General features: G+C 66.4%; 41 protein-coding genes, 1 tRNA gene and 1 pseudogene. 17 read left to right on the top strand and 26 right to left on the bottom strand.

The genetic code is table 11. From position 1 onward, the window contains the following. Positions 1-308 precede the first annotated feature (308 nt). Entirely contained in the window at positions 309-791 is a 483-nt protein-coding gene (locus tag UU9_RS02525; protein WP_007080145.1) for a hypothetical protein, read from the top strand. A 310-nt stretch (positions 792-1,101) separates the two neighbouring features. On the opposite strand, the gene UU9_RS02530 is transcribed toward UU9_RS02525, so the two are convergent. Beyond that, positions 1,102-3,804, bottom strand: a complete 2,703-nt coding sequence (locus UU9_RS02530) for a M1 family metallopeptidase (protein ID WP_007080146.1) — start codon at positions 3,802-3,804, stop codon at positions 1,102-1,104. A 187-nt stretch (positions 3,805-3,991) separates the two neighbouring features. On the opposite strand from UU9_RS02530, the gene oxyR reads away from it, so the two are divergent. Both oxyR and UU9_RS02540 read left to right on the top strand, forming a co-directional pair. After that, complete coding sequence (oxyR, locus tag UU9_RS02535) at positions 3,992-4,930, top strand: DNA-binding transcriptional regulator OxyR (protein WP_007080147.1); 939 nt, start codon at positions 3,992-3,994, stop codon at positions 4,928-4,930. Between the two features lie 3 nt (positions 4,931-4,933). Further along, positions 4,934-5,530, top strand: coding sequence for a hypothetical protein (locus UU9_RS02540; protein WP_007080148.1), 597 nt, complete (start codon positions 4,934-4,936; stop codon positions 5,528-5,530). Positions 5,531-5,669: 139 nt separating this feature from the next. On the opposite strand, the gene UU9_RS02545 is transcribed toward UU9_RS02540, so the two are convergent. Together UU9_RS02545 and UU9_RS02550 are read right to left on the bottom strand one after the other, a co-directional pair. Then, complete coding sequence (locus tag UU9_RS02545; RefSeq protein WP_007080149.1) at positions 5,670-6,209, bottom strand: adenine phosphoribosyltransferase; 540 nt, start codon at positions 6,207-6,209, stop codon at positions 5,670-5,672. Then, positions 6,206-6,484: a putative signal transducing protein gene (locus UU9_RS02550; RefSeq protein ID WP_007080150.1), complete on the bottom strand. Its 279-nt coding sequence runs from the start codon at positions 6,482-6,484 to the stop codon at positions 6,206-6,208. Before UU9_RS02550 ends, UU9_RS02545 begins: the two co-directional genes overlap by 4 nt. Positions 6,485-6,588: 104 nt before the next feature. Between UU9_RS02550 and UU9_RS02555 the strand changes: the two genes are divergently transcribed. The 9 genes from UU9_RS02555 to phnD all read left to right on the top strand — a co-directional run bounded on the left by UU9_RS02555 (position 6,589) and on the right by phnD (position 17,791). Next, entirely contained in the window at positions 6,589-8,340 is a 1,752-nt protein-coding gene (locus UU9_RS02555) for a glutamine--tRNA ligase/YqeY domain fusion protein (RefSeq protein ID WP_007080151.1), read from the top strand. Between the two features lie 12 nt (positions 8,341-8,352). Beyond that, positions 8,353-8,913 (top strand): nucleoside deaminase, encoded by a 561-nt coding sequence (locus UU9_RS02560; protein ID WP_007080152.1) that lies wholly within the window; start codon positions 8,353-8,355, stop codon positions 8,911-8,913. Further along, a complete protein-coding gene (locus UU9_RS02565) occupies positions 8,910-9,623 on the top strand; it encodes a TVP38/TMEM64 family protein (RefSeq protein WP_007080153.1) in 714 nt (237 codons plus the stop codon). Before UU9_RS02560 ends, UU9_RS02565 begins: the two co-directional genes overlap by 4 nt. A 242-nt stretch (positions 9,624-9,865) precedes the next feature. Beyond that, complete coding sequence (locus tag UU9_RS02570) at positions 9,866-10,525, top strand: gluconate 2-dehydrogenase subunit 3 family protein (RefSeq protein ID WP_202799794.1); 660 nt, start codon at positions 9,866-9,868, stop codon at positions 10,523-10,525. After that, a complete protein-coding gene (locus UU9_RS02575) occupies positions 10,525-12,285 on the top strand; it encodes a GMC family oxidoreductase (RefSeq protein ID WP_007080155.1) in 1,761 nt (586 codons plus the stop codon). Before UU9_RS02570 ends, UU9_RS02575 begins: the two co-directional genes overlap by 1 nt. Beyond that, positions 12,282-13,544, top strand: a complete 1,263-nt coding sequence (locus tag UU9_RS02580; RefSeq protein WP_007080156.1) for a c-type cytochrome — start codon at positions 12,282-12,284, stop codon at positions 13,542-13,544. Before UU9_RS02575 ends, UU9_RS02580 begins: the two co-directional genes overlap by 4 nt. A gap of 178 nt (positions 13,545-13,722) precedes the next feature. Beyond that, positions 13,723-15,615: an ATP-binding response regulator gene (locus UU9_RS02585; protein WP_007080157.1), complete on the top strand. Its 1,893-nt coding sequence runs from the start codon at positions 13,723-13,725 to the stop codon at positions 15,613-15,615. 89 nt (positions 15,616-15,704) lie between these two features. Beyond that, complete coding sequence (locus UU9_RS02590) at positions 15,705-16,367, top strand: LuxR C-terminal-related transcriptional regulator (RefSeq protein WP_007080158.1); 663 nt, start codon at positions 15,705-15,707, stop codon at positions 16,365-16,367. 377 nt (positions 16,368-16,744) lie between these two features. Beyond that, positions 16,745-17,791, top strand: a complete 1,047-nt coding sequence (gene phnD, locus UU9_RS02595) for a phosphate/phosphite/phosphonate ABC transporter substrate-binding protein (RefSeq protein WP_007080159.1) — start codon at positions 16,745-16,747, stop codon at positions 17,789-17,791. 89 nt (positions 17,792-17,880) lie between these two features. On the opposite strand, the gene UU9_RS02600 is transcribed toward phnD, so the two are convergent. From UU9_RS02600 to UU9_RS02685, 18 genes are all read right to left on the bottom strand, one after another. Continuing rightward, a tRNA-Lys gene (locus UU9_RS02600) sits at positions 17,881-17,956 on the bottom strand. Positions 17,957-18,030: 74 nt separating this feature from the next. Next, a complete protein-coding gene (gene queC, locus UU9_RS02605; protein WP_007080160.1) occupies positions 18,031-18,717 on the bottom strand; it encodes a 7-cyano-7-deazaguanine synthase QueC in 687 nt (228 codons plus the stop codon). Between the two features lie 133 nt (positions 18,718-18,850). After that, positions 18,851-19,543 (bottom strand): 7-carboxy-7-deazaguanine synthase QueE, encoded by a 693-nt coding sequence (gene queE, locus UU9_RS02610; RefSeq protein WP_040670081.1) that lies wholly within the window; start codon positions 19,541-19,543, stop codon positions 18,851-18,853. Between the two features lie 10 nt (positions 19,544-19,553). Continuing rightward, the gene (gene ybgF / locus UU9_RS02615; protein ID WP_040670070.1) at positions 19,554-20,330 is read right to left on the bottom strand and encodes a tol-pal system protein YbgF; all 777 of its coding nucleotides are present in this window, start codon (positions 20,328-20,330) and stop codon (positions 19,554-19,556) included. Positions 20,331-20,371: 41 nt separating this feature from the next. Then, entirely contained in the window at positions 20,372-20,881 is a 510-nt protein-coding gene (gene pal, locus UU9_RS02620) for a peptidoglycan-associated lipoprotein Pal (RefSeq protein WP_007080163.1), read from the bottom strand. Between the two features lie 268 nt (positions 20,882-21,149). After that, positions 21,150-22,478: a Tol-Pal system beta propeller repeat protein TolB gene (tolB, locus tag UU9_RS02625; protein ID WP_007080164.1), complete on the bottom strand. Its 1,329-nt coding sequence runs from the start codon at positions 22,476-22,478 to the stop codon at positions 21,150-21,152. Then, positions 22,475-23,416: a cell envelope integrity protein TolA gene (gene tolA / locus UU9_RS02630; protein ID WP_007080165.1), complete on the bottom strand. Its 942-nt coding sequence runs from the start codon at positions 23,414-23,416 to the stop codon at positions 22,475-22,477. Before tolA ends, tolB begins: the two co-directional genes overlap by 4 nt. Next, positions 23,403-23,867, bottom strand: coding sequence for a protein TolR (tolR, locus tag UU9_RS02635; protein WP_007080166.1), 465 nt, complete (start codon positions 23,865-23,867; stop codon positions 23,403-23,405). The genes tolA and tolR overlap by 14 nt, the downstream gene beginning before the upstream one ends. Positions 23,868-23,881: 14 nt before the next feature. Further along, on the bottom strand, positions 23,882-24,568 hold the full coding sequence (gene tolQ / locus UU9_RS02640) for a protein TolQ (RefSeq protein ID WP_007080167.1): 687 nt from the start codon (positions 24,566-24,568) through the stop codon (positions 23,882-23,884). 74 nt (positions 24,569-24,642) lie between these two features. Further along, a complete protein-coding gene (gene ybgC / locus UU9_RS02645; RefSeq protein ID WP_007080168.1) occupies positions 24,643-25,047 on the bottom strand; it encodes a tol-pal system-associated acyl-CoA thioesterase in 405 nt (134 codons plus the stop codon). 163 nt (positions 25,048-25,210) lie between these two features. Then, entirely contained in the window at positions 25,211-26,251 is a 1,041-nt protein-coding gene (gene ruvB, locus UU9_RS02650; RefSeq protein ID WP_007080169.1) for a Holliday junction branch migration DNA helicase RuvB, read from the bottom strand. 129 nt (positions 26,252-26,380) lie between these two features. Beyond that, the gene (locus tag UU9_RS02655) at positions 26,381-28,282 is read right to left on the bottom strand and encodes a potassium transporter Kup (protein WP_007080170.1); all 1,902 of its coding nucleotides are present in this window, start codon (positions 28,280-28,282) and stop codon (positions 26,381-26,383) included. 2 nt (positions 28,283-28,284) lie between these two features. Further along, entirely contained in the window at positions 28,285-28,881 is a 597-nt protein-coding gene (gene ruvA / locus UU9_RS02660) for a Holliday junction branch migration protein RuvA (protein WP_007080171.1), read from the bottom strand. Beyond that, positions 28,878-29,456 (bottom strand): crossover junction endodeoxyribonuclease RuvC, encoded by a 579-nt coding sequence (gene ruvC, locus UU9_RS02665; RefSeq protein ID WP_007080172.1) that lies wholly within the window; start codon positions 29,454-29,456, stop codon positions 28,878-28,880. Before ruvC ends, ruvA begins: the two co-directional genes overlap by 4 nt. Positions 29,457-29,520: 64 nt before the next feature. Continuing rightward, entirely contained in the window at positions 29,521-30,240 is a 720-nt protein-coding gene (locus tag UU9_RS02670) for a YebC/PmpR family DNA-binding transcriptional regulator (protein ID WP_007080173.1), read from the bottom strand. Between the two features lie 93 nt (positions 30,241-30,333). Further along, positions 30,334-30,963: an esterase/lipase family protein gene (locus UU9_RS02675; protein ID WP_007080174.1), complete on the bottom strand. Its 630-nt coding sequence runs from the start codon at positions 30,961-30,963 to the stop codon at positions 30,334-30,336. Positions 30,964-31,059: 96 nt separating this feature from the next. Beyond that, a complete protein-coding gene (aspS, locus tag UU9_RS02680) occupies positions 31,060-32,814 on the bottom strand; it encodes an aspartate--tRNA ligase (RefSeq protein WP_007080175.1) in 1,755 nt (584 codons plus the stop codon). Positions 32,815-32,905: 91 nt separating this feature from the next. Next, the gene (locus UU9_RS02685; protein ID WP_007080176.1) at positions 32,906-33,220 is read right to left on the bottom strand and encodes an FmdB family zinc ribbon protein; all 315 of its coding nucleotides are present in this window, start codon (positions 33,218-33,220) and stop codon (positions 32,906-32,908) included. A gap of 262 nt (positions 33,221-33,482) precedes the next feature. Between UU9_RS02685 and UU9_RS02690 the strand changes: the two genes are divergently transcribed. Beyond that, entirely contained in the window at positions 33,483-35,921 is a 2,439-nt protein-coding gene (locus UU9_RS02690; protein ID WP_007080177.1) for a TonB-dependent receptor plug domain-containing protein, read from the top strand. Between the two features lie 68 nt (positions 35,922-35,989). Here UU9_RS02690 and clpB read toward each other — a convergent pair whose 3' ends face one another. Further along, positions 35,990-38,587 carry an ATP-dependent chaperone ClpB gene (gene clpB / locus UU9_RS02695; protein WP_007080178.1) on the bottom strand — a complete coding sequence of 866 codons (2,598 nt, stop codon included), beginning with the start codon at positions 38,585-38,587 and terminating at the stop codon, positions 35,990-35,992. 157 nt (positions 38,588-38,744) lie between these two features. On the opposite strand from clpB, the gene otsB reads away from it, so the two are divergent. Genes otsB through otsA form a run of 3 tightly spaced genes read left to right on the top strand, consistent with a single transcriptional unit; the run spans position 38,745 to position 42,791 of the window. Continuing rightward, positions 38,745-39,587, top strand: a complete 843-nt coding sequence (otsB, locus tag UU9_RS02700) for a trehalose-phosphatase (RefSeq protein WP_007080179.1) — start codon at positions 38,745-38,747, stop codon at positions 39,585-39,587. Beyond that, positions 39,547-41,367, top strand: coding sequence for a glycoside hydrolase family 15 protein (locus UU9_RS02705; RefSeq protein WP_007080180.1), 1,821 nt, complete (start codon positions 39,547-39,549; stop codon positions 41,365-41,367). The genes otsB and UU9_RS02705 overlap by 41 nt, the downstream gene beginning before the upstream one ends. Beyond that, positions 41,367-42,791 carry an alpha,alpha-trehalose-phosphate synthase (UDP-forming) gene (otsA, locus tag UU9_RS02710; RefSeq protein WP_007080181.1) on the top strand — a complete coding sequence of 475 codons (1,425 nt, stop codon included), beginning with the start codon at positions 41,367-41,369 and terminating at the stop codon, positions 42,789-42,791. Before UU9_RS02705 ends, otsA begins: the two co-directional genes overlap by 1 nt. 3 nt (positions 42,792-42,794) lie before the next feature. Here the strand turns inward: otsA and pgeF are convergent, their stop codons facing one another. The 3 genes from pgeF to rluD form a co-directional block, all read right to left on the bottom strand. Then, positions 42,795-43,553, bottom strand: coding sequence for a peptidoglycan editing factor PgeF (gene pgeF / locus UU9_RS02715; protein ID WP_040670092.1), 759 nt, complete (start codon positions 43,551-43,553; stop codon positions 42,795-42,797). A 21-nt stretch (positions 43,554-43,574) separates the two neighbouring features. Further along, positions 43,575-44,963 carry a hypothetical protein gene (locus tag UU9_RS02720; protein ID WP_007080183.1) on the bottom strand — a complete coding sequence of 463 codons (1,389 nt, stop codon included), beginning with the start codon at positions 44,961-44,963 and terminating at the stop codon, positions 43,575-43,577. Between the two features lie 183 nt (positions 44,964-45,146). Continuing rightward, a complete protein-coding gene (gene rluD, locus UU9_RS02725) occupies positions 45,147-46,121 on the bottom strand; it encodes a 23S rRNA pseudouridine(1911/1915/1917) synthase RluD (protein WP_007080184.1) in 975 nt (324 codons plus the stop codon). Between the two features lie 70 nt (positions 46,122-46,191). On the opposite strand from rluD, the gene UU9_RS02730 reads away from it, so the two are divergent. Next, positions 46,192-47,046 carry an outer membrane protein assembly factor BamD gene (locus tag UU9_RS02730; RefSeq protein ID WP_040670073.1) on the top strand — a complete coding sequence of 285 codons (855 nt, stop codon included), beginning with the start codon at positions 46,192-46,194 and terminating at the stop codon, positions 47,044-47,046. Positions 47,047-47,325: 279 nt separating this feature from the next. Here UU9_RS02730 and UU9_RS02735 read toward each other — a convergent pair. Then, positions 47,326-47,634, bottom strand: a pseudogene (locus UU9_RS02735) (NAD+ synthase); the annotation flags it as partial.

Below are 47,634 nucleotides of genomic sequence, written 5' to 3' on the forward strand. Positions count from 1 at the left end.
CTCTTTGGTTACTTTCTCTTCACTCCGGGCATCCTGCCCTCCGCCCTTCGGGCCAGCTTCGCTGTTCGCACGCGCATCCTGCGCGTGCGTGGCCACGCAAAGAGAAAGTGACTCGAGCGCCGCAGGCGATCGAAAGCTCTTGCTCTCGGTCGACCAACAAAGAGCATCGCGGCTGAAGCCGCTCCCACAGATGAACAGCGCATCGCACACAGGGTGCGCTCCTACAGGCGAACTGGATGGGGCAGCGCCAGCATGGCGCCCCACAGTTGAACGACGTATCGTCACCTTCCCCGTCCATCGACTCGCCCATGGCAACGCCGAAGCCCTTCCCCCATACGAGTTTCCTGCGCGATCTGGAACACCCGACTGCGGCCATTCCGCTGGTTACGGCCACGTCGCTGTCGCCATCATTGGCGCGCATCCTTTTCCCTGCGGGGGCCGGCCTTTCCACACCCATGGTCGCCGACTTGATCAATCTGCTGAAAGCCCGCAGGGCCGTGCTGCAGGCATCGCTCGATACCGAGATGGTTGCCGATGCGTTGCGGCGTTATCAGAAGTTTGCCAAGCCCGGGCAGCCGTCGGCGCATATCGTGCAGTTGCGGCAGCAGCAGGCGGCGGCGCGGCAGGCGGGTAGTCAGGCGCGGCAGGCTTTCGTCAAGGCGGCCGCAGCGTTTGTGCGGACGGCCGGTATCGAAGTGCCGCCGCGGGTGGCGCTTGAGTTGTTCGTTACCGGATGGATCGAGGCGAATGTGCCGAAGGGGCCGCCTCGCGAGGCGGCCCCTTCGGCCTGAGAGCCTGTGAAAAATCACTTCCGCTTCCTTGCATAGCAGGGAAGCTTGGCTGAAGGGCTGAAGGGCTGAAGGGCCTTTTCGCTGTGCAAAAGCAGGATCAAGAGCGCCCCCATCCGCCTTACGTGCCGCTCCTGCGGCACGCCCTCCGGGCCGGCTTCGCCGTTCGCTTCGGCATCATGCCTTCGCAGTCGGCACCTTCCCCCGCTTCGCGGGGGAAGGAAAGCTGGGCTCCTTGTCAGCCGTCAAATGATTCACAGCCTCTGACGACAGCGCACTTCCTGTGCCTGCATTCAACCACACCGGTTCGTGGTCAGCGCAAAATCGCGCTGGCGTCCTGCTTCTCTTTCAACGCGCTGCACAGCTGGATCTTCTCGCTGGTTTGCGCCAGGCCGCGGTCGACGCCCGCAGCATCCTTCAGGCGCGGCTGGAAGAACGCCTGCAAGCGGTCGACCTCGGCCTTGCTGCAACCGTCCTTGCCGGCCAGCGACGGCAGGCGGCCGCCGGCGAAGCTGCCGGTGCGCTCAAGGATCGGCTGGTAGTGCGCGGTGAACCACTGCCACAACGCATCGCGCTGGGCCGGCGTATCGCGGCCTTCCTTCAGCAGACGCGCCATTTCGCCCACCTTGACCGGCTTGGTCAGCGAGAAGTCGCGCACCTGCTCCAGCACGGCCGGGTCCTGCGCCATGGCCATGCCTTCGAGCATGCCGTTGCGCAGGGCCGGGTCGCTGGTTTTCGGCAGTTCGGCCATCAGCGCATCGACGGCACTCTTGCCGTGCTGCTGCACCGCCACGCCCAGCGCATCACCCAGCAGATCGGGGTCGGCGGCGGCCAGATTCAGACGGCCATCGGCGCCGGGCTTGAGCGCGGCCTCGCCCTGCTTGAGCAGCGCGGCGCGCGCTTCGGGCAGCTTGAAGTCGAGTGCGAGGCTGCCAGCCAGGGTGCTGCGCAACAGCGAATGGCTCTCCGATTCGCCGGCCTTGCGCTGGTAGCCCAGCTGCTGCAGGCGCGGCAGGTAGGCGGCCTTGATCCAGCCGGCAAGGCGGGCGCGCTGGGCGTCGGTGCTGGCGATGTTCTGGTAGATCCACTGGATCTGGTCCAGCGGCGCGGTGGCGACTTCGCGGGTCTTGGAGGTTGTCAGCGGCTGCAGCGCGGTGAGCACGTCGCCGGCGTCCAGCTCGCCGTGCTGGAAGCTGGCGTTGACGGCATCGGCGTAAGCCAGTTGCTCGGCGTCGCTGAGCTTGCCGACCTGGCCCACCAGGCTGCCCAGCGCCGGCTTGTCGAGGCTGAAGCGGTAGTAGCCGCTGGCGTTGGCGTTGGGCATCACCCAGGTCGACTTGCTGGCGCCGGCCAGCACCATCGTGCCGCTGGTTTTGTCGAGCATCTCGCAGGCGACCTTGCTGGACGACGCTCCATCTTTGCCGTTGGCGTCCGTTCCATAGCGCACGCATACCGGCACGCCCCAGATGCGCTGCGCGTCGCCCGTGCTGCCCACCGGCAGGTAACGGCTCTGGCTGAGGTGCAGCACGGTCTTGCCGTCCTTCTGTTCCACCTTCGTGGCGATGTACGGCACACCGGTCTGGTTGAGGAAGCTGTTGAACGCGTGCTTGAAAGCGTCGCCCTTGCCCGCCGCGGTGGCGATCGCCGAGACCAGGTCATCGGCCACGGCGTTGCCGAATTTGTGCTTCTGGATGTACGCGCGCATGCCCTTCTGGAAGGTCTTCTCGCCCACGTAGTTTTCGAACATGCCGATGACGCTGGCGCCCTTCTCGTAGGTGATACCGTCGAACGCGGTCTCGATGTCGCCATTGCCGGTGATCGGCTGGCGGATCTTGCGCGCGCTGACCAGGCTGTCGTTGGCCATCGCCATCTGCGCGCCATCCACGCGATCGAGATCGGCGCGGTATTCGGGATGCACTTCCATGGTGACTTTCTGCTGCATCCAGGTGGCGAAGGCCTCGTTGAGCCAGATGTCGTTCCACCAGTTCAGCGTGACGGTGTCGCCGCTCCACATGTGCGCCAGCTCATGCGCATTCACGTTGAACGAGCTGCGCACGTTTTTCGCGGGGGAATCCTTGTCCAGCAGCAGCAGCCAGTCGCGGAAGGTGACCAGGCCGGGGTTTTCCATCGCACCGGCGGAGAAGTCCGGCGCGGCCAGCAGGTCGAGTTTGTCGAACGGGTAGCCGAAGCCGTAGTAGTTCTCCAGCGCGTGGATGATGCTGGGGGTTTCGCTCAGCACGTGCTGCATGCGGTGCGCCTCGCCACTGGCGGCGATGCCGCGCAATTGCAGCGGCTTGGCGCGGTAGGTGTCGGGTGCGATATCCGGGCCGGCGGCGATGTCCCACGGGCCCACGGCGAAGGCCACCAGGTAGGTGGGCAGCGGCACGGTCTGCGCGAAGGTGACGGTCTTCCAGCCATCGCCGGCCGGCGTTTCCTTCACCTGCTTCGTGTTCGCGACGGCGGTCTGCGACGCGGGCACGGTGAGGCTGATGTCGAACGGCGTCTTGAAGCCGGGCTGGTCGAAACCGGGGAAGGCGAAGCGCGCGCTGATCGGCTCCATCTGCGTGATGGTGTACGGCTTGCCCTTGGCGGCGACCTTGTACAGGCCCTGCAACTGCGCGTTGAGCGGCGCGGTGTATTCGATCGCCAGGGTGATTTCCTGCGGCTGCAGCGTGCGGCCGAAGTCCACGCGCACCACACCGGCCTTGGGTTCCACGCTGACGTACTTGCCCGGCTGCGATTTGCCGCGCGCGTCGGTGACCGTCACCTTGGAGACCTTCAGTTCGCTGCCGTCCAGCCATACGTGGTCGGAGGCGCGGGTCAGCTTCACCTTGATCGTGGTGGTGCCGGAAAAATCCTTCTGCGCAGGGTCCACCTTGAACGCGAGCTGGTAGGACTGCGGCACCGCCCAGTCGGGCAGCTGGCCTTGCGGCGCCTTGTCGGCGGGGGCGGCCAGCGCGGCACCGCAACAGGCCGCCAGCGCGGTAAACACCATGGAGCGAAGGGGACGGGACATCGGAAATTCCTGAGCAAAACGTCCACGCTAGGGCGGGCCGCGGGTGCGGCCCAGTGCCATAGGGCACGTTGCTTCCTGCGCGAGGATGGCACCGCCACAGGGGCGCCGGCCGCCAATTGCATTGTTCAGGCCGATGGTTGGCGCCACAATCATAGACATCGACTATGACGATGCCCGAAGGCCGCCGATGAACCTGCGTGATCTGCATTACCTGCTGGCCCTGGCCGAACACCGGCATTTCGGCCGCGCCGCGGAGGCCAGCTTCGTCAGCCAGCCGACCCTGTCCACCCAGATCAAGAAGCTGGAAGAGGAGCTGGGGGTGGCGCTGGTGGAGCGCACGCCGCGCAAGATCCTGCTCACCGAAACCGGCCGCGAAATCGCCCGCCGCGCGCGCTCGGTGCTGGCCGAAGTGGAGGAGATCAAGGCGATCGCGCAGCGCACCCGCGACCCGGAAGCGGGCACGCTGCGGCTGGGCATTTTCCCCACCCTGGGCCCGTACCTGCTGCCGCACGTGATCCCGCTGCTGCGCGAACGCTTCCCGCGGCTGGAGCTGCTGCTGACCGAGGAAAAAACCGAGCATGTGATCCACATGCTGCGCGAGGGCGCGCTGGACGCGGGCATCCTGGCGCTGCCGCTGCACGAGGACAGCCTGCACAGCGAGTTCCTGTTCGAGGAACCGTTCGTGCTGGCGGTGCCGGACCACCACCCGCTGGCCGGGCACAAGGCGAAGCTGAAACTGGCCGACCTGGCCAACGAGAAACTGCTGCTGCTGGAAGACGGCCATTGCCTGCGCGATCAAGCGCTGGAGGTGTGCCAGCTGGCCGGCGCGGGCGAGAAGACCGGTTTCCGCGCCACCAGCCTGGAAACGCTGCGGCAGATGGTGGCGGCCAATGTCGGCATCACCTTGCTGCCCACGCTGGCCACCAAGCCGCCGATGGCGCGCACCGACAATGTGCACCTGATCGAATTCGCCGGCCACGCGCCCAGCCGGCGCATCGCCATGGTGTGGCGCAAGAGCTCGTCGATGGCGGGTTTCCTGCAGCGGCTGGCCGGCGTGTTCCAGGATCTGCCGCCAGACCTGTTCAAGCCCGACGTGGGTGCGCAACCGCGCGTGCAGGCGGACTGACCCATGCGCCTGCTGCCGGTGGTGGCGGTGCTGTTGATCGGCTGGGGCGGGCTGCATCATTGGCGCCACCGCGACGTGACCCCGCCGCCGGGCGTGCTGGCGCCCGATGCGCCGCACCAGGTCAACCTGACCGACGGCGCCAGCCTGCACCGCGACGGCATGACCCTGGCCACGCGGGCGTACATCGACCTCACCGCCCGCGTGCTGTCGCGCGAGGATTACACGTGGGACGCGGGCGCCAAGCTGGCGCCGGTGGATCTGGCGCTGGGCTGGGGCCGCATGTCCGACAGCGCGGTGCTGGCGCACTTCGACATCAGCCAGTCCGGCCGCTTCTTCTACTGGCGCACGAAGACCTGGCCGATTCCCCGCAACGAGATCGAACTGTCCACCGCCAACGTGCACATGATCCCCGCCGACGCCGGCGTGCGCGGCGCGTTGAAGCGCGTGCGCAAAGGCCAGCTGGTGCATATCGAAGGCTTTCTGGTGGATGCCAGCGGCCCCAACGGCTGGCGCTGGAAGACCTCGATGACGCGCAGCGATACCGGCGCCGGCGCCTGCGAACTGGTTTACGTGGAAAGCCTGGACGTCATCGACGGGTAGGGAATATCCGAACAAGCCGTCATCCCAGCGAAAGCTGGGATCCAGCGCCTCGGCAACTGCTCGAAGACACTGGATTCCAGCTTTCGCTGGAATGACGAGCTAAAGAGTTGGTCAGAGCAATCCTGGTTGCGACCGAGAATCAATAGCGCAGCAACGCGTGCAAGGGCTCGCCGCCTGACCAGCGCAAGCGGCCCTGCAACGCCGACAACTCGATCACCACGCAGGCGCCTACCGTGGTGGCATTGAAGCCATCGACCAGCGCCCGCGCCGCCGCCAGCGTGCCGCCGGTGGCCAGCACGTCGTCCACCAGCAGCACGCGTTCACCGGGTTTCAACGCATCGCTGCGCGCTTCCAGCCGGTCGCGGCCGTATTCCAGCTGGTAATCGATCGACAACACCGGCGGCGGCAGCTTGCCGGGCTTGCGCAGCGGCACGAAGCCCGCGCCCAGCTTCTGCGCCAGCGCCGCACCGAAAATGAAGCCGCGCGCCTCGATGCCACACACCGCCTGCACGCCCTGCTCCAGCCAGGGCTCGGCCAGCGCATCGATGCAGCGGACAAAGCCGCGCGCATTGGCAAGCAGCGGCGTGACATCGCGAAAGGTGACACCGGGCTGGGGGAAATCCGCCACGTCGCGGATCAGCGCGGCCAGCTCCGGCAGGAGTGAGGGCGCAACCGTCATACCGCGCAGGCGCCCAGCGGATCGTCCAGCCCGCCGTCTTCGTCGATGGCCCGGCGTGCGTCGCTGAGGCAGGCCTCGACACCGCGCACGATGGCACTGGCTTGAGGCAGGCTCGATTCGGGCACCATCACCGCCATGAAATCCATCGCCGGCAGCTGGCCCACGCCACCGGTGAGGTATTCGCCGGCGATGAACGCGGGGATCCCTTCGGCCTCCAGCGCATCCTTCACCAGATGGGCGTCGATGAGGTTCTCGGCTCGGTAGACGGTTTGCATGAGCCCACGCTAACCCTCGCGCGCGCCGCGGGCAAGCGCGCTGGGTGCGTCACGGGCGACAGGGTAAACTTGCATGTTTCCACCCACGCACGCGAGCTTGCCCGATGTCGACCGAGAACCCCGCCAACCCGACGCCCGCCGTGCAGCATCAGGACTTCATCCGGCAGATCGTGCGCGACGACCTGGCCTCGGGCAAGCACGTCGCCATCCACACCCGTTTTCCACCCGAGCCCAACGGCTACCTGCACATCGGCCACGCCAAGGCGATCTGCCTCAGCTTCGGTATCGCGCGGGAATTCAGCGGCTGGTGCAACCTGCGCCTGGACGACACCAACCCGGGCAAGGAAGACCCGGAGTTCGTCGAGGGCATCAAGGACGACGTGCGCTGGCTGGGCTTCGAATGGCATGAGCTGCGCCACGCCTCGGATTATTTCGAGGTGTTCTACCGCGCCGCCTGCAAGCTGATCGAGGACGGCGTGGCCTATGTCGACGACCTCAACGCCGAGGAGATGCGCGAATACCGCGGCACGCTGACCGCCGCCGGCCGCAACTCGCCGCATCGCGACCGCAGCGTCGAGGAAAACCTGGACCTGTTCCGGCGCATGCGCGCGGGCGAGTTCGCCGATGGCAGCAAGACCTTGCGCGCGAAGATCGACATGGCCGCCGGCAACATGAACATGCGCGACCCGGCGATCTACCGCATCCGCAAGATCGCCCACCAGAACACCGGCGACGCCTGGCCGATCTACCCGATGTACGACTACGCGCACTCGCTGTCCGACGCGCTGGAAGGCATCACCCACTCGCTGTGCACGCTGGAATTCGAGGATCACCGGCCGCTGTACGACTGGTGCGTGGACAAGGTCGACCTGCCGAACCATCCCGAGCTGTGGCAGCCGCTGCTGGACGCGGGCCTGCCCACCCAGCCGGCCAAGCCGCGGCAGATCGAGTTCTCCCGGCTCAACCTCAGCTACTGCATCACCAGCAAGCGCAAGCTGGCGCAGCTGGTGGCCGACCATTACGTGGACGGCTGGGACGACCCGCGCATGAACACGCTGCGCGGCCTGCGCCGGCGCGGCTTCACTCCCGCCGGCCTGCGCCTGCTGATCGATCGCGTGGGCGTGTCCAAGCAGAACAGCGTGATCGACTACGCGGTGCTGGAAGGCTGCATCCGCGAGGACCTGGACGCCACCGCCGCGCGCCGCATGGCCGTGCTGGAACCGCTGAAGCTGGTGCTGACCAACCTGCCCGAAGGCCACGAGGAGACGCTGAGCTTCCCCAACCACCCCAAGGATGAAAGCTTCGGCACGCGCGACGTGCCGTTCTCGCGCGAGGTATGGATCGAGCGCGAAGACTTCGCCGAAGTGCCGCCGAAGGGCTTCCACCGGCTGAAACCCGAAGGCGAAGTGCGCCTGCGCGGCGTGGGCATCGTGAAGTGCGAGCAGGTCATCAAGGACGCCGATGGCAACGTGGTCGAACTGCACTGCACGCTGGATCCGGAAACCCGCTCGGGCCTGCCCGGCGCCGACCGCAAGGTGAAAGGCACCATCCACTGGGTCAGCGCGAAACGCGCGGTGGCCGCCGAGGTGCGCGTCTACGACCGGCTGTTCAGCGTGGCCGCGCCGGACAGCGAAGACGATGGCAAAACCTGGCTCGACCACGTCAACCCCGAAGCCAAGCGCGTGCTGCGCGGCTGGCTGGAGCCGGCAGCGGCCGACGTGGCGCCGGAGCAGCGTTTCCAGTTCGAGCGGCTGGGTTATTTCGTGGCCGACCGCGTCGACCATCGCGCCGACGCGCCGGTGTTCAACCGCACCGTCACGCTGCGCGACACCTGGGCCAGGCAGGCCGGAAACTGACGGAGCGATCGCATGCTGCCGCTGCAGATCCATCTGACCTTGCCGCCGTGGATCGGCGACGTCGCCGACGTCAACCGACGCTATGCCACCGACGAAGAACGCATGGGCGTGGCGGTGGCGCTGGCGCGCGAGAACGTGGATCGCGGCGGCGGCGGGCCGTTCGGGGCGGCGGTGTTCAACAACCACAGCGGGCGGCTGGTGGCCGTGGGCGTGAACCGCGTGGTGCCGCAGCATTGCTCGCTGGCGCATGCGGAAAACATGGCGCTGATGATCGCCCAGCAGCGGCTGGGCCGGCACCGCATCAACGAGGACGGCGGCCATTACGTGCTGGCCACCAGCGCGCAACCGTGCTGCCAGTGCTACGGCGCCACCGTGTGGGCCGGCATCGACACGCTGCTGATCGGCGCCCGCACCGAGGACGTCGAGAGCCTCACCGAATTCGACGAAGGCCCGCTGCCGGCCGACTGGGCCGGTGAACTGGAGCGCCGCGGCATTGCGGTGCGGCGCGACATCCTGCGCGACGCATCACGTGAGGTTCTGGCCGCCTACGGCCAAAGCGGCCCCTCCTATTGAGCCGTTGGCGCGCCGCGCTGCCGCTGATCCTGCTGGTGCTGGCCGGCATCGTGCTGTTCGCGTCCGGCTCGCTGAACCAGCTCAGCCCGCACCAGCTGCTGGCCAACCAGACCGAGTTGCACGCACAGATCAGCGCGCATCCGTGGCTGAGCCGGCTCGCCTACATCGGCCTGCTGACGCTCACCATGGCCACCGGCATCCCCGGCACCATCGTGGTGATCCTGGCCGGTGGCTTCGCGTTCGGCGTGGTCGACGCCACGCTATGTTCCTCCATCGGGCTGACCCTCGGCTCGTTGATCCTGTACCTGGCCAGCCGTTATGCGTTCAGTGGCGGCACGCGCCAACCGCCCGCCGTGGTGGCGCGACTGCGGCACGGCTTTGAACAGCATCCGGCCAGCTACACCCTGTTCCTGCGTTTCGTGCCGGTGGTGCCGTTCGGCGCGGTCACCGTGGCGCTGGCCTGGCTGCGTTGTCCGCTGTGGCTGTTCCTGGGCGCCAGCTGGCTCGGCGGCACGGTCACGCTGATCTTCGAAACCTCGATCGGCGCAGGTTTGGGTGACGCGCTGAGTCGGAGCGACAACGTCGGCGTCGGCCTTTTCATGCACCGCGAGGTGCTGCTTCCCCTCGCCGCAATCGCCCTGCTGGCGTTGTTGCCGCTGGCACTGGAGCGCTTTACGCGGCGCTGGCGGTCACGCCACCGATCACCCTGACACGGCGGGCGACGCGTCGCGGCCCGATCCTCGCGGGCATTCACACGTTCTTCGCTTTTGATATCGCCGGCTGAAGAAAACCGCCTCGTGCTGGCACCCGCGCTTCACCGCCGCCTGCCTACGCTGCGCTTTTTCAGCGATGGGAGGCCGCCATGTCGATGCGGGATTCGGAACGCGGCAAGGGTCACGGGCATCGCGGCGGCCCCACCAGAACGTCCCGCCGAACCTTCCTGAAAAGCGTCGTGGCTGCAACACCGGCCTTGGGCCTGCTTGGCTGTGGTCCGCGCCACGGCTCGGCGCAAGCGCGGACGCCGGTGTACTTCACGCCCGACGAAGCCACGTTCATCGACGCGGCCACGCAACGACTGATCCCTGCCGATGATCTCGGCGGTGGCGCCAATGAGGCGGGCATCACGACGTTCATCGACCTGCAACTGGCCGGGGCCTATGGCCGCGCCGAGCGCTGGTACATGCAGGGGCCGTGGCCGCACGGCATCGATCAGCAGGGATTCCAGCTGAAGTACACGCCGGCGCAGATTTACCGCGATGCGATCGGGCGCGTGGAGGCGCATTGCCGGCAGCAACACGGCAAGCCGTTCGCGCAACTGGACCCGGCCCATCAGGACGACCTGCTCCACGCGCTGGAAAAGGGCGAGGTGGATCTGGGCGACATTCCCGCCAAAACCTTCTTCGCGATGCTGTGGCAAAACACCCAGGAGGGTTACCTGGCGGATCCGGCCTATAGCGGCAATCGCGATTTCGCCGGCTGGAAACTCATCGGCTTCCCCGGCCCGCGCTACAACTATGTCGAAGACATCGGGAAATTCGGCAGGCCGTACGAGGCACCGTTCGTGAGCCTGGTCGGGCGCGATCCCTCCGCCTACCTGCGTGGGGAATCGTGATGGCGAAGCGGGAGCGGCCGGTGGACGTGGTGCTGGTGGGTTTCGGCTGGACCGCCGCGATCATCGCGCAGGAACTGACCGATGCCGGCGTGCAGGTGCTGGCACTGGAACGTGGGGAATTTCGCGACACCGTGCCGGACTTCGCCACCGACACCATCCAGGATGAATTGCGCTACGCCGTGCGCAAGCAGATTTTCGAATCGCCCGAGCGCGAGACGCTCACCTTCCGCAACAGCGCCGACCAGACCGCGCTGCCGATGCGCCACCTGGGCTCGTTCCTCCCCGCCGCCGGCGTCGGTGGCGCGGGCGTGCACTGGAACGGTCAGTGCTGGCGCTTCCTGCCGCAGGACTTCGAGATCCGCACGCATACCGAGCAGCGCTACGGCAGGAAGTTCATCCCCGAATCCATGAACCTGCAGGACTGGGGTGTGACCTACGACGAGCTGGAACCCCACTACGACCGCTTCGAATACCTGTGCGGCGTCTCCGGCACCGCCGGCAATATCGGCGGTGTGAAGCAGGCCGGCGGCAACCCGTTCGAAGGTGCACGCAAGCGTGGCTATCCGCTGCCGCCACTGAAACGCTGCGCCTCGACGGTGCTGTTCGACAAGGCGGCGCGCGAGGCTGGCTTCGATCCGTTCCCCTGCCCCGCGGCCAATGCCTCGAAACCGTATCGCAACCCGCTGGGCGTGCAGATGGGCCAGTGCACGTATTGCGGTTACTGCGAGTGGTTCGGCTGCGGCAACTATTCCAAGGCCAGCCCGCAGACCACGATCCTGCCGGTGCTGCTGAAGAAGGCCAATTTCAGCTACCGCACGCGCTGCAACGTCACCCGGGTCAACACCGACAACACCGGCAAGCGCGCCACCGGCGTCACCTATGTGGATGTGGACGGCAACGAGATCGAACAGCCCGCCGGCATGGTGGTGCTGTGCGCGTTCGCCCAGCACAACGTGCACCTGCTGCTGTTGTCGAAGATCGGCACGCCTTATGACCCGACGACGGGGCGCGGCGTGGTCGGTCGCAATTACGCCTACCAGATCACCTCGTCGGTGGACGTGTTCCAGAAGGAGATCCTCAACCCGTTCATGGGCGCCGGCGCGCTGGGCCAGGGCGTGGACAACTTCAACGGCGACAATTTCGACCACGGCCCGCTGGGTTTCATCGGCGGCGGCTACATCGCGCTGTGGAACACCGGCGGCCGGCCGATCCTGCAGCACTACCTGCCCAAGGACGCGCCGACCTGGGGCAGCGGCTGGAAGAAGGTGATGCACGACAACTACCTCACCGCCACCTCCATCGCCACCCACGGCAGCGTGATGAGCTACCGCAGCAACTACCTCGATCTCGACCCCACCTGGCGCGACGACTACGGCAACCCGCTGCTGCGCCTCACCTTCGATTTTCAGCCCAACGAACACGCCATGTCGGACTACCTCACCGACCAGGCAACGAAGATCGCGCAGGCCATTCCCGACGCCACCCACCACGTGAAAAAGCGCGATGGCCACTATTCCATCGTGCCTTACCAGACCACCCACAACACCGGCGGTGCCGCGATGGGTGCCGACCCGACTACCAGCGTGGTCAACCGCTACCTGCAATCGTGGGATGTACCGAACCTGTTCGTGATGGGCGCCAGCGTGTTTCCGCAAAACGCCGGCTACAACCCCACCGGCACGGTGGGCGCGCTGACGTTCTGGGCCGCCGAGGCGATGAAGCGCTACCTGAAGAACCCCGGCCCCCTGGTGTCGGCATGACCGCGCGCATCGGCATCGCCATCACGCTGTCGCTGGGTTTCGCCGGGCTTTGCGCCGCGGGCGCCGTTGCCGCCAATGCGTCGACGAGTGCTCGCACCAGCCCGGGGCCGCATGCCTCGGTGCAGCACGGACGCTACCTGGTGCGTGCCGGCGACTGCATGGCCTGCCACACCGCGAGCAACGGCGCGCCCTACGCCGGCGGCCGCGCCGTGCCCACGCCGTTCGGCACCATCTACTCGACCAACATCACGCCCGACCCGGACACCGGCATCGGCCGCTGGGATGGCGACGATTTCTACCGCGCCATGCACCAGGGCATCGCGCGCGACGGACATCGGCTGTACCCGGCGTTTCCCTACCCCTGGTTCACCAAGCTCAGCCGCGACGATGTGCGCGACATCAAGGCCTATCTCGATACGCGCGCGCGGGTGCGCCAGCGCGACATCGCGCCGAAACTGCCCTGGCCGCTCAGCGTGCGCGGCGCGATGGCCGCATGGGATGCGATGTATTTCGATGCCGGCACCTACCGGGCCGATCCCGGCAAATCGGCGCAATGGAACCGTGGCGCCTACCTGGTACGCGGCGTGGGCCATTGCAGCGCCTGCCACGGCGACAAGAATTTCGCCGGCGCGGTGGATGCCAAGCACCCGCTCGGCGGCGGGTTCGCCGAACACGTGTTCGCGCCCGCGCTCACCGGTGGCAAGCGTGACGGGCTGGGCAAATGGAGCGAGCAGGACATCGTCGACTACCTGGGCACGGGCCGTAACGCCATCACCACCGCCGCCGGGCCGATGGCCGAAGTGGTCAGCCAATCCACCCGGTACCTCAGCGAACCCGACCTGCGCGCCATTGCCGTGTACCTGAAAAGCCTGCCGGCGCCGCCGCAGGACGACATCGCCGAAGCGGACGCCGCGGTGATGCGGCATGGCGCCGCGCTGTACCTCGACAACTGCGAAGGCTGCCACCTGCGTGGCGGCACCGGCGAGCCCGGCGCGTTCCCGCCGCTGCGCAACAGTTCGGCGATACAGGCCCGACAGCCGGACACCTTGATCGCCACGATCCTGCGCGGCGACGCCGTACCGGCCACCGACGCCGATCCCACCGGCCTGGCCATGCCCGCGTTCGACAAGCGGCTGGACGACGGCGACATCGCCGCGCTCACAACCTATATCCGCCAGGCCTGGGGCAATCACGCGGGCGTGGTCTCGCGCGCCGACGTGAAAGACCTGCGCGAAAAACTGCACCGCAATCCGAACTAGCGCGGTCACCGGCCATTGGAGCTAGAACCGATGGCCTGGCCCGCCGCCGGAAGCCGTACTGTCCGCCGCCGACTTTCGCGTTAGGCTGCCCGAACAAGACCGCCGGCGCGTCGGATCGCGTGCAGCGGCGGCATCGGCGCGGCCTGGCGGACCAGGAGAGCAACTGGCGGTGACGGATATGGGGAGCAGCAACTTCGCGGTGCGCCTGTGGCGACGCACGTCGCTGATGCAGCGACTGGGTTTTGTCGCCCTGGTGCCCACCCTGGTCACCGCCGTGCTGCTGGTCACCACGCTGACCCGCCACCAGCTCACCACGGTGCGCGTGATGGCGCAAGACACCGCCAACGCCATCGCCATCCAGGCGGCAGCCGTCTCCGCCGAACCGCTGCGCCAGTCCCACCGCCGCGAGCTGGCGCGCATTGCGCAGGCGACGGGCGACCTGCCGCATGTGGCGTTGGTGCAGATCCGTTCGGTCGACGGCGAAATCCTGGCCGGCCATCACGACACGCAAACGGGCGGCACCACCGGCGGCCTCACCGTGATTCGCGAAGTGATCGATCCGCACCGGCCGCTCGGCCCCGCGCTCGGCTCGGTACTGGTGCGGGTCAGCCTGGCGGACGCGATCGCCGCGCAGCGATCGAGCCTGCACAACGCGCTGATCACGCTGGCGATCAGCCTGCTGGTGGCCGGCATCATCGGTTGGCAGGTCGCGCGCTGGCTGAGCGCACCGCTGCGACGGCTGGTGGCCGCCGTGCAGCAGCTTGGTCACGGCGATGCACCGGTGGCGGTGGAGATCACCGACCGCACCGAGATCGGCCAGTTGCAGCGCGGCTTCAACGCTGCCTCGGCGGCGCTGTTCGACATGCACCGCGACATGGAGCGCGAGATCGACCAGGCCACCCGCGCACTGGCGGACAAGAACGCCGCGCTGGAAGCCACCAGCGTCGCCAAGGCGCGTTTCCTGGCCGCCGCTTCACACGACCTGCGCCAGCCGCTGTACGCGCTCACCCTGTTTTCCTCCGCGCTGGCCGTGGACGAGGACGACGTCGTCCGGCTGGACCGCATCGCGCATATCCAGGAGTGCGTGCAGGCGCTCGACCACCTGTTCAGCGAGCTGCTCGACCTGTCGCGACTGGAAACCGGCACGATGGAGGTGGAGATCAGCGATTTTTCGCTGGACCAGGTTTTCGATGAAGTCAGCCGCAACTTCCGCATGATCGCCGAACAGCACGACCTGCGGCTGGTGATGCGCACCACGGACGTGTGGGTGCGCAGCGACCGCACCATGCTGGGCCGCATCCTCAACAACCTGGTCAGTAACGCGCTGCGTTACACCCCCGAGGGCGGCGTGCTGGTCGCCGCGCGCAGACGGTCCGGCAACCAGGTTCGGGTGGACGTGTGGGACACCGGCATCGGCATCGCGGCGGAGCACCAGGCGCGCGTGTTCGACGAGTTCTACCGCGTCGAGAATCACTGCGACGCGGCACCCAGCGACGGCCCGCGGCGCGGCCTGGGGCTGGGCCTCTCCACCGTCCAGCGACTGGCGGAACTGATCGGTAGCGACGTGCAGCTGCACTCGCGCCCCCACCGCGGCAGCGTTTTCAGTTTCGTGTTGTCGGAAGTTGCACCGCAAGCGCACGCCGACCCGTTGGCGGCCATGCCGCTGGATGTTTCGGGCATGCGCGTGCTGGTGGTGGACGACGAGCCGGCGATCCTGTCGGGCATCCGCTATCTGCTGCGCAGCTGGGGTTGCGACGTGGCCACCGCCGAAGACGGCGCCCAGGCGCTGGACGCCGTGGAACACTGGCGAACCGCACCCGACCTCGTGATTTCCGACCTGCACCTGCGCCATGGCGAGAGCGGCCTTGAGGTACTCGCCCTGCTGGATGCGTACTACAAGCGCGAAGGGGCGCGACCGTTCGCCCGCCTGCTGATCACTGGCGAAACGCGCCGCGACCGATTGCAACCGATCTTGACGGCAAACATCCCCCTGCTCTACAAGCCGGTATCGCCCGCGCAATTACGCGAAAGCCTGATGGCCGTCTGGGCGTCCATACGGGAGGGGACATGACACCCGCCTCCGCGCCACTCCACGCGATGACAACCACCCTCGACCCTGATTGCTCACGGCAATCGCCGCCACCTCCCGGAACACATGACATGCGCATACTGATCGCGGACGACCACCAGCTGATTGCCGAGGGGGCCAGGCTCAAGCTTGCCGAACTCGGCCCCGGCACCGAGTTCACGATCGCGCTGGATGTCGCCGAACTACGCCACGCACTGGGCCAGGAATCGCCCCCCGCATTGGCGCTGATCGACCTGACCATGCCCGGCGTGCACGGGCGCGAACATCTGGCCGAAGTGATCGCCGCGTGGCCCGGCGTGCCGGTGATCGTGTTGTCCGGTGCCGAGAGCCCGGCGCTGATCCGCGAGTTGCTGGCGATGGGCGTACAGGGTTTCATCCCCAAGGCCTACTCCGCCGACGTCATGCTGTCGGCGGTGCGACTGGTGCTTTCCGGCGGCGTCTACATCCCGCCGATGATGCTGCAGGCCGACGAGCCGCTGGTGGCACCGCCGCCATCCACGACGGGGGAAGGTGCCGCGGCGCGACTGGAAGAGCGTCTGCACCAACTGCTGACCGAACGCCAGCTCGACGTGTTGCGGCTGCTGTCCACGGGCAAGCCGAACAAGGTCATCGCCAGCGATCTCGGCATCAGCGAAGGCACCGTGAAGATCCACCTGGCGGCGATCTTCCGCGCACTCAACGTACGCAACCGGGTGGAGGCCGTGGTCGCTTCACGCCGCATCGGCGAGGTTTGAGCGCACGGCCGGCCTCAATACCCGAAGATGCCATAACCCCCTCTCCCCTTGGGGAGAGGGGGACACGCCGCGGGGAAGCCCCAACGAAGTTGACGACGACACCAAAAAGCCCCCCATCAACTTCCCCGCAAGCACCGGCCCCTCTCCTCTTTCCTCTCCCCAAGGGGAGAGGAGGTTACGGTGGCTTCGGGCTTCTGCGTTTATCGACGTGGCAAGCTCACACAACGCCGTACCTCGAACCTGCAGGACGCCGCGCCTCAAAACAACCTCGGTACCCCGCCGCTTGTATTTCCGCCCCGCCAGCCCGCAGACTCGACGGCGGGGAGACAAGGATGGCGAGGGGAGAAAAGGTGCGGGACAAACACCAGACGACACCAATGTCGAAAACGCGCCGCACTGTGCAGGCACGTCGGCTGGGGCAGCTTGCGGGCACGCTGTTCCTGCTCGCGCTGACCGTCACCGTGCCGGCGATGTCCACGTCGGCCGTGCCGCCGGTGCCTGCCGCCGCGCCACTCACGTTCGGCATCCTGCCCATTGGCGGCCCGGCCGAATCGCTGACCGCCTGGCGCCCGATGCTGGACGACATGGAACATGCCTTGCAGCAACCCGTCCGCAGCATTTCCGTGAGCACCTACGAAGGACTGGCACAGGCGTTGAACGAGGAGCGGGTGGATATTGCGTTCGTCTCCGGCCGCCTCGCCCTGCAGGCCGTCACGCAGGACCGCATGCAGGTGATCGCCCAGTTGACCCGCGGCGACGGTTCGCACGGCTACAACGCCGTCCTGCTGGTCCGCCGCGACTCTCCGCTGCACAACGTGGCCGACTTGCTGCGCAAACCCGGCCACTGGCGCTACGCCCGTGGCGAAGCGCTCTCGGTATCGGGCTATCTGGTTCCCGAGACCCAGATCTTCGCCAGCCGCAACCTGGACTCGGACACGTTTTTCGCCACCGTGGCAATCGACAACCACCAGAACAACGCCCTGGCCGTCGCCAATGGCGAAGTCGATGTAGCGACCAACAATACCGCCGACATGGAGCGCTTCGCCCAGCACTTCCCCGACCAGTTTTCCCGGCTGCGCGTTCTGTGGACGTCCACCCTGATTCCACACGCGGTGATCGTGGTTCGCCGCGATCTCGACCCGGCCGTGCGCCGGGCCATCGCCACCTTCGTGACCGGCTATGCCCGCACCGGCCCCCATGTCGCCGCCGAGCTGGAGAAGCTCAAGCGGATCCACGACATCAGTGGCTTCGCGCCAGCCGGCAACAGCGCGCTGGCGCCTTTTGCCGACATCGACTACCAGCTGGATCGCCGCCGCGCCCTCAACGCCCAGTGGGTGAGCCCGGCGGCCTTGCAGGCGCGCCTGGAAAAGATCGCCAGCGATCACCGCCAATTGCTGCAGCAACTGCGCGCGAACAAGCCGTGAGCGGCGCGACACCGAGCGCCACGACATCGGTGCGCGAGGCTACAAACAGGCAGAAAAAAACCCGCTCGGCTTGCACCGGCGGGTGAAATTGGTGGGTCGTCCGGGATTCGAACCCGGGACCAATAGATTAAAAGTCTACTGCTCTACCAACTGAGCTAACGACCCGTCGTACGAAACCACGGCAAAACTCAAGCCGACAATTTTACGGGCTGGGCGCGAGTGGCACAAGCAAGCGCGGTTCAGACGTAGCGGGTGGGGTCGGGCAAACCCGCTTCGCGGAAGCCTTGCTCCCGCAACCGGCAGGCATCGCAATGGCCACAGGCGCGACCCTCGCCATTGGCCTGGTAGCAGCTGACGGTGGCGGAAAAATCGACGCCCAGACGCTTGCCTTCGCGCGCGATGTCGGCCTTGCTCATCTTCATCAACGGTGCGTGGATGCGCAGCCCGGCGCCTTCCACGCCGGCCTTGGTGGCGACATTGGCGAGCGATTCGAACGCCTCGATGAACGCGGGCCGGCAATCCGGATAGCCCGAGTAATCGACGGCATTCACCCCGCACCAGATGTCGCGGGCGCCCAATACCTCGGCCCAACCCAGCGCGATCGACAGCATGATGGTGTTGCGGGCCGGCACGTAGGTCACCGGGATATCGTCGCCATCGGCGGCATCCAGCGGCACGTCGATATCGGCGGTGAGCGCCGAGCCGCCGATGCGGCGGAGATCGACCGCCACCGTCTTGTGCTCGAACGCGCCAAGCATCTGCGACACACGTTCGGAAGCGGCCAGCTCGGAGTTGTGGCGCTGGCCGTAAGCCACGCTCAGCGCGTGCACCTGATAGCCCTGTTCGCGGGCGATGGCGATGGTCACGGCCGAATCCATGCCGCCGGAGACGAGCACGACGGCCTTGCGGGAGAGTTTGTCGGTCATGAGTCTTGCATCCTTCGGTACGGCCGGTCACCGGCCGGAAAGCACCTGCGGCAGCACAGGCCGAAGCGCATGAAACAAGAGTGGTCGGGGACGAAGGGAAAGCACTTCCGGTTGCTGCCCGCCCACCTCGCGGCTAGTGCCCGGCGGCGTCGTTCCAGAGCAGTTTGTGCAGTTGCAGTTGGAAGCGCACCGGCAACCTGTCCTCGATGATCCAGTCGGCCAGCTGGCGCGGCGATATCGCGCCGTGAACGGGAGAAAAAAGCACCATGCAACGGGCGGCCAGCGCATGTTCGACCAGCACGCTGCATGCCCAGTCGTAATCGGCACGGCTGGCAATGACGATCTTGACCTGGTCGCGCTGATGCAGAAAGGCCAGGTTCGACCACAGGTTGCGCGCGCTTTCGCCCGAACCGGGCGCCTTCAAGTCCATGACCTTGCGCACGCGCGGATCGACCGCCGAGACATCGAGCGCACCGGAAGTCTCCAGCGACACCTCGTAGCCCACGTCGCACAGTTTCTGCAGCAGGATCAGGCAGCGCTTCTGGGCCAGCGGTTCACCACCCGTGACGCAGACGTGGCCGACATCGTGCCTCGCCACCTCGGCAAGGATCGCGTCGATATCGTGCCATTGCCCGCCGTGAAACGAATACTCGGTATCGCACCACACACAGCGCAGCGGGCAGCCGGTAAGACGCACGAAGACGGTGCGCCAGCCGATGGCGTCGGCCTCGCCCTGCAGCGAGTGGAAGATTTCCGTGATGCGCAATCGCTCGGCGCCAACCGGCCCTGGCGTGGCGGCTTCCACGCGCGCGTCTGTGCCTGTCACCACAAGAACCTCAGTTGACCGACTGGATGCGCTGCAGCCGCTCTTTGGCGAGGTTTGCCGCATTGGTGCCGGGATACTTCGCACCGACCTCGGTCAACGTGGCCTTGGCCGCATCGACCTGCTTGAGCTCGTACTGGCTGTAGCCCACCTTGAGCAGCGCGTCGGGTGCCTTCTCGCTCTGCGGAAACTGCTTCAGCAACTGCTGGAAAGCTTCCAGTGCCACCGGGTAATTCATGGTGACGTAGTACGACTCACCGAGCCAATAATAGGCGTTGGGGGTGAGTGACTCGTTCGGATACTGCTGCACGAACGAGCGGAAATCGCGCGAAGCGGCGGCGTAATCGCCACCCCGCAAAGCCTTGAATGCAACGTCGTAGGCCGCCTGCACCGAAGCCGGATCGGCATTGCTGCCCTGGCCCTGGGTCGGGTTGCCCGCCGCCGCGGAAGATGAAGTTGTCGGTGCGGCCGCGGAAGTCGTCGGTGCAGCGCCAGCGGCGCCACCTGCGTTGCCGCCTTCCAGTCGCCCGATACGTGAATCCAGGTCGACGTACTGGGCCTTGTTCTTGTCTTCCAGCTGTTGCAGCTGATGCTGGAGCTCCTCGATGCGGCCCTGTTGCTGGCGCACCTGCTCCTGCAGTTGCTGCATCTGGTTGACCATGCCAACGCCACCCTGGTCTCTTTGAGCCTGCTGCTCAAGGCGGGAAACACGGTCGGCGAGGCTCAGGCGCGAATCCTGCGAAAAAGCGGGAAACGCAAACAGCATGGCGGATGCAATTGCACCCGCCATGCCGAACCTGGCTGTGAAACGATTAGCCAGTTGCTTCATGCTTACTGCGCCGTGTAGACGATCTCGGCGCGACGGTTCTTGCTCCAGCAATCTTCATTGTGCTCGCGGCAAACGGGCTTCTCTTTGCCGTAGCTGATGACTTCAAGCTGGCTGGCCGAGCCACCGTTGGCCTGCAGCGCACTGGAAACCGCATTGGCACGACGCTCGCCAAGGCCGAGGTTGTATTCGCGGGTGCCGCGCTCATCGGTGTTGCCTTCGAGGCGGATATGCGCGCTCGGACGATCCTGCAGGTACTTGGCGTGGCACGCCATGATCTGCTGGAACTCCGGCTTGATCTCGGTCTTGTCGAAATCGAAATACACGACGCGCTGACGCAGGCAGGCATCGGTATCGAGGTCGGCGGGGGTGTACTTGCCATCGGACTCAGGGGCCTGGGTCTGGGCAACGGGCTCCGGTGCGGGGGCCTGCGGTTTGACTTCCTGCTTCTTGCTGCAAGCGGCCGCGCCGACACAGAGCAGGGCGACCAAAGCGACGCGAACGGTCTTATTCATGGTGACGTTCCTTCAAACGGGTTAGGTTCCAAACATACGACGACGATTACGACTACGGTTACAGGACAGCGCTCGCCGGTGATCCCGGCTGTTATTTTTACACTCGATAGATCGACACCGCGTGATGCTTCTTCGTCGATTTGCTGGCGATAGCATCATGAGCGCCACTGTCGAAAACCGAGACGGTGCCTCTCGGCGCGTCTGCGGGCCCTTCCATGGACATCATGCCGGCACACTCGCGCGCGCCGGCTCAATAATCATTGTTGAATCATTGTTGCCGATAGGGTCCCCAAGCCGGGTCGCTCACGTCGCCATCGGCCAAGGCCAGGCGCTGGCGAACCATGCCATCGGCCGAAACGGCATACAACACGCTGCGCGGCCCCTCGGTGGCGCCGTACAGCAGCATGCTTGCGTTTGGTGCCCAACTCGGCGAGAAATCCAGCGAACCGGGAGAAAGGAAGCGCACTTGACCACCCAGGCTGCGATCCATGACAGCAATACGATACACGTTCCCGTTGCCTTGCACCATGGCGATCTGTTTGCCGTCATAACTGACCGCCGGGTCGGCGTTGTTCTGCCCCTGGAAGGTCACCCGCTCGGCGCTGCCGCCACCTGCGGACACCTGGTAGATCTGCGGTCGACCGGAGCGATCGGAGGTGAAATAGATGCTCTGGCCATCCGGCGCCCAGACCGGCTCGGTGTCGATCGCCAGGTTGTTGGTCAGGCGGGTTTCATGCCGGCTGGCCACGTCCAGCGAGAACAGTTCCAGGTTGCCCACGTAGGACAGCGCCACCGCCAGCTTGCTGCCGTCGGGCGACCATGCCGGCGCGCCGTTGATGCCGCGCGGATGCGCCGCGATCAGCTGGCGCGAACCGGTGGTGATGTCCTGCACGTAAATCGAGGAATTGCCGCTTTCAAAGGAAACGTAGGCGATCTTCTTGCCGTCCGGGGACCACGCCGGCGACAGCAGTGATTCCTTGGACCGTGCCACGACCTGCGGGTTGTAGCCATCGGAATCGGCCACGATCAGCGAATAGGTGGTGTTGTTTCCCAGGCCCACGGCGGTGATGTAGGCAATGCGGGTCCAGAACGCGCCGCGCACGCCGGTGATCTTCTGGTAGATCTGGTCGGCGATCTGGTGGGCCACACCGCGCAGGTCACCGGTGGGTGCCGTGAACGCCTGCGCCAGCAGGCTCTGCTGCTTGTTGACGTCCCACAGTTCGTACTCGATCCGCACCGCGCCGTTGCCGGCATCGCTGATGCGGCCCACGGTGATGTAGTCCTGCTTCATCAGCCGCCAGGTGGGGAACTTGATGTCCGCACCACGCGACGGGAATTCCACGATGTCGCTCTTGGCCAGCGAGCGGAATTTGCCCGAGCGGTTGAAGTCGTTGCGGATCACGTCGGCCACGTCGGTAGGCAGCGGCGCGCCGCCGGCCTGGGCAAAAGGCACCACCACGATCGGCGTGGCCGTCTTGACGCCACCGACGATATCGACATTGAGCGACTGTGCCGCCGCCGGGCCGGCCAGCAATGCCGCCACAGCCAGCAAGGCGAGAGCGAGACGTGAACTGAATTTGCGCATGGGCTTGATCATTGCGGCCTGAAGGTGAAAGTTAGGTTGCGACGGAACACGCTCTCAAAACCCGCGTACGGCAGCGTCTTGGTTCGCAGCACCGCATTTTCGACCGAACGACGGCCAGCCTCGTCATACGGGCAGCTCGGATCGACCGTGGCGCTCATCACGTCTCCCCCTGGCAGCTGCACGATATGAACCGTGCATGGAACAGCGGGCATGTTATCCGGACGCAGCCAGTTGGGTGTGACCGCATTCTGAATGGCCGCGGCGTAGGCATCGCTGAGATCGCTGTGGTCGGCGTTGTTGCCCGTTTGCCGCTGGGCCGCCGCAGGCAGATCGGACTGGCCATCGTCCTTGGCGTTCTTCAGATCCTCCAATTGCTGGCGGGCCTGTTTCGCCTTGTTGTCCAGCTGCTTGGTGCGGTTGGCGGCGGCGTCCATCTTGGCGAACATCTCGTCGATCTGCTTCTGCTTCTCTTCCTTCTGCTTGGCCATCTTGGCGTCCAGCTCGGCCTGACGCTGGCGCTGCTTTTCTTCCTGCAACTTCTTGGCGTCCTCCGCTTTCAGCAGCGCATCGGCCACGATCCGCTCCTGGTCCTTCACGTCCGGATGCTCGGGCGGCGGCGGCAGGGTTTTCACCTGCGGCGCTTCCACCTGCGGTTTCGGCGGCGGCGTGGCGGGCGGTGGCGGCACCGTGTTCGGGACGGGCTTGGTCTTGACCGACTTGGGTGGCGGACTGCCGGTGGGGCCGATCAGGGTGGCCTCGATGACCTGACCCTGCAGTTGCAGAGGCTTGGAGCAGGTGATCGGATTCATCCAGGCCGGCAGGCCCAAGGCGTTGAAGAAATTCTCGTAGCTCGCGCACGGCAGCACCGCGAGGAACAGGAACCCCACGATGCCGATGTGCAGGATGGCGGAAAGTACGACCGCCTTCGGCGTCGCCTTACTTTCGTCCATCGGAGCTGCTCTTGCCCTGGCCTTCCGGACCAGCGGGCTGCCCCATCAGGCCCACCTTGGCCACGCCGGCCTGCTGCAGGTCGGTAAGCACCTTGAACACGCCGCCATAGTTGCCGCGCGTGTCGCCGGCCACCAGCACGCTGACCTCGGGGTTTTCGCGCACGAACGCGCCCACCTTCAGTTTGAGGCCGTCTTCGTCGATCGGCTCCTGCTTGGCGCCGCTCATGGTGAGAAACAACGAACCGTCCTGGCCGACCGACACCACGATGGGGTTTTTCTTGTCCTGCATCGACTTGGCGTCGGACTGCGGCAGCTGCACGTCGACGTTGGAATTGAGCATCGGCGTGGTGACCATGAAGATGATCAGCAGCACCAGCATCACGTCGATGTAGGGCACCACGTTGATTTCGGATTTGAGCTTGAAGCGCTTCTGGCGCCGCGGATTTCGCATGGCTGCTGCTCCGCTCAGGCCGCGTCGTCGGTCTGGATCTGCCGCTGCAGCACGGAGGAGAACTCCTCCTGGAACACGTCATAGCGCGAGGCGATGCGCTCGACCTTGTTGGCATAGCGGTTGTACGCCCACTGCGCCGGGATGGCCGCGAACAGGCCCATGGCGGTGGCGATCAGCGCTTCGGAAATGTGCGGGGCGACCACCGCGATGGTCACGTCCTTCATCTCGCCCAGTCCCTGGAACGCGCCCATGATGCCCCACACGGTGCCGAACAAACCCACGTACGGGCTGATCGAACCGACGTTGGCCAGGAATTCCAGGTTGCGCTCCAGCAGGCCGATCTCGCGGGTGCCGGTGACCTGCATGGCGCGCTCGGCGCCCTCGATCACGCTGCGCGTGTCATGCGTCTTGCGCTGGCGCTGCCGGGCGAATTCGCGAAAGCCCGATTCGAAGATGTTCTCGATGCCACCGTCGCCGCCGCCGCGATTGCTCACTTCGCGAAACAGCTGCGCCAGGTCGCCGCCGGACCAGAAGCGCTCCTCGAAGCGTTCGGCGTTCTCCATGGCGGTCTTGGTCTGCGAATACTTGCGGATGATGATCACCCACGACAGGAAGGAGAACACCAGCAGGACCAGCAGCACCAGTTGCACCGGCAGGCTCGATTGCGCGACCAGCGTGAAAATATTCAGTCCACCGTTCATTGCTTGAAGGTTCTCCGCCAGTCGGCTGGGTTGTGGAAGCCAAGGTTATCGTCGTCAGATGCCGGCGAGCGCCATCAGAACAACCGCGCCACGTCCGGGGGAATCGGCGCCGGTCGCATCTGATGAATGTCCACGCAGGCCACGCGCACGCTGGCGCGAATCAGGCAGATGCCATCCGCGCGCGTGATCGTCTGGTCGAACAGGATACTGGCTGCGCGCCGCTCCATGACGGCGACCGTTGCCTGCAGTTCATCATCCAGCAGGGCCGGCTTGAGGAAATCGATCTGCATACCGCGGACCATGAACGCCAGCCCGGTGGCCTGCTTCAGCGCGAACTGGTCGACCCCCAGCGCGCGCAGCCACTCGCTGCGGGCCCGTTCCATGAAGCGCAGGTAGCTGGCGTGGTAGACCACGCCGCCCGCATCGGTGTCTTCCCAGTAGACGCGGACAGGCCAGGCGAAGGGGGCGGTCGGGGGCATGGGTGGCTCGCGTTTCGACAAAGTGCGACAGCATGCAGCCTGCCTGCGCGATGTTCAAATCCCGGCGACTCCCCGATGCAGCGCACGGTGGAAGCGACTTCAGCCGCGATGCTTCGTGCGGGAAAAGGCCCGGCATCGCGGCTGAAGCCGCTCCCACGGCAGCCTAGGGGCCGGCATCGAACAAGTCCGCCGCCTGCGCCTGGCGCGGCGGCGGCACCAGGCCCAGGTGGCGCCAGCCTTTGGCGCTGGCCATGCGGCCGCGGGCGGTGCGGATCAGGTAGCCCTGCTGGATCAGGTATGGCTCGACCACGTCCTCCAGCGTGCCGCGGTCCTCGCTCAGCGCGGCGGCCAGCGATTCCACGCCCACCGGGCCGCCGTCGAAATTCTCGATGATCACGCCCAGCAACCGGCGGTCCAGCTCGTCGAAGCCTTCGGGGTCGATCTTCAGCATGTCCAGCGCGGCCTGCGCCGCGGCCAGGGTGATCTCGCCGTCGGCGCGCACTTCGGCGTAATCGCGCACGCGGCGCAGCAGGCGGTTGGCGATGCGCGGCGTGCCGCGCGAGCGGCGGGCGATTTCCTGCGCCCCTTCCGGTGCGCAGGCGATGCCCAGGATCTTCGCGGCGCGGCGCACGATCGCGGTGAGCTCGTCAGCGGTATAGAACTCCAGCCGCTGCACGATGCCGAAGCGGTCGCGCAGCGGTGCGGTGAGCATGCCGGCGCGGGTGGTGGCGCCGATCAGGGTGAACGGCGGCAGGTCCAGCTTGATCGAGCGCGCGGCCGGGCCCTCGCCGATCATGATGTCGATCTGGAAATCCTCCATCGCCGGGTACAGCACTTCCTCGACCACGGGCGACAGGCGGTGGATCTCGTCGACGAACAGCACGTCGTTCGGTTCCAGGTTGGTCAGCAGCGCGGCCAGGTCGCCGGCGCGCTCCAGCACCGGGCCGGAGGTGGAGCGCAGGTTGACGCCCAGCTCGTTGGCGATGACGTGGCTGAGCGTGGTCTTGCCCAGGCCCGGCGGGCCGAAGATCAGCACATGGTCCAGCGCACCGCTGCGCTTCTTCGCCGCCTCGATATAGATCGACAACTGCTCGCGCACCGCCTGCTGGCCAAGGTACTCATTGAGCTGCTTCGGCCGGATCGTGGCTTCCAGCACCTCGTCGTCGAGCTGGGCAGAGGCGGTGATGATGCGGGCTTCGGTCATTGGGGCCGGGATTCGAGATTCGGGATTCGGGATTCGGAAGGGCGGAGCGGCGCTGTAGCCGCACCCACGATACCCCAGCGGTGCGGCGCTTTTGCGAATCCCGAATTCCGAATCTCGAATCCCGTCAATTCAGATCTCCACCTGCGCGCCCAGCTCGATCAGCCGGTTGCCGGGGATCTGGAAGAACGCGGTGGCGGGTAGTGCGTTGCGCGACAGGATCACGAAGAGTTTGTCGCGCCACAGCGCCATGCCGGGGCGGCGCGCATCGGCCACCACGTTTTCGCGCGACAGGAAAAAGGTGGTGTCCATCATGTCGAAGCCGAGCCCCTCGCGGCCGCACAGGCTCAGCGCCAGCGGCACGTTGGGGTCCTCGGCGAAGCCGAAGCGCAGTTCCAGGCCGTGGAAATCGCTGCCCATCGCGGTGATCTGCACGCGCTCGGACGCTTCCGCCACCGGCGTTTCCAGGATCTCCACCGTCAGCAGCACGTTGCGCTCGTGCAGCACCTTGTTGTGCTTGAGGTTGTGCAGCAGCGCGTGCGGCACCGCGTTCTGGTTGGCGGTGAGGAATACGGCGGTGCCCGGCACGCGCAGCGGCGGGTGCTCGGCGATGTTCTCGATGAACGGCGCCAGCGCCAAGCCCGATTGCTTGATCTCGCGCACCACCAGCTCGCGGCCGCGGCGCCAGGTGGTCATCATGGTGAAGATCACCACGCCCAGCACCAGCGGGAACCAGCCGCCGTGCGCCACCTTCAGCAGGTTGGCACCGAAGAACGACAGGTCGATGATCAGGAACAGCACGCCCACCAGCACCAGCGTGGGCCAGTTCCAGTGCCAGCGCTTGCGCGCCACCACCAGCGCCAGCAGCGTGGTCATGGTCATGGTGCCGGTCACGGCGATGCCATAGGCGGCGCCGAGGTTGTCCGAACTCTGGAAAAACAGCACCGCCACGATCACCAGCACCATCAGCATGCGGTTGACCCACGGCACGAAGATCTGCCCGGACATCTCGCGCGAGGTATGCACCACCGCCATGCGCGGCGAATAGCCCAGCGACATCGCCTCGCGGGTCATCGAGAACGCACCGGAAATCACCGCCTGCGAGGCGATCACGGCGGCCGCGGTGGCCAATACGATCATCGGGTACAGCAGCGCCTCGGGCACCATCCGGTAGAACGGGCTTTCGATCGCCAGCGGGTCGCTCAGCAGCAGCGCGCCCTGTCCGAAATAATTCAGCACCAGCGCGGGCAACACGAACCCGAACCACGCCACGCGTATGGGTTTCTTGCCGAAGTGGCCCATGTCCGCGTACAGCGCCTCGGCACCGGTCAGCGCCAGCACCACGCCACCCAGCGCGATGAACGAGGTGTCGCCGTGGCGGATGAAAAAGCGCACCCCGTGCCAGGGATTGAGCGCATACAACACTTCGGGGTTGGCCAGGATCTGTCGCGCGCCGAGCAGCGCCAGCACCAGGAACCACACCGTCATCACCGGTGCGAACGCCTTGCCGACCTTGTGCGTGCCATAGCGCTGCACCGCGAACATGCACAGCAGGATCACCAGCGCAATCCACACCACGTATTGCCCCAGCCCCGGCGCGGCAATCTGCAGGCCTTCCACCGCACCCAGCACCGAAATGGCGGGGGTGATCACGCCGTCGCCGTAGAACAGCGACGCGCCGAAGATGCCGAACGCGGCCAGCGTCCAGCGCGCCCGCGCCGAGCCGCTCATCGAACGCTGCGCCAGCGCCATCAGCGCCATGATGCCGCCCTCGCCCTTGTTGTCCGCGCGCATCACGAAGGTCACGTATTTCAGCGACACCACGATCACCAGCGACCAGAACACCAGCGACAGCACGCCCAGCACGGCCGCCGGCGTGGGCGTCATGCCGTGGGTGCCGAGGGTTTCCTTCATGGTGTACAGCGGGCTGGTGCCGATATCGCCGAACACCACGCCGATGGCGCCCAGCGCCAGCGCCGTCACCCGGCGCTTGGTCTCGGGCGATACCTCGCCGCCGGCGTTTTCCGTGTGCACGGTCAGGCCCCCAGCGCGGCGCGCAGCGCCTTGCGGATGATCGCCTCGGCGCTGTCGCCCTCGGCAGCAACCTTCTGCACCAATCGCGTGACTTCCACCGGCTTGTAGCCAAGTTGCTGCAGCGCCACGGTGGCTTCGCCGGCCGCATCCAGCGGCGCAGCGGTGCCGGGCAACGTGGTGCCGGGCAGGCTGGACAGGCCGTCGACGCGATCGCGCAACTCCACCACGATGCGCTCGGCGGTCTTCTTGCCGATACCGGGAATCTTGGTCAGCGCCACCACATCGCCCGCCTGCACCAGCCGCGCGAAGTGGTCGGTGGAAACGCCCGACAGCACCGCCAGCGCGATCTTCGCGCCGATGCCGCTGACCTTGAGCAGGTTGCGAAACAGCGTGCGCTCGCTCTCGCGCAGGAAACCGTACAGCGCCGCGCTGTCTTCCTTCACCGCGTAATGGGTCAGCAGGATCACTTCCTTGCCGATGCCGGGCAGGTCGTAGATGGTGGACATCGGCGCGTCCACCTCATAGCCGAGGCCGCCCACCTCGACCAGCAGCGAGGGCGGTTGTTTCGACAGCAGCGTGCCGCGCAGACGACCGATCACCGGCGCCGCCTCCAGGCCGTGCGCGGAATGCCCACGCGGGCCAGGCTGGCGCGGGTATGCGCGTGCGTCACCGCAATCGCCAGCGCATCGGCGGCGTCCGCCTGGAGCGGGCCTTTCAGCCCCAGCAAAATGCCGATCATGTGCTGTACCTGCGCCTTGTCGCCGCGTCCGCTGCCGACCACGGACTGTTTCACTTCGGTTGCCGCATATTCGTGCACCGTGATCCCCTGGCTGACTACCGCACAAATCGCGGCACCGCGCGCCTGCCCCAGCTTCAACGCCGAATCCGGGTTGCGCGCCATGAACACGCGCTCGATACCGCACTCGGCCGGTTGATGGGCGGCGATGATGTCACACAGTTCGTCAAAGATGCGTTTCAGCCGCAACGGAAACGTGGCCTCGCCAGCCACCGCCAGCGCGCCGTGGAACACATGGGTCAACTTGCCCGTGCCATCCACATCGATGATGCCCACGCCGGTACGCTGGCTGCCGGGGTCGATGCCCAGGATCCTTACGGATCGGGATTCGGGATTCGGGATTCGGGATTCGGGAAAAGCCACGGCGCCCTCGCTCATGGGGCCGGCGGCTTTGCGCTTCGACCGAATCCCGAATCCCGTATCCCGAATCCCAACGCCTTGCTCACGGCAGCACGGCGTTGTGCGATACGTCGCTGACGTCGTCCAGCGCGTCGAGCTTCTCGAGCAGATCGAGCAGGGTTTCCTGCGCTTCCTCGGGCACCGCCACGCGGTTGTTCGGACGCATCACCACGCCGGCGTGCGAGGCATTCAGACCCGCGTCGATCAATGCCTGCTGCACCGCCTCGAAGCTGTCCGGCGAGCACAGCACGGCGCTTTCGCCGTTCTCGTTGATGACGTCGTCGGCACCGGCTTCCAGCGCCGCTTCCAGCACCTTTTCTTCCGCGGCCTCGTCACCGCCGGTCTCGAACACCAGCTCGCCGCAGCGGTTGAACTGGAACGCCACCGAGCCGGTGGTGCCCAGGTTGCCGCCGTGCTTGGTCAACGCGTGGCGCACGTCGGCCACGGTGCGTACGGGGTTGTCGGTGAAGCAGTCGATGATCAACGCGATGCCGGCCGGGCCGTAACCTTCGTAGCGCAGCTCCTGCATGTCGGCGCCGCCGTCGGTGCCGGAACCCCGCTTGATCGCGCGATCGATGGTGTCACGCGTCATGTTGGCCGACAGCGCCTTGTCCACCGCGGCACGCAGTCGCGGGTTGCCCCCCGGGTCGGCCACGCCGGCACGCGTGGCGACGGTGATCTCGCGGATCAACTTGGTGAACACCTTGGCGCGCTTGGCGTCTTCGGCGTTCTTGCGACCTTCGATGGACGGGCCTCTACCCATGGCGTTGCCTGCACTCGACTCATTGGACAAGCGGCCAATTTTACCTGATTTCCGCCCCGGTGCCGGCACCTGCGTACGCGTGTCGCAGCCTGCTCACTCGACGGGGAAGTGGCCATCGCGCAGGAAAAGCCCGGCTCGCCGCGCCACGTCGGCGGAAAACAGCAGGCCGGTGTGGTTGGCTTCCACCACGCAATGCGCGGTCAGGCCGGCCAGGCGGGTTTCCTCGACCGCGACGGTACCGTCGTGCTGTCCGTCCAGATGGCCGAGCACGGCCCCCAGGCCCAGCGGCGTGCAGCCGGCAATCACGCCCACCTCGCGGGCGCCAGTCCAGCGCTCAAAGCCCTGCTCCAGCAATTCGCGGTTATGGCCGAGCAACACCTCGCCGCCGCGTCCCCACGCGGAAAAATTGCGGGCCGCGGCGCTGCCTTTCAGCGGTGACCCCAGGCAGACGACGCGCCCGGACGGCAGCTCGGCACCCACGCAGGCGCGCAGCGCCAGCAGGCCGCCGAGGCTGTGACCGACCAGATGTACCGGCTCGCCATCGGCGCCCAGCGCAAGCATGCGGGCCTGCAACTTGTCGAGGATGCGCTGCTGGGTGGCGGCCACGCTCAAATAGTCGAAGCGATCGACCTGGAACCCCGCCTCCGCCAGCCGGCGATGCAGCATGGCCAGCGCGAAGCCGCGCATCCACAGGCCATGCAGCAGGATCACGTGATCGGACATTCAAGCGCCGGGATTCGGGATTGGAGATTCGGGATTTGTACCAGCAGCCATGGCCAGCTTGCGCAAGAGGCGCTGAACAGCCCGTATTCCTACGCCCTATTCCGTCACCTCGACGTGCAGCTCTTTCAGTTGCGCGGCGTCCACCGGCGAAGGCGCGTCGGTCATCAGGTCCTGCGCGCTGGTGGTCTTGGGGAAGGCGATCACGTCGCGGATCGACTCGGTGCCGGCCATCAGCGCGGCGATGCGGTCGATGCCGAACGCCAGGCCGCCGTGCGGCGGCGCGCCGAACTTCAGGGCCTTCAGCAGGAAGCCGAACTTGGCTTCGGCCTCCTCGGCGCTGATGCCCAGCAGCTCGAACACCGTGCTCTGCATGTCCGGGCGGTGGATACGGATCGAGCCGCCGCCGATCTCGTTGCCGTTCAGCACCATGTCGTAGCCGCGGCTCACTGCATTGTGCGGATCGGCGCGCAGCTGCGCGGCGTCATCCACCTTCGGCGCGGTGAACGGATGATGCAGGGCCACGAAGCGCTGCGCTTCGTCGTCGTATTCGAACATCGGAAAGTCGGTGACCCACAGCGGCTTCCAGCTGTCCTCGACCAGGCCGCGATCCTTGCCGACCTTCAGCCGCAGCGCGCCCATGAAGTCGGTGACGGTCTTCCACGCACCGGCACCGAAGAACACGATGTCGCCGGTCTGCGCACCGGTGGCCTTGAGCACACCGTCCAGCGCCGCGTCATCCAGGAACTTGGCCACCGGCGAGGTGATGCCCTCGCGGCCCTTGGCCAGGTCCTCGACCTTCAGCCAAGCCAGCCCCTTGGCGCCATAGCGCGAGGTGTACTCGGTCAGCACGTCGATGTCCTTGCGCGACAGCGTGCTGCCGCCGGGTACGCGCAGTGCAGCCACGCGGCCGCCCGCGTCGTTGGCCGGCTCGGCGAATACCTTGAACTCGACGTGCTTCACCGCCTCGGCCACGTCCACCAGCTCCAGCGCGATGCGCAGGTCGGGCTTGTCCGAACCGAAGCGACGCATCGCTTCCGCCCAGGTCATGCGGGGGAAGGACGCATCCAGCTCCACGCCCTGCACCTCACGGAACACGTGGCGGATCAGTTCCTCCACGAAGTCCTGCACGTCCTGCTCTTCGACGAAGGCGAACTCCAGGTCGAGCTGGGTGAATTCGGGCTGGCGGTCGGCGCGCAGGTCCTCGTCGCGGAAGCAGCGGGCGATCTGGTAGTAGCGGTCGAAGCCGGCCACCATCAGGATTTGCTTGAACAGCTGCGGCGATTGCGGCAGCGCGTAGAACTGGCCCGGGTGCACGCGGCTGGGCACCAGGTAGTCGCGCGCGCCCTCCGGCGTGGCCTTGGTCAGGATCGGCGTCTCCACGTCCTGGAAACCGCGTTCGTCCAGATAGCGGCGCAGCGTCTGCACCAGCTTGATGCGCTTGCGCATCATCGCCTGCATCTCGGGGCGGCGCAGGTCGAGGTAGCGGTAGGTCATCCGCATGTCCTCGTTCGGGTTCTCGTGCAGCGCGAACGGCAGGTCTTTGGCGGCGTTGAGGATCTCGACGGTGTCCGCCAGCAGCTCGATGGTGCCGGTTTTCAGCTTGTCGTTGACCGACAGCCGCGGGCGGATGGTGCCGGTGACGCGCAGGCAGTATTCGTTGCCGATCTCGCCGGCGACCTCAAATGCAGCCGCGTTCTCGCGCTCGACCACCACTTGCGCCAGCCCTTCATGGTCGCGCAGGTCGACGAAGGCCACATGGGCCTGCAAACGGATCTTGTTGACCCAGCCGCACAGGGTGACGGTCTGGCCGATCAGCGACTCGTCGATGAGGCCGCAAAGATGCGTACGCATGCGCTTGGAACTCCGGGCCGCGTTGGCGGCAAAAGCGGGGGAAAAGACTGCGAATTCTACCACCGCCGCCGAGGACTGCGGCGGCAGCGGATCAACTCTTGCCGCCAGCCGACGGTGCCGGAGCGGGCGCCGGAGCGGGCGATGGCGCGGGCACCGGCGCCGGGCTTGCGGCTGATTTCGCGGCGGTGCCGTGGTCGCCGGCGAGGTTGCGCTTCTTGTCGCCATCCTTCTTGAAGTCGGTCTCGTACCAGCCGCTGCCAGCCAGCCGGAACGACGGCGCGCTCACCATCCGGTGCAATTGCGGCTCGCCACAGGCGGGGCAAACCGTTGGATCGGCATCGGACATTTTCTGCAGATGGTCGAAATGATGACCGCAATGCTTGCATTCGAATTCGTAGATGGGCATGGGAAACTCCGTAGTCGATCGATCGCGATGGCGATGGAAACTCGCCATTATCGACCCGCAACACCGGATTTCAACGTCCCACCGTACCCATGGGCGCAGCCGCCCCGCCGGCGTAGTCTCGGCACCCGGGCATGCGAAAGCGCGGTCATCGCCGGGGTCGCAATCCCATTTGGACGTCTATACGTCTATTGACGCGCGCGACGAGTAAGCCTAACCTGCAGCCCGTTGCACTGCAGCAATTCCTTTCCCACGGAAATCCCCCATGAGCAAGCACTCCGATTCGAGCCGAACCACCTGGTTGCCCGCACTGGCGCTGCTGGCGCTGTCCACCGGCGCCGCCGCGCAAGATGTCACCGCGCCATCCCCCAACAAGGCCCAGCGCCTGGACGCGGTGATCGTCACCGGCACCCGCGCCGACAACCGTACGGAGAGCAGCTCGCTGACGCCGATCGACGTGGTCTCCGCCGAGGTGCTGCAGCAAACCGGCACCACCGAGCTGTCCACGGCGCTGGCGCGGATCATCCCGTCGCTGACGTTCCCGCGCCCCACCGCGGCCGACACCGCCGATGCACAGCGCCCGGCCCAACTGCGCGGGCTGTCGCCGGATCAGGTGCTGGTGCTGGTGGACGGCAAGCGCTGGCATCCGGGCGCCATCATCCTGACCAATGGCGTGCTGGGCCGTGGTTCGCAGGCGGTGGATCTGAACACCATCCCGATGGCCGCGATCGACCACATCGAAGTGCTGCGCGACGGCGCCTCGGCGCAATACGGCTCTGACGCCATCGCCGGCGTGATCAACGTGGTGCTGAAGAAAGGTGGCGAGGGCGGTTCGCTCGACGTGACCGGCGGCCAGTATTCCGCCGGTGATGGCCGCCTGTGGAAGGCTGCCGCCAGCTTCGGGATTCCGCTCAACAATGATCAGGGCTGGCTGCGCTTCACCCTGCAGGATGGCCACCAGGACTACACCAACCGCGCTGGCGTGGATCGCAACCGGCCCGAGGAAGGCGTGCGCCAGCGCTATGGCGACCCGGCGGTGAAGGACCACAACCTGTTCCTCAACGGCCAGTACGACCTCACGCCCGGCGTGCAGCTCTACGCGTTCGGCCATTACGGACGGCGCCAGAGCGAGTCGACCGCGTTCTTCCGCAACACGGCACATTCCAACGCGGCTCCGTCGATCTATCCCACCGGCTACCTGCCGCTGGAAGACGCCGATTCCACCGACCAGTCACTGGTGCTGGGCCTGCGCGGCAAGACGGCCGGCGGCTGGCGCTGGGACGTGAGCGGCAATTACGGCGCCAACCGGGTGTCGTACGCCACCATCCACAGCGTCAACGTGGCCTGGCTCAACGATTTCGGCAGCAGCCCCACGCGCTTCCACGACGGCATCCTCAAGGCCACGCAGCAATCGTTCGACATCGATATCGCCAAGGAATTTTCGCTGGGCTGGCTGCCCAATCCGGTGACCATGGCCTTCGGTACCGAGTACCTGCGCCAGACCTACGAGATCGCGGCGGGCGACCCGGCCTCGTACTACGTGGGCACCTCCGGACGCAGCGGCGGCGCGCAGGGTTTTGGCGGTTTCCAGGCGGCCGATGCCGGCTCGCACGCGCGCCACAACGTGGCCGAGTACGTAAACCTCGAAACCAACCTCACCGACCGCCTTGGCACCTCGCTGTCGGTACGCCATGAGGATTATTCGGACTTCGGCACCACCACGTCGGGCTCGCTGGCGGCACGTTTCGACTTCACCGACAGCTTCGCCCTGCGTGGCAGCGCTTCCACCGGCTTCCGCGCACCCTCGCTGGCGCAGCAGTACTACACCTATACCTCGTCGCTTTATTACGGGGCGAGCAACGTGCCCGCTGGCCTGACCCAGGGCATCTACAACACCGGCATCGTGTCGCCCACCAGTGCGATCGGATCGCTGCTGGGCGGGCAGCCACTGAAGCCGGAGAAATCGAAGAACTACACCATCGGCCTGGTCTGGAATCCCAGCGACGCGCTCAACCTCAGCGTGGACCTGTACCAGATCGAGATCGACGACCGCATCAGCCTGTCCAGCAATCTCTCGATCGCCTCGCCGGAGGCCCAGGCCTACCTGGCCGCCAACGGCGTCGCCAACACCAACTACAGCCGGGTGGCCTACTTCACCAACGCGGTGGACACGCGCACCCGTGGTGTCGATTTCGTGGGCAGCTATCGGTCGGACTTCGGCGACGCCGGCTCGTTGCAGAGCACGTTGAGCTACAACTACAACAAGAACGAGGTCACCAGCGTCAAGGCCAACCCCGCAGCGCTGGATGCGCTGGGCCTGGACCTGCAGCGCATCGACCGCCGCGACGAATTCGGCCTGCTGGCGGACAGCACGCCACGCAGCAAGCTGATCCTCAACGAGCTCTACACGTTCGGCCGCTGGAGCTTCAACGGTACGCTGACCCGCTACGGCAAGTTCACCTCCTACGCCACCAGCAACCCGGCACTGGACCAGACCTACGACAGCAAGTGGCTGCTCGACCTGGCGCTGAACTACAACCTGGACAAGTGGACGTTCACCCTCGGTGGCGACAACGTGCTCGACACCTACCCCGACCGGACCATGGTCGGCAACGACAACAACGGCACCATGCCCTATTCGGTGCTTTCACCGTTCGGCTTCAACGGCGCTTATGTCTACGGCAAGGTGGCGTATCGCTGGTAAGCGATAGCGGTTCGATCCAACAAAAAGCCCCGGCCTTGTGCCGGGGCTTTTTGTTGTCGGCGATCAGCTCACGCACCGATCTTGCGGAACTCCAGGTGACCGCCCTCGGCCACCACGTCGATGGTGTCGCCACCCTGGAACTGGCCCTGCAGGATCTGCCGCGCCAGCGGGTTCTCCAGTTGCTGCTGGATCGCCCGTTTCAGCGGCCGCGCGCCGTACACCGGGTCAAAACCCACGTTGCCCAGCAAGGTCAGTGCCTCATCGCTGACGTCCATCTTCAACTGGCGCTCGGCCAGGCGCTTCTCCAGGTACTGCAACTGGATGCGGGCGATGGCGCGGATCTGCGTCTTGTCCAGCGGGCGGAACACCACGATCTCGTCCAGCCGGTTGATGAACTCGGGGCGGAAGTGCGCCTGCACCACGCCCATCACCGAGGCCTTCATCTGGGTGTACTGCTCCTCCGCGTCACCGCTGCTTTCGGAGGCGTCCTGGATCATCTGCGAGCCCAGGTTCGAGGTCATCACGATGACCGTGTTGCGGAAATCCACGGTGCGGCCCTGGCCGTCGGTGAGGCGGCCGTCGTCCAGCACCTGCAGCAGGATGTTGAACACGTCCGGATGCGCCTTCTCCACCTCGTCCAGCAGGATCACGCTGTACGGCCGGCGGCGCACCGCCTCGGTGAGATAGCCGCCTTCCTCGTAGCCGACATAGCCGGGCGGCGCACCGACCAGGCGCGAGACGGAATGCTTCTCCATGAACTCGCTCATGTCGATGCGCACCATCGCGTCGGTGGTGTCGAACATGAACTCGGCCAGCGCCTTGCACAGCTCGGTCTTGCCCACGCCGGTGGGGCCCAGGAACAGGAATGAGCCGTTCGGCCGGTTCGGATCGGACAGGCCGGCGCGCGAGCGGCGGATCGCGTCGGCCACCGCGTGTACCGCCTCGTCCTGGCCGACCACGCGCTGGTGCAGCTCGTCCTCCATCTTCAGCAGCTTGTCGCGCTCACCCTCCAGCATCTTGCTGACCGGGATGCCGGTCCAGCGCGCCACCACCTCGGCGATTTCGTCGGCGGTGACTTTCGTCTGCACCAGCTTGAAATCCTGCGTCTCGGCGGCCTGTGCCACGGCGAGCTGCTTCTCCAGCGCGGGCAGCTTGCCGTACTGGATCTCGCTCATGCGCGCGTAATCCTGCGCGCGCCGGGCGGCCTCCAATTCCTGGCTGGCCTGCTCGATCTGCTCCTTCACCTTGGTCGTGCCCTGCAGCGCGGCCTTCTCGGATTTCCAGATTTCGTTGAGGTCGGAGAACTCGCGTTCCAGCTTCTCGATGTCGGTTTCCAGGTCGGCCAGGCGCTGCTTCGATTCGCTGTCCTTTTCCTTCTTCAGCATCTCGCGCTGGATCTTCAGCTGGATCAGCCGGCGCTCCAGCCGATCGAGTTCCTCCGGCTTGGAATCGATCTCCATGCGGATGCGCGAAGCGGCCTCGTCCATCAGGTCGATCGCCTTGTCCGGCAGCTGGCGGTCGGCGATGTAGCGGTGCGACAGCGTGGCCGCCGCCACGATCGCCGGGTCGGTGATTTCCACGCCGTGGTGCACGGCGTAGCGCTCCTTCAGGCCGCGCAGGATCGCGATGGTGTCCTCGACGGAAGGCTCGCCCACGAACACTTTCTGGAAGCGCCGCTCCAGCGCGGCGTCCTTCTCGATGTACTTGCGGTATTCGTCCAGCGTGGTGGCGCCGATGCAGTGCAGCTCGCCGCGGGCCAGCGCGGGCTTCAGCATGTTGCCGGCGTCCATCGAGCCCTCGCCCTTGCCGGCGCCGACCATGGTGTGCAGCTCGTCGATGAACAGGATCACGCGGCCTTCCTGCTTCGAAAGATCGCTGAGCACCGCCTTCAATCGCTCCTCGAATTCGCCGCGGAATTTCGCGCCGGCGATCAGTGCGCCCATGTCCAGCGACAGCACGCGGCGGTCGCGCAAACCCTCGGGCACTTCGCCCTTGATGATGCGCTGGGCCAGGCCTTCCACGATCGCGGTCTTTCCCACGCCGGGCTCGCCGATCAGCACCGGGTTGTTCTTGGTGCGCCGCTGCAGCACCTGGATGGTGCGGCGGATTTCCTCGTCGCGGCCAATCACCGGGTCGAGCTTGTTGCGCTCGGCGCGCTCGGTGAGGTCGATGCAGTATTTCTCCAGCGCCTGGCGCTGTTCCTCGGCGTTCTCGCTCTGCACTTTCTCGCCGCCGCGCAGCTTCTCGATCGCGGCTTCCAGATTGGCCTTGTTCGCGCCGGCCGCCTTCAATGCGGTGCCCAGCTCGCCCTTGTCCTCCAGCGCCGCCAGCACGAACAGCTCGCTGGCGATGAACTGGTCGCCGCGCTGCTGGGCCAGCTTGTCGGTGAGGTTGAGCAGGCGGTTCAGATCATTGCCGAGGTTGATGTTGCCTTCCTCGCCGCTGACCCGCGGCAAGCGCTCCAGCATGTCGTTGACGCGCTGCTGCAGCGTCGGCACGTTGACCTGCGCCTGGGTCAGCAGCGGCGCGGTCGAGCCGCCCTGCTGGTTCAGCAGCGCGGCCATGACGTGGGCCGGTTCCAGCATGTTGTTGTCGCGGCCCACGGCCAGCGATTGTGCGTCGGCCAGCGCCTGCTGGAAACGCGACGTGAGTTTGTCCATTCGCATCGTGATGTCCACCATCAAGGTTGGCGCGAGGCGCGCCGCTGACATGCGACATGCGGACGCTCCCCGGCGATTCAAGCGTACGTCTTGCCGCATGGGTCGACGCAACCGCGACCGCTCGCGAGCTTCCTTTCACACCGCGTTTGCTAGAGTCATCCGGATGTCGACCGCGAACCCCGCCACCGCGACCGCGCCGTCCGTCGCGCTTCCACCGCCGCCCCTGCCTGCCGCCGATACGCGCTGGGCGCTGTTCCTCGACGTCGATGGCACCTTGCTGGATTTCGTCGACGACCCGCTGGCGGTACGTGCCGACGCCCCCCTGCGGGAGCTGCTGCACGCGCTGCACCGCGCGCTCGATGGGGCCATGGCGCTGGTCAGCGGGCGTGGCCTGGCTGACCTGGACCGCATCTTCGGCGCCTCGCACTGGGCAGCCACCGGCCTGCATGGTCTGCAGTTGCGCCGCGCCGATGGCAGCGTTCGCGAGATCACCACCGACCCCGCGCGGCAGGCGCAGTTGTGCCGCGCGGCGCAGGCGCTGGCCGCCCGTTTCGAGGGCGTGACGTGGGAGGACAAATACAACGGCATCGCCCTGCATTGCCGCCGCGCGCCCGCGCAGTTCGCGCCGCTGCATGCGGCGGCCATCGCCCTGCTGCCGCAGCTGCCCGGCTACGAACTGCAGCCGGGCAACCTGGTGCTGGAGTTCAAGCCGGAGGGCATGGACAAGGGCAAGGCGCTGCTGGAGCTGCTGGACAGCGAACCGTTCCGCGGCCGCCTGCCGATCTACCTGGGCGACGACCTCACCGACGAGCACGCTTTTGCCAGCATCAATCAAGGTCACGGCATCAGCGTGCGTGTAGGTGACCGCGAGCCCACCCATGCCCGTTTCACATTGTCTGGCCCCGCTGCCACGCAAGCTTGGCTGGATCGCGTCCTGGACGCTCTGATGCAAGGAACCCCCGCCCATGCCCCAATCCCCGGAGGCCACACTGCCCGCCAGCCTTGAGCTTGGCGTGATCGGCAACGGCAGCGTTGCCGCACTGATCGACAGCCATGCGCGCGTCGTATGGTGCTGCCTGCCGCGCTTCGACGACGACGCCAGCTTCTGCGCGCTGCTGTCGCCCATCACCGAGGGCGGCGACTGGTCGATCGAGCTGGAGGATTTCGACCACGCCGAGCAGTACTACCTGCAGAACACGGCCGTGCTGGTCACCCGCCTTTTCAGCCGCCACGGCGACGCCGTGGAAATCATCGATTTCGCCCCGCGCCATCGCTCCAACGGCCGCTTCTACCATCCGGTGATGCTGGCGCGCCGGGTCAGCCCGATCAGCGGCTCGCCGCGCATCCGCGTGCGCCTGCGCCCCTTGTGCGACTACGGCGCGCGCGCCGCGCCCACCACCTCGGGCAGCAACCACATCCGCTACCTGCTCAGCAGCGTGGTGCAGCGCCTGACCAGCGACGTGGCCACGCCGCTGATCGAGCGCGGGCTGGCGTTCGGTCTGGATCGCCCGGCCCATTTCATCTTCGGCCCCGACGAAACCCTCAGCGAAAGCCCGACGGTGTTTTTCCACCTGATGCTGGAACGCACGCTGGAATACTGGCGCGAGTGGGTGCGTTACCTTTCGGTGCCGTACGAATGGCAGGACGCGGTGATCCGCGCGGCGATTACGCTCAAGCTGTGCCAGTACGAGGCCACCGGCGCCATCGTGGCGGCGCTGACCACATCCATCCCCGAATCGGCCGGCACCGCGCGCAACTGGGATTACCGCTACTGCTGGCTGCGCGACGCGGCGTTCACCGTGCGCGCGCTGAACCGGCTGGGCGCCACCCGCACGATGGAGGAATACATCCGCTACGTGTTCAACCTGATCGCGGCGCAACCGGACCCGGAAACCGGGGACGCGGAGATCGGGCCGGTGTTCGGCATCACCTTCGAGCGCGAGCTGACCGAGCGGCAGGTGCTCAGCCTGGCCGGCTATCGCGGCATGGGCCCGGTGCGCGTGGGCAATGACGCCTGGCGCCAGCGGCAGAACGACGTCTACGGTTCGGTGGTGCTGGCGTCGGCGCAGTTGTTCTTCGACCGCCGGCTGGAACATCGCGGCGACAAGCTCACCTTCCAGCGGCTGGAACGCATGGGCGCGCTGGCGCTGCGCACCGCCGAGCAGCCGGACGCCGGGCTGTGGGAGTTCCGCGGCCGCGCCGCGGTGCACACCTATTCGGCGGCGATGTGCTGGGCCGCCTGCGACCGGCTGGCGCACATCGCCACCGAACTGGGCCTGGACGACCGCGCGCGCTACTGGCACGAGGAGGCGGTGCAATTGCATGCGCGCATCGAGGCGCGCGCGTGGAACGGGGAGCTGGGGCATTTCGTGGATGCCTATGACGGCGAGCACCTGGATGCCAGCCTGCTGCTGTTGGCCGACATCGGCTTCGTCGAGCCGATGGACCCGCGTTTCATCGCCACCGTGGACGCGATCGGCGCGGCGCTGGGGCGCGGCGAATACCTGTTCCGCTATATCGCCCCGGACGATTTCGGCGCGCCGGAAACCAGCTTCAACATCTGCACGTTCTGGTACATCGAGGCACTCGCCGCCACCGGCCGCAAGGATCGGGCGCGCGCGATGTTCGAGCACATGCTGAAGAAGCGCACCGCGCTGGGGCTGCTGTCCGAGGATCTGGCCCCCGACAGCGGCGAGCACTGGGGCAATTATCCGCAGACCTATTCGCTGGTGGGGTTGATCCAGGCCGCCATGCGCTTGTCGCGCCGCTGGGAGGACGCCTTGTGATGGCCAACCGCAACGCCAAGGGGCGCCTCGTCGTTGTCTCCAACCGGGTGGCCTTGCCGCGACAAACCGCGACCGGCGGCCTGGCCTCCGCCCTGCAGGCGGCGCTGCACGAACTGGGCGGCCTGTGGTTCGGATGGAGTGGCAAGCTGGCCGCGGAAACCGGTGCCGAGGTGCATCGCCTGCACGACGCCAAGGTGGATTACGCCACCATCGACCTCTCGCGCGCCGACCACGACGACTTCTACACCGGCTTCGCCAACGGCACGCTGTGGCCGATGCTGCATTACCGGCCCGACCTGGTGGACTACCAGCGCAGCCATCTGGAAGGCTATCTGCGCGTCAACGAGATCTTCGCCCAGCACCTGTGCCAGCTGATCACGCCCGAGGACGTGCTGTGGGTACACGACTATCACCTGATTCCGCTGGCCGCGATGCTGCGCCAGCGCGGCGTCAGAAACCGCATCGGCTTCTTCCTGCATACGCCGTTGCCGGCCGCCGGCCTGCTGATCGCGCTGCCCAACCACCGCGAGCTGCTGGAAACCCTGGCCAGCTACGACCTCATCGGCGTGCACACCACCCGCGACCTGCGCGCGCTGGAGGACTACTTCCTGCATGAAGCGGGCGCCTCCATGCGCCTGGGCGGACGCATGCGCTCGGCCGGCGGGCGGGTATTCCGCGCCGCGGCATTCCCCATCAGCATCGACACCGCGGGTATCGCCAGGACGGCCAGCGACGCCGGCGCGCACAAGGAAATCAACCAGCTGCGCACCAGCCTGGACGGGCGCGCGCTGATCATCGGCGTCGACCGGCTGGATTATTCCAAGGGCTTGCCGCAGCGCTTCGAGGCCTTCGCGCGGTTGCTGGAACGCGCGCCGGAGCTGCACCGCCAGGTCACCTTCATGCAGATCGCGCCGCCCTCGCGCGGCAGCGTGCTGGAATACCGGCAGATCCGCCGCGAACTGGAGCGCAGCGCCGGCCACATCAACGGCAAGTACGCGACCCCCGACTGGGCACCGCTGCGCTACATCAACAAATCGTTTCCCCACCGTCTGCTGGCCGGCTACTACCGCAGCGCGCGCGTTGGCCTGGTGACGCCGCTGCGCGATGGCATGAACCTGGTGGCCAAGGAATACGTGGCATCGCAGAATCCCGACGACCCGGGAGTATTGATCCTCTCGCGCTTCGCCGGCGCGGCGCAGGAACTTCCCACCGCCTTGCTGGTGAACCCGGCCGACACCGAGGAAGTGGCCGACGCACTGCAGCGCGCGCTCAACATGCCGCTGCCCGAACGGCGCGATCGCTGGCGGGCGATGATGAAGGTGCTGGAGCACAACGACATCACGTTCTGGCGCAAAGCCTTCCTCAGCGCACTGACCGAGAAAGCGCCGGTGGCGCAACGTCGGGTCGCCGAGACGCTGGGCTGAGCGTCAGCCGCGCCGGGACGGTTCCATCCAGATCAGGCTGGCGAAACGACCGCTGCCGGCGGCGTCCCGGCGGTACGAATAAAAACGGGGGTCGGCAAAGGTGTCGAAGCCACCGCCGCTGACCTGTCGCACGCCAGCCGCCTGCAGACGCTGGCGCGCCAGCCCGGCCAGGTCGCACAGCCAGTGGCCGGGACGCGTCGGCGCGAAGCACGCCGAGGCGGCGGCGTCGTGCGCCACGAAAGCCGTGCGCACCTCATCGCCCACCTCGTACGACGCCGCGCCGATGCACGGCCCCAACCAGGCCAGCACGTCGCCGCGCGGCGACGCCATCTGTTCCAGCGTCGCCTCCAGCACACCGCCGGCCAACCCGCGCCAACCCGCATGCGCGGCGGCAATCTCGCGCCCATCCACGGCGCAGAACAGCACGGGCAGGCAATCGGCCGTGAGGATGGACAACACCGTGCCCGGCACCCGCGACACCGCCGCATCGGCCACCGGCTCGTCGACGCTGGGCAACGGCCCCAGCTCGGCCACCTCGCTGCCGTGCACCTGCCGCAACCAGCGCGGCGCCGCAGGCAACGCCAGCGCCTGCTGCAGGGCACTGCGATTGGCAGCCACCGCCTCGGCCACGTCGCCATTGCGCAAGCCAAGGTTGAAACGCTCGAACGGCGCCACGGACACACCCGGGCCGTGCCGCGTGGTGACAGCCGCATGCACCCGCGGCGGCGCCGGCCAGTCGGGGAAAATCCAGGATTCGGTCATGGCGGCATGGTCCACGAACAATCAAACATCGCCAGCCCCCGCCGCATGACGTTGCTCTGACCCTTGTGCCCCGGCCTCGGGACGTCCAGCCTTCCGCCGCCGCACCCAGGTAACGAGGCATCCCAGCGCGAAGACCGCCAACAGATAAGTCAACGGCCGAAACGGCACGCTGTAGCGCGACAGTGGCAGTGCCGCCAAATGCACCAGCACGAAATAGGCATGGATGAAGGCCGCCGCCCGCATGCCCATGACGGCTGGCGCGGACAGCCACCGGGTTGCCGCCGGCACAAACGCAAGCAGGGTCCCGACAAGCCCCAGCAGCATCAGCAGCGGGTGGAGGCCCACCATCACCGACATCAGGACGATCAAGCCATGATTGGAGAGCCACGGCGAGCGATGCACGGGATATTCGAACAGATTTTTCCAGCCGCTCTGCTCCGTCCAGGCAAACAGCGCCATCGGCTTGCCCACCACATACCAGCGGAGCATTTGCCAGGGATGAGCGCGAAACTTGCCCGCGAGATCGACCAGCGCGGCGCGCACGCTGGACTCGGCTTGCGCCGCCGCCGGATCACCACGGTAGGGATAACCAAAGGTCGCAGGATCGCCTCCGCGCATCATGTCCGGATAGCTGCCCTGATGAATCGTCACCGCCATCGCATGCGACTGCTTTTGGTGCGAAACCTGCGTATTCCGCACCCACCATGGCGTCATCACGGCAACGAAACCGAGCAGGAATATCGACGTCATCATCCACTGGCGCCGCCACGCCGGCACGGCGAGGGCCAGACCGAACACGACCCAAGCCAGTTGGTCCAGCGTGGGCCGAAGCAGGCAGGCCACGCCCAGACAGAGGCCCGCAACTGCCATCAGCGCGGCCCGTCGCCTCGGTGATGGCGCCATCAGCCCGCATGCCGCCGCCATCACGAAACCGGTGAGCCCGAGGGAAAACGGCGTTTCTGTAAGCAGGTACGGCACGTAGACCACCAGATGTGGACTCAGCGCCGTAAGCACCGCCACCGGGATCGCCCACAACCAGCCAAGCAACCGCGCCGCCAGCAGGCCGATGAGCCACACCACGAGCGCGCCCAGCCATGCCTGCGCCACCACCACGTGATGGATGAAGCCACCCAGGTCGCCAGGATCGAAAAATGGTGCCAGGAACAAGGGGTAACCGGGCGGGCGTTTGGCGTCCGGCAACAGCTGTCCATTGAACTGGCCCACCAGCACTCGGGGGTCGGACGAATACACACCATGCAAGGTGAGATTGGCCGCATAACTGACGTAGTCGCGGGCATCATTGCGGATGGGAACGTCAACCTGCGTGCCCACCGCGGTCCACCAGCGCAACGCCAAACCCAGCAGGACGATGGCGAAAAGCGCGGGCAGGAACCAGCGTGGTCGCGGCATCGCGACTCTCCCGATATCAGTTGTCGTCAAGGCTGCATACTCGGATGTCCTGCCACGCGCACCCGCGGTGGCGTGGGCCAGTTGGGAAAAGTCCGGGATCGGTCATTTTCTCGGGAATCGGGAATCGGGAATCGGGAATCGGGAATCGAAGAGCGTCGCGCGCTTGGGTTTTCTTCCCCCGCCTCAGTAGTGGTCCGAGCCATGTTCGGCCAGATCCGCCCGCAACGCCTCGATCAGCAACTGCAGGTCCTCCGGCCGTTCGGCACTGAAGGACATTGTTTCGCCGGTGGCCGGATGCACGAAAGAGAGCTTTTCGGCGTGCAGCGCCTGGCGCCGAAAGCCGCGCAGCGTGGCAGCCAGTTCCGCCGAGGCGCCCTTGGGCAGTTTCAGCCCGCCGCCGTAGAGCGGATCGCCGACCAGCGGGTGCTGGATGTGCGCCAGATGCACGCGGATCTGGTGCGTGCGCCCGGTTTCCAGCTGGCACTGCACCAGGCTGTGGGCGCGGAAGCGTTCGCGCAGGCGGTAGTGGGTGACGGCGCGCTTGCCGTCTTCCTCGTCGCGCACCGCCTGGCGCAGGCGATCGCCCATGCTGCGGCCGATGGGTTCGTCGACCGTGCCGCCGGCCACCATCGTGCCCAGCACCACGGCCTCGTACTGGCGCTCCACCTCGTGCCGCGACAACAGGTCGACCAGCGCGGTGTACGTGGGCAGCGTGCGCGCCACCACCATCAGGCCGGAGGTGTCCTTGTCCAGCCGGTGCACGATGCCCGCGCGGGGCAGTTCGGCCAGTTTCGGGTCGTGGAACAGCAGCGCGTTGAGCAGGGTACCCGCCGGATTGCCCGCACCGGGGTGCACCACCAGGCCGGCCGGCTTGTTCAGCACCAGCAGGTGGTCGTCCTCGTGCACGATGTCCAGCGCGATGTCTTCCGGCGCGCTGGTAACCTCGTTCTCCAGCTCCGCCTGCAGCACCACCTGCTCGCCACCACGCAGCAACTGGCGCGGCGGCACGGTGGCGCCGTCGAGCGTCACTGCGCCGGACTTGATCCAGCCGCTGAGCCGCGAGCGCGAATAATCGGGGAACATCTCGGCCAAAGCCTGGTCGAACCTGCGTCCTGCGGCGGTCAATGGCACCGCCGCTTCCTGCCTGATGGTGGTCACGCCGGGCTCCGCGAGGCCGGGCCGGTTTCCGCTATCATGCCTTTTCGATCAAACATCTGAATTCTTTCCCATGCGCGTAATGAAGTTGCTGAAGTTCGACTTGCCTGTCCTGAAGGGGCTCGTCGTGATCGCCGTGGTCGTGTCGCTGAGCGCCTGCTCGATATTCAAGAACAAGCACGACTCGCTCGACACGATGCCGGTGGACGCGCTGTACAACAAGGCGCACGTCTCGCTGGAGAAATCCGATTACGCCGCCGCCGGCAAGGCTTTCCAGCGCCTGATCGCACGCTTCCCCTCGGGTGAGTACAACGAGCAGGCGCAGCTGGAACTGGCCTACGCGCAGTACAAGGCCAACCGGCCCGACGACGCGCTTTCGACGGTCAACCGGTTCATCAAGACGTATCCGACCAACAAGCACGTCGATTATGCCTATTACCTGCGCGGCCTGATCAATTTCGACCGCACCGGTGGCGCGATCGAACGCCTGCTCAAGCGCAGCGACCAGCAGTCGCGGCGCGACCAAGCTTACAACCTGCAGGCGTTCGACGATTTCTCCGAGCTGGCGCGCCGCTTCCCGGACAGCGCCTACACCGCCGATGCGCGCCAGCGGATGATCTACCTGCGCAACGTGCTGGCCCAGTACGAGATCAACGTGGCCGAGTTCTACCTGCGCAACAAGGCTTACGTGGCGTCGGCCGATCGCGCCCAGTACGTGATCGAGCATTACCAGCAGGCGCCGCAGACCGGTGACGCGCTGGCCATCCTGGCCCGCAGCTATCTGGCGATGGACCAGAAGGAGCAGAGCGACAAGGTGCGCAAGGTGCTGGCGCTGAATTATCCCGATCATCCCTATCTGGACGACCCGAAGTGGCCGCATCCGCCGTCCACCTTGCGCAAGATGGTGCCGTTTTCGGGGCATCACTGAGCCAGGGGGGTTCGGGTGAAGGAAAAAAACCGGCGTTGAGCCGGTTTTTTTGTGTTGGGGGATGGGTTATCGGATGGTTGCGGAGTGGTTTTCGGCGGCGAAAGCCGGTCAGACATTTGGCTTCAGGAAGTTGGTTTTTTTGGGGTTCTTGGCGAGCACCGGCCCCTCTCCCCAACCCTCTCCCCGCGGGGGAGAGGGAGCGATCGCGGTGAGCAGGATCGCTCCATGGGCATGGTCGCGGTTGTCAGCGATGAGGCGAATGGATTGCGGAGTGCTTTATCACTTCCATCCGGAAGTGATGGGGTACCTCCGCTCTCGTCCGAACGCGCGCGTAGTCACCCGCGGTCCCGGCGCGGACTGGCGGCGCTTGAACTCGTTGGCCAGTACCAGGCGCACCACGCGATGCACGGTGTCGGCATCGAAACCCTGCGCCACGATCTCCGCCTGTGATTGCTCGCGTTCGATGAAGCGGCTGAGGATGCCATCCAGTTCGTCGTACGCAGGCAGCGAATCCTGATCGGTCTGGTTGTCGCGCAGTTCGGCCGAGGGCGGGCGGTTGATGACTTCTTCCGGGATTGGGGATTCGGG

Source organism: Rhodanobacter fulvus Jip2, assembly GCF_000264315.1.
GTDB lineage: Bacteria > Pseudomonadota > Gammaproteobacteria > Xanthomonadales > Rhodanobacteraceae > Rhodanobacter > Rhodanobacter fulvus.

Excerpts from the sequence above, each read along its gene's own strand:
- UU9_RS02580 (WP_007080156.1), top strand. The coding sequence starts at position 12,282 with ATGACCGCGCGCATCGGCATCGCCATCACGCTGTCGCTGGGTTTCGCC.
- pal (WP_007080163.1), bottom strand. The coding sequence starts at position 20,881 with ATGAATAAGACCGTTCGCGTCGCTTTGGTCGCCCTGCTCTGTGTCGGC.
- ybgC (WP_007080168.1), bottom strand. The coding sequence starts at position 25,047 with ATGCCCCCGACCGCCCCCTTCGCCTGGCCTGTCCGCGTCTACTGGGAA.
- UU9_RS02670 (WP_007080173.1), bottom strand. The coding sequence starts at position 30,240 with ATGGGTAGAGGCCCGTCCATCGAAGGTCGCAAGAACGCCGAAGACGCC.
- ybgF (WP_040670070.1), bottom strand. The coding sequence starts at position 20,330 with ATGGCGGGTGCAATTGCATCCGCCATGCTGTTTGCGTTTCCCGCTTTT.
- UU9_RS02550 (WP_007080150.1), bottom strand. The coding sequence starts at position 6,484 with ATGCAAACCGTCTACCGAGCCGAGAACCTCATCGACGCCCATCTGGTG.
- UU9_RS02545 (WP_007080149.1), bottom strand. The coding sequence starts at position 6,209 with ATGACGGTTGCGCCCTCACTCCTGCCGGAGCTGGCCGCGCTGATCCGC.
- pgeF (WP_040670092.1), bottom strand. The coding sequence starts at position 43,553 with ATGACCGAATCCTGGATTTTCCCCGACTGGCCGGCGCCGCCGCGGGTG.
- UU9_RS02705 (WP_007080180.1), top strand. The coding sequence starts at position 39,547 with ATGCCCCAATCCCCGGAGGCCACACTGCCCGCCAGCCTTGAGCTTGGC.
- ruvC (WP_007080172.1), bottom strand. The coding sequence starts at position 29,456 with ATGAGCGAGGGCGCCGTGGCTTTTCCCGAATCCCGAATCCCGAATCCC.
- UU9_RS02675 (WP_007080174.1), bottom strand. The coding sequence starts at position 30,963 with ATGTCCGATCACGTGATCCTGCTGCATGGCCTGTGGATGCGCGGCTTC.
- queC (WP_007080160.1), bottom strand. The coding sequence starts at position 18,717 with ATGACCGACAAACTCTCCCGCAAGGCCGTCGTGCTCGTCTCCGGCGGC.
- aspS (WP_007080175.1), bottom strand. The coding sequence starts at position 32,814 with ATGCGTACGCATCTTTGCGGCCTCATCGACGAGTCGCTGATCGGCCAG.
- UU9_RS02685 (WP_007080176.1), bottom strand. The coding sequence starts at position 33,220 with ATGCCCATCTACGAATTCGAATGCAAGCATTGCGGTCATCATTTCGAC.
- UU9_RS02720 (WP_007080183.1), bottom strand. The coding sequence starts at position 44,963 with ATGCCGCGACCACGCTGGTTCCTGCCCGCGCTTTTCGCCATCGTCCTG.
- UU9_RS02575 (WP_007080155.1), top strand. The coding sequence starts at position 10,525 with ATGGCGAAGCGGGAGCGGCCGGTGGACGTGGTGCTGGTGGGTTTCGGC.
- UU9_RS02585 (WP_007080157.1), top strand. The coding sequence starts at position 13,723 with ATGGGGAGCAGCAACTTCGCGGTGCGCCTGTGGCGACGCACGTCGCTG.
- otsB (WP_007080179.1), top strand. The coding sequence starts at position 38,745 with ATGTCGACCGCGAACCCCGCCACCGCGACCGCGCCGTCCGTCGCGCTT.
- phnD (WP_007080159.1), top strand. The coding sequence starts at position 16,745 with ATGTCGAAAACGCGCCGCACTGTGCAGGCACGTCGGCTGGGGCAGCTT.
- UU9_RS02590 (WP_007080158.1), top strand. The coding sequence starts at position 15,705 with ATGCGCATACTGATCGCGGACGACCACCAGCTGATTGCCGAGGGGGCC.
- UU9_RS02530 (WP_007080146.1), bottom strand. The coding sequence starts at position 3,804 with ATGTCCCGTCCCCTTCGCTCCATGGTGTTTACCGCGCTGGCGGCCTGT.
- tolQ (WP_007080167.1), bottom strand. The coding sequence starts at position 24,568 with ATGAACGGTGGACTGAATATTTTCACGCTGGTCGCGCAATCGAGCCTG.
- UU9_RS02560 (WP_007080152.1), top strand. The coding sequence starts at position 8,353 with ATGCTGCCGCTGCAGATCCATCTGACCTTGCCGCCGTGGATCGGCGAC.
- UU9_RS02525 (WP_007080145.1), top strand. The coding sequence starts at position 309 with ATGGCAACGCCGAAGCCCTTCCCCCATACGAGTTTCCTGCGCGATCTG.
- clpB (WP_007080178.1), bottom strand. The coding sequence starts at position 38,587 with ATGCGAATGGACAAACTCACGTCGCGTTTCCAGCAGGCGCTGGCCGAC.
- UU9_RS02555 (WP_007080151.1), top strand. The coding sequence starts at position 6,589 with ATGTCGACCGAGAACCCCGCCAACCCGACGCCCGCCGTGCAGCATCAG.
- tolA (WP_007080165.1), bottom strand. The coding sequence starts at position 23,416 with ATGGACGAAAGTAAGGCGACGCCGAAGGCGGTCGTACTTTCCGCCATC.
- oxyR (WP_007080147.1), top strand. The coding sequence starts at position 3,992 with ATGAACCTGCGTGATCTGCATTACCTGCTGGCCCTGGCCGAACACCGG.
- tolR (WP_007080166.1), bottom strand. The coding sequence starts at position 23,867 with ATGCGAAATCCGCGGCGCCAGAAGCGCTTCAAGCTCAAATCCGAAATC.
- ruvB (WP_007080169.1), bottom strand. The coding sequence starts at position 26,251 with ATGACCGAAGCCCGCATCATCACCGCCTCTGCCCAGCTCGACGACGAG.
- UU9_RS02690 (WP_007080177.1), top strand. The coding sequence starts at position 33,483 with ATGAGCAAGCACTCCGATTCGAGCCGAACCACCTGGTTGCCCGCACTG.
- UU9_RS02540 (WP_007080148.1), top strand. The coding sequence starts at position 4,934 with ATGCGCCTGCTGCCGGTGGTGGCGGTGCTGTTGATCGGCTGGGGCGGG.
- UU9_RS02730 (WP_040670073.1), top strand. The coding sequence starts at position 46,192 with ATGCGCGTAATGAAGTTGCTGAAGTTCGACTTGCCTGTCCTGAAGGGG.
- tolB (WP_007080164.1), bottom strand. The coding sequence starts at position 22,478 with ATGATCAAGCCCATGCGCAAATTCAGTTCACGTCTCGCTCTCGCCTTG.
- otsA (WP_007080181.1), top strand. The coding sequence starts at position 41,367 with ATGGCCAACCGCAACGCCAAGGGGCGCCTCGTCGTTGTCTCCAACCGG.